49 protein-coding genes and 2 tRNA genes (2 of these 51 cut by a window edge) are annotated in these 57,671 nt (G+C 64.5%); 19 read left to right on the plus strand and 32 right to left on the minus strand.

Annotated elements, in window-relative coordinates:
- Together H7A12_14430 and H7A12_14435 are read left to right on the plus strand one after the other, a co-directional pair.
- Positions 1 to 1,140, plus strand: partial view of a peptidoglycan DD-metalloendopeptidase family protein gene (locus H7A12_14430; protein ID MCP5321996.1) — the 3' portion only. It extends 219 nt beyond the left edge of the window; only the last 1,140 of its 1,359 coding nucleotides appear in the window; its start codon lies beyond the left edge, outside the window; it ends in the stop codon at positions 1,138 to 1,140.
- An 11-nt stretch (positions 1,141 to 1,151) separates the two neighbouring features.
- A complete protein-coding gene (locus H7A12_14435) occupies positions 1,152 to 2,291 on the plus strand; it encodes an anhydro-N-acetylmuramic acid kinase (protein ID MCP5321997.1) in 1,140 nt (379 codons plus the stop codon).
- On the opposite strand, the gene erpA is transcribed toward H7A12_14435, so the two are convergent.
- Genes erpA through H7A12_14450 form a run of 3 tightly spaced genes read right to left on the minus strand, consistent with a single transcriptional unit; the run spans position 2,283 to position 4,214 of the window.
- Positions 2,283 to 2,651, minus strand: a complete 369-nt coding sequence (gene erpA / locus H7A12_14440) for an iron-sulfur cluster insertion protein ErpA (protein ID MCP5321998.1) — start codon at positions 2,649 to 2,651, stop codon at positions 2,283 to 2,285. The two genes, H7A12_14435 and erpA, sit on opposite strands and share 9 nt — an antisense overlap.
- A 36-nt stretch (positions 2,652 to 2,687) precedes the next feature.
- Positions 2,688 to 3,125 (minus strand): polymer-forming cytoskeletal protein, encoded by a 438-nt coding sequence (locus tag H7A12_14445; GenBank protein MCP5321999.1) that lies wholly within the window; start codon positions 3,123 to 3,125, stop codon positions 2,688 to 2,690.
- 60 nt (positions 3,126 to 3,185) lie between these two features.
- Positions 3,186 to 4,214 (minus strand): N-acetyl-gamma-glutamyl-phosphate reductase, encoded by a 1,029-nt coding sequence (locus H7A12_14450; GenBank protein ID MCP5322000.1) that lies wholly within the window; start codon positions 4,212 to 4,214, stop codon positions 3,186 to 3,188.
- Positions 4,215 to 4,359: 145 nt separating this feature from the next.
- Here H7A12_14450 and H7A12_14455 point away from each other — a divergent pair, with 145 nt between their 5' ends.
- Positions 4,360 to 4,800, plus strand: coding sequence for a CopD family protein (locus H7A12_14455; GenBank protein ID MCP5322001.1), 441 nt, complete (start codon positions 4,360 to 4,362; stop codon positions 4,798 to 4,800).
- A gap of 15 nt (positions 4,801 to 4,815) precedes the next feature.
- Positions 4,816 to 6,099, plus strand: coding sequence for a glutamate-1-semialdehyde 2,1-aminomutase (hemL, locus tag H7A12_14460; GenBank protein MCP5322002.1), 1,284 nt, complete (start codon positions 4,816 to 4,818; stop codon positions 6,097 to 6,099).
- 36 nt (positions 6,100 to 6,135) lie between these two features.
- Here hemL and mpl read toward each other — a convergent pair whose 3' ends face one another.
- On the minus strand, positions 6,136 to 7,530 hold the full coding sequence (mpl, locus tag H7A12_14465; GenBank protein MCP5322003.1) for a UDP-N-acetylmuramate:L-alanyl-gamma-D-glutamyl-meso-diaminopimelate ligase: 1,395 nt from the start codon (positions 7,528 to 7,530) through the stop codon (positions 6,136 to 6,138).
- Positions 7,531 to 7,667: 137 nt separating this feature from the next.
- Here mpl and H7A12_14470 point away from each other — a divergent pair, with 137 nt between their 5' ends.
- On the plus strand, positions 7,668 to 8,930 hold the full coding sequence (locus H7A12_14470) for a 6-phosphofructokinase (protein MCP5322004.1): 1,263 nt from the start codon (positions 7,668 to 7,670) through the stop codon (positions 8,928 to 8,930).
- A 20-nt stretch (positions 8,931 to 8,950) separates the two neighbouring features.
- Here H7A12_14470 and H7A12_14475 read toward each other — a convergent pair whose 3' ends face one another.
- Positions 8,951 to 9,208 carry a PilZ domain-containing protein gene (locus tag H7A12_14475; protein MCP5322005.1) on the minus strand — a complete coding sequence of 86 codons (258 nt, stop codon included), beginning with the start codon at positions 9,206 to 9,208 and terminating at the stop codon, positions 8,951 to 8,953.
- A gap of 240 nt (positions 9,209 to 9,448) precedes the next feature.
- Between H7A12_14475 and ppa the strand changes: the two genes are divergently transcribed.
- Positions 9,449 to 9,997, plus strand: coding sequence for an inorganic diphosphatase (gene ppa, locus H7A12_14480; GenBank protein MCP5322006.1), 549 nt, complete (start codon positions 9,449 to 9,451; stop codon positions 9,995 to 9,997).
- 11 nt (positions 9,998 to 10,008) lie between these two features.
- On the opposite strand, the gene cysE is transcribed toward ppa, so the two are convergent.
- Both cysE and H7A12_14490 read right to left on the minus strand, forming a co-directional pair.
- Positions 10,009 to 10,821 carry a serine O-acetyltransferase gene (gene cysE, locus H7A12_14485; protein MCP5322007.1) on the minus strand — a complete coding sequence of 271 codons (813 nt, stop codon included), beginning with the start codon at positions 10,819 to 10,821 and terminating at the stop codon, positions 10,009 to 10,011.
- Positions 10,818 to 11,645 carry a M15 family metallopeptidase gene (locus H7A12_14490; GenBank protein MCP5322008.1) on the minus strand — a complete coding sequence of 276 codons (828 nt, stop codon included), beginning with the start codon at positions 11,643 to 11,645 and terminating at the stop codon, positions 10,818 to 10,820. Before H7A12_14490 ends, cysE begins: the two co-directional genes overlap by 4 nt.
- A gap of 57 nt (positions 11,646 to 11,702) precedes the next feature.
- Here H7A12_14490 and H7A12_14495 point away from each other — a divergent pair, with 57 nt between their 5' ends.
- Positions 11,703 to 12,677, plus strand: coding sequence for a patatin-like phospholipase family protein (locus H7A12_14495; GenBank protein ID MCP5322009.1), 975 nt, complete (start codon positions 11,703 to 11,705; stop codon positions 12,675 to 12,677).
- A 14-nt stretch (positions 12,678 to 12,691) separates the two neighbouring features.
- Here the strand turns inward: H7A12_14495 and H7A12_14500 are convergent, their stop codons facing one another.
- Positions 12,692 to 13,717 (minus strand): hemerythrin domain-containing protein, encoded by a 1,026-nt coding sequence (locus H7A12_14500; protein ID MCP5322010.1) that lies wholly within the window; start codon positions 13,715 to 13,717, stop codon positions 12,692 to 12,694.
- Between the two features lie 263 nt (positions 13,718 to 13,980).
- Here H7A12_14500 and dksA point away from each other — a divergent pair, with 263 nt between their 5' ends.
- The 11 genes from dksA (at position 13,981) to acs (ending at position 26,452) form a co-directional block, all read left to right on the plus strand.
- A complete protein-coding gene (gene dksA / locus H7A12_14505) occupies positions 13,981 to 14,343 on the plus strand; it encodes an RNA polymerase-binding protein DksA (GenBank protein ID MCP5322011.1) in 363 nt (120 codons plus the stop codon).
- A gap of 55 nt (positions 14,344 to 14,398) precedes the next feature.
- Positions 14,399 to 15,280: a tRNA glutamyl-Q(34) synthetase GluQRS gene (gluQRS, locus tag H7A12_14510; protein MCP5322012.1), complete on the plus strand. Its 882-nt coding sequence runs from the start codon at positions 14,399 to 14,401 to the stop codon at positions 15,278 to 15,280.
- Between the two features lie 73 nt (positions 15,281 to 15,353).
- A complete protein-coding gene (locus H7A12_14515) occupies positions 15,354 to 15,530 on the plus strand; it encodes a hypothetical protein (GenBank protein ID MCP5322013.1) in 177 nt (58 codons plus the stop codon).
- Positions 15,520 to 18,480, plus strand: a complete 2,961-nt coding sequence (locus H7A12_14520) for a PAS domain-containing protein (protein MCP5322014.1) — start codon at positions 15,520 to 15,522, stop codon at positions 18,478 to 18,480. Before H7A12_14515 ends, H7A12_14520 begins: the two co-directional genes overlap by 11 nt.
- Positions 18,481 to 18,525: 45 nt before the next feature.
- A complete protein-coding gene (locus tag H7A12_14525) occupies positions 18,526 to 19,917 on the plus strand; it encodes a sigma-54-dependent Fis family transcriptional regulator (GenBank protein ID MCP5322015.1) in 1,392 nt (463 codons plus the stop codon).
- A 347-nt stretch (positions 19,918 to 20,264) separates the two neighbouring features.
- On the plus strand, positions 20,265 to 21,602 hold the full coding sequence (pcnB, locus tag H7A12_14530; protein MCP5322016.1) for a polynucleotide adenylyltransferase PcnB: 1,338 nt from the start codon (positions 20,265 to 20,267) through the stop codon (positions 21,600 to 21,602).
- Positions 21,592 to 22,104: a 2-amino-4-hydroxy-6-hydroxymethyldihydropteridine diphosphokinase gene (gene folK / locus H7A12_14535; protein MCP5322017.1), complete on the plus strand. Its 513-nt coding sequence runs from the start codon at positions 21,592 to 21,594 to the stop codon at positions 22,102 to 22,104. The genes pcnB and folK overlap by 11 nt, the downstream gene beginning before the upstream one ends.
- The gene (locus H7A12_14540; protein MCP5322018.1) at positions 22,097 to 22,768 is read left to right on the plus strand and encodes a deoxynucleoside kinase; all 672 of its coding nucleotides are present in this window, start codon (positions 22,097 to 22,099) and stop codon (positions 22,766 to 22,768) included. The genes folK and H7A12_14540 overlap by 8 nt, the downstream gene beginning before the upstream one ends.
- Before the next feature lie 14 nt (positions 22,769 to 22,782).
- Positions 22,783 to 23,574 (plus strand): 3-methyl-2-oxobutanoate hydroxymethyltransferase, encoded by a 792-nt coding sequence (panB, locus tag H7A12_14545; protein MCP5322019.1) that lies wholly within the window; start codon positions 22,783 to 22,785, stop codon positions 23,572 to 23,574.
- 27 nt (positions 23,575 to 23,601) lie between these two features.
- Positions 23,602 to 24,456 carry a pantoate--beta-alanine ligase gene (locus H7A12_14550; GenBank protein ID MCP5322020.1) on the plus strand — a complete coding sequence of 285 codons (855 nt, stop codon included), beginning with the start codon at positions 23,602 to 23,604 and terminating at the stop codon, positions 24,454 to 24,456.
- 58 nt (positions 24,457 to 24,514) lie between these two features.
- Positions 24,515 to 26,452, plus strand: coding sequence for an acetate--CoA ligase (gene acs / locus H7A12_14555; protein MCP5322021.1), 1,938 nt, complete (start codon positions 24,515 to 24,517; stop codon positions 26,450 to 26,452).
- Between the two features lie 103 nt (positions 26,453 to 26,555).
- Here the strand turns inward: acs and pnp are convergent, their stop codons facing one another.
- The 15 genes from pnp to rlmE form a co-directional block, all read right to left on the minus strand.
- The gene (gene pnp / locus H7A12_14560) at positions 26,556 to 28,661 is read right to left on the minus strand and encodes a polyribonucleotide nucleotidyltransferase (GenBank protein ID MCP5322022.1); all 2,106 of its coding nucleotides are present in this window, start codon (positions 28,659 to 28,661) and stop codon (positions 26,556 to 26,558) included.
- Between the two features lie 69 nt (positions 28,662 to 28,730).
- On the minus strand, positions 28,731 to 29,000 hold the full coding sequence (gene rpsO / locus H7A12_14565; protein MCP5322023.1) for a 30S ribosomal protein S15: 270 nt from the start codon (positions 28,998 to 29,000) through the stop codon (positions 28,731 to 28,733).
- 148 nt (positions 29,001 to 29,148) lie between these two features.
- A complete protein-coding gene (gene truB / locus H7A12_14570; GenBank protein ID MCP5322024.1) occupies positions 29,149 to 30,072 on the minus strand; it encodes a tRNA pseudouridine(55) synthase TruB in 924 nt (307 codons plus the stop codon).
- Positions 30,073 to 30,471: a 30S ribosome-binding factor RbfA gene (gene rbfA / locus H7A12_14575; GenBank protein MCP5322025.1), complete on the minus strand. Its 399-nt coding sequence runs from the start codon at positions 30,469 to 30,471 to the stop codon at positions 30,073 to 30,075.
- A gap of 21 nt (positions 30,472 to 30,492) precedes the next feature.
- Positions 30,493 to 33,327, minus strand: coding sequence for a translation initiation factor IF-2 (gene infB / locus H7A12_14580; GenBank protein ID MCP5322026.1), 2,835 nt, complete (start codon positions 33,325 to 33,327; stop codon positions 30,493 to 30,495).
- Positions 33,328 to 33,380: 53 nt separating this feature from the next.
- Positions 33,381 to 34,871: a transcription termination/antitermination protein NusA gene (nusA, locus tag H7A12_14585; protein MCP5322027.1), complete on the minus strand. Its 1,491-nt coding sequence runs from the start codon at positions 34,869 to 34,871 to the stop codon at positions 33,381 to 33,383.
- Between the two features lie 40 nt (positions 34,872 to 34,911).
- On the minus strand, positions 34,912 to 35,373 hold the full coding sequence (rimP, locus tag H7A12_14590; protein MCP5322028.1) for a ribosome maturation factor RimP: 462 nt from the start codon (positions 35,371 to 35,373) through the stop codon (positions 34,912 to 34,914).
- Between the two features lie 202 nt (positions 35,374 to 35,575).
- Positions 35,576 to 35,652: transfer RNA gene (locus H7A12_14595), tRNA-Met, on the minus strand.
- A gap of 127 nt (positions 35,653 to 35,779) precedes the next feature.
- Positions 35,780 to 35,864: transfer RNA gene (locus tag H7A12_14600), tRNA-Leu, on the minus strand.
- Positions 35,865 to 36,132: 268 nt separating this feature from the next.
- Complete coding sequence (gene secG, locus H7A12_14605; protein ID MCP5322029.1) at positions 36,133 to 36,582, minus strand: preprotein translocase subunit SecG; 450 nt, start codon at positions 36,580 to 36,582, stop codon at positions 36,133 to 36,135.
- Positions 36,582 to 37,334, minus strand: coding sequence for a triose-phosphate isomerase (locus tag H7A12_14610; protein ID MCP5322030.1), 753 nt, complete (start codon positions 37,332 to 37,334; stop codon positions 36,582 to 36,584). The genes secG and H7A12_14610 overlap by 1 nt, the downstream gene beginning before the upstream one ends.
- 90 nt (positions 37,335 to 37,424) lie before the next feature.
- Complete coding sequence (gene glmM / locus H7A12_14615) at positions 37,425 to 38,777, minus strand: phosphoglucosamine mutase (protein ID MCP5322031.1); 1,353 nt, start codon at positions 38,775 to 38,777, stop codon at positions 37,425 to 37,427.
- Positions 38,774 to 39,628 (minus strand): dihydropteroate synthase, encoded by an 855-nt coding sequence (gene folP, locus H7A12_14620; GenBank protein MCP5322032.1) that lies wholly within the window; start codon positions 39,626 to 39,628, stop codon positions 38,774 to 38,776. The genes glmM and folP overlap by 4 nt, the downstream gene beginning before the upstream one ends.
- 36 nt (positions 39,629 to 39,664) lie before the next feature.
- A complete protein-coding gene (locus tag H7A12_14625; protein ID MCP5322033.1) occupies positions 39,665 to 41,596 on the minus strand; it encodes an ATP-dependent metallopeptidase FtsH/Yme1/Tma family protein in 1,932 nt (643 codons plus the stop codon).
- A gap of 553 nt (positions 41,597 to 42,149) precedes the next feature.
- Complete coding sequence (gene rlmE, locus H7A12_14630; protein MCP5322034.1) at positions 42,150 to 42,782, minus strand: 23S rRNA (uridine(2552)-2'-O)-methyltransferase RlmE; 633 nt, start codon at positions 42,780 to 42,782, stop codon at positions 42,150 to 42,152.
- A gap of 190 nt (positions 42,783 to 42,972) precedes the next feature.
- On the opposite strand from rlmE, the gene H7A12_14635 reads away from it, so the two are divergent.
- Positions 42,973 to 43,281, plus strand: coding sequence for a YhbY family RNA-binding protein (locus H7A12_14635; protein ID MCP5322035.1), 309 nt, complete (start codon positions 42,973 to 42,975; stop codon positions 43,279 to 43,281).
- Between the two features lie 263 nt (positions 43,282 to 43,544).
- On the opposite strand, the gene greA is transcribed toward H7A12_14635, so the two are convergent.
- The 9 genes from greA to H7A12_14680 all read right to left on the minus strand — a co-directional run.
- Positions 43,545 to 44,024: a transcription elongation factor GreA gene (greA, locus tag H7A12_14640; protein ID MCP5322036.1), complete on the minus strand. Its 480-nt coding sequence runs from the start codon at positions 44,022 to 44,024 to the stop codon at positions 43,545 to 43,547.
- Positions 44,024 to 47,245, minus strand: a complete 3,222-nt coding sequence (carB, locus tag H7A12_14645) for a carbamoyl-phosphate synthase large subunit (GenBank protein MCP5322037.1) — start codon at positions 47,243 to 47,245, stop codon at positions 44,024 to 44,026. The genes greA and carB overlap by 1 nt, the downstream gene beginning before the upstream one ends.
- Positions 47,246 to 47,295: 50 nt before the next feature.
- Positions 47,296 to 48,438: a glutamine-hydrolyzing carbamoyl-phosphate synthase small subunit gene (carA, locus tag H7A12_14650; GenBank protein MCP5322038.1), complete on the minus strand. Its 1,143-nt coding sequence runs from the start codon at positions 48,436 to 48,438 to the stop codon at positions 47,296 to 47,298.
- Between the two features lie 264 nt (positions 48,439 to 48,702).
- A complete protein-coding gene (locus H7A12_14655) occupies positions 48,703 to 51,087 on the minus strand; it encodes a tetratricopeptide repeat protein (protein ID MCP5322039.1) in 2,385 nt (794 codons plus the stop codon).
- 184 nt (positions 51,088 to 51,271) lie between these two features.
- The gene (locus tag H7A12_14660) at positions 51,272 to 51,940 is read right to left on the minus strand and encodes a VPLPA-CTERM sorting domain-containing protein (protein MCP5322040.1); all 669 of its coding nucleotides are present in this window, start codon (positions 51,938 to 51,940) and stop codon (positions 51,272 to 51,274) included.
- Between the two features lie 109 nt (positions 51,941 to 52,049).
- Positions 52,050 to 53,663, minus strand: a complete 1,614-nt coding sequence (locus H7A12_14665) for an undecaprenyl/decaprenyl-phosphate alpha-N-acetylglucosaminyl 1-phosphate transferase (protein MCP5322041.1) — start codon at positions 53,661 to 53,663, stop codon at positions 52,050 to 52,052.
- Between the two features lie 7 nt (positions 53,664 to 53,670).
- The gene (gene xrtD / locus H7A12_14670; GenBank protein ID MCP5322042.1) at positions 53,671 to 55,221 is read right to left on the minus strand and encodes a VPLPA-CTERM-specific exosortase XrtD; all 1,551 of its coding nucleotides are present in this window, start codon (positions 55,219 to 55,221) and stop codon (positions 53,671 to 53,673) included.
- Entirely contained in the window at positions 55,218 to 56,441 is a 1,224-nt protein-coding gene (locus H7A12_14675; GenBank protein ID MCP5322043.1) for a glycosyltransferase family 4 protein, read from the minus strand. The genes xrtD and H7A12_14675 overlap by 4 nt, the downstream gene beginning before the upstream one ends.
- A 62-nt stretch (positions 56,442 to 56,503) precedes the next feature.
- Positions 56,504 to 57,671 carry the 3' portion of an alginate lyase family protein gene (locus H7A12_14680; protein MCP5322044.1) on the minus strand. 479 nt of this gene lie beyond the right edge of the window, so the window shows 1,168 of its 1,647 coding nt (coding positions 480-1,647); its start codon lies beyond the right edge, outside the window; its stop codon occupies positions 56,504 to 56,506.

The raw sequence follows: 57,671 nt of genomic DNA on the forward strand, positions 1-57,671 counted from the left end.
CAGCCGACCCCGACAGAACAAGAATTCGCGTCGTGGCGTGACGTCGCCGTACGCCGCGGTGACAATCTGTCGCTGATCTTCGGACGTACCCGACTCGACCGAGCGGACCTGCAGGCGATTCTCGACGCAGACACGAAGACAAGTTCGCTGCGGAGCCTGTTCCCAGGGCAGACACTTTCCATCCGGACTGACGCCCAAGGGCGATTGACCGGCCTGCGCTACACGAAATCACCGCTCGAAACGAGCGTATTCACCCGCAATGGTGATCGCTTCGAACGCTTGGATGAAATTCGTGCGCCCTCGGTTCATCGGGTTTTCCGGCACGCCACGCTGCGGAGTTCGTTGTTCGAGGCAGGCAAGGAAGCAGGGCTGTCGAACCGGATCGTGCTCGAGCTTGCGAACATCTTCAGCGGCGTGATTGATTTCGCACTGGATCCGCGCGTCGGCGACTCCTTCAGCGTGCTGTACGAAGAACAGCATCTGGATGGGGAAAAAATCGGTGAAGGCGCCATCATCGCAGCCGAATACATCAACAAAGGCGAGTCGTTCTCAGCGTTCCGCCACCAAAACGCCAACGGCGAAGTCGGATACTTCAGTGCAGACGGCGTAAGCATGCGCAAGGCGTTCATGCTCGCACCACTCGACTTCACGCGGGTCAGCTCGAACTTCAACATGCGCCGTCTGCATCCGGTCATGAAAGTGGTGCGTCCACACCGCGGCGTGGACTATGCCGCCTCCACCGGAACCCCTGTGTATGCTTCCGGAGATGGCAAGGTCACTGCCTCCGGCTACAGCCGATCGAACGGCAACTATATCTACGTCCAGCATGACAACCGGTTCCAGACGCGCTACCTGCACCTGCACAAGCGGACCGTACAGACCGGGCAACGAGTGAGTCAGGGCCAGACCATCGGCACGGTGGGAGCCACCGGTCTCGCGACTGGTCCGCACCTGCACTACGAGTTTCTGGTCGATGGTGTGCACAAGAATCCGAGCACGATCCTCAATTCGCTGCCGCGAGCCAGGCAGCTCCATGGCCGTGAACTCGCCGCGTTCCGCAAGTCCATTGCCGGTGCAGCCACGCAGCTCGCCACTTACACGAACGCGTGGGAGATGGCGGTGGTTTCTGCAGAAGAATGACGCAAGCCTGAATGGCGGGTATCGACGGTCTGTTCGTTGGCCTGCTGTCTGGCACCAGTGTGGATGCGATCGACGCTGCATTGCTGCGCATAGCGAGTGACGGTGCACAGCTGCTGGGCACGCTGGCAGCCCCCATACCCGCAGACATCAAGGCCGAGCTGCTGCATCTCAGCGAGTGCGATGCCGCACCGATCGATGGGATCGGCGTCCTCGACCGTCGTTTCGGTGCCTGCCTCGCGGAGGCAGTACAACAACTCCTCATGCACACGAAAACACCACCGCAGGCGGTACGTGCGATCGGCAGTCATGGCCAGACGATTCGTCACCGTCCACCGCGCACCGACGAACCCGGCTTCAGCTGGCAGATCGGTGATCCACATACCATCGCAGAAATGACCGGTATCTGTACGGTGGCCGACTTTCGCCGCCGCGACATTGCAGCGGGTGGCCAGGGAGCGCCGCTCGCACCGGCGTTCCATCAATGGGCGTTTTCCAGCACGGCCAGCGATCGGATCATCCTGAACATCGGCGGCATGGCGAACATCAGCGTGTTGCCTGCAAAATGTGGGGTCGTGCGTGGCTTCGATACGGGTCCAGGCAACGCCCTGCTGGATGCCTGGGTTCGGCGTCACCACGACGCTGAATACGATCACGACGGCGCATGGGCACGCGGCGGGCGCGTCGATCAGGTACTGCTCGCACGCCTGCGGGCGCATCCGTATTTCGCTGTGCCACCGCCAAAAAGCACCGGCCGCGAGGAGTTCAATCTGGCATGGATCGACTCACTGCGGGACGAAATGGACGTGCCCCCCCAGGACGTACAAGCGACGCTCGCCGCGCTGACGGTAACGACGATCTGCGATGCGATCGAGCGGGAAATCCCGAACACTGGCGAAGTCTTCGCATGCGGCGGAGGGGTACACAACAGCCTGTTGATGGAACGGCTCGCCGAACGCCTGCATCCACGCCCAGTGCGCAGCACGGCGAGCCTGGACATCGATCCCGACTGGGTCGAGGCTGCGCTATTTGCGTGGCTGGCGTGCCAAACGTTGAACTCCCTGCCCGGGAATCTTCCGATGGTCACCGGGGCGAGGCATGTCGTGACACTCGGAAGCATTCACCCCGGTGCATGCACGGCAGGATCAGACTGAAAAGGAAGATCCGCAACCGCAGGTAGCAGCAGCGTTGGGATTGCGTACCACGAATCGAGACCCTTCCACGCCTTCGCTGTAGTCGACCTCGGACCCGATCAGATACGGATAGCTCAACGCATCGACAACGACACTCTCCTGTTCGAGTATCGTGTCGTCATCGGCAATCGTCTCCTCGAAGCTGAACCCGTACTGGAACCCTGAACAGCCCCCCCCGGTCACGAATACGCGCAGCTTCAGAGCAGGGTTGTCCTCGTCCTCGATCAACTCGCGAATCTTCGCAGCAGCACGTTCCGTCACACGCAAAGGCGATGGCGAATACGCCTGGGCGGAACCGGTTTCAGATATCTGGTTGATCATGCGAGTGATTGTGATTTCCCCAAGGAAACAAGTCAACTATTCATAGTCCACAGGGTCCGCGCCTCGGTCTTCGAACGGCAACTCGTCACCCGCAGGCCGCATCGGCGTCGCGCCGTTGAACAGCAGGCGACCGTTGACCTGCGCACCACGCGACATCTCCAGCAGTTTGTAGCACACATCGCCATTGATCACTGCGTGCGGCGCCAGCTCCACATGATCAGTCGACTGCACATTGCCAGTCACGGTACCGTTGATCACCACGACCGGTGCGCTGACGTTGCCGTGTACCTGGCCCCCTCGAAGTATGCGCACCACGGCGTGCTCGTCACTGCGAGCACAGACGCTGCCGTCGACACTCCCCTCGATCTCCAGCACGCCGTCGAAGCGTATCGTGCCTTCGACGACCGCCCCCCCCGCAATCAGCGTGGTGTCCCCATGCCCCTTCACGGATGGAAATAGCCGCTTCCAGATCATCTCTCCTCCGCGCCAGCGTCTGGCCAAAAGCACGTTCGACACACGGGGCAACGCCTGCACTCACGGAAGCAGCGCCGGCGCATCGAGCCCGGTCTGCTCCGGCAAGCCGAACATGATGTTGAAGTTTTGCAGCGCCTGCCCTGCAGCGCCCTTGACCAGGTTGTCGATGACCGACAACACCACCACGACATCGCGGTCGAGCGGTCGGTGTACCGCAATCCGGCACAGATTGGTACCGCGCACCGAGCGCGTTTGCGGATGATCTCCTGCTGGCAACACATCCACCGCCGCATCGTCACGGTAGCGCCTCTCGAACAGCGCTTGCAGATCGACGGAACGGTCTTCCAGCGTCGCGAACAGCGTGGCATGGATACCGCGGATCATCGGTGCGAGATGCGGCACGAACGTCAGTCCGACCGGCGACGCACTCGCCCGCTGCAGCCCTTGTTCGATTTCGGGCAGATGGCGATGACCGCCGACACCGTAGGCCTTCAGACTATCGCTGACTTCGGTCAGCAGATTGTCGACCTTACCCTGGCGGCCAGCGCCGCTGACGCCGGAAGCAACGCTCGCGATCAGACGCGAGGAGTCGACCAGATTCGCCTCCAGCAACGGCAGGAAACCGAGTTGCACTGACGTCGGATAGCAGCCGGGCACGGCTATCAGGCGCGCCGAGGCAATCTCCGCACGGTTCACTTCCGGCAAGCCGTAAACGGCCTCCGCCACCAGCTCAGGCGCCGTATGGAGCTGCCCGTACCACTTCTCCCATGCGCTCACATCGCGGAGCCTGAAGTCCGCCGAGAGGTCGACCACGCGCACACCAGCCGCCAGCAAGCGTGCCGCGGACTCCAGCGCCACACCGTGTGGCGTCGCGAAAAACACCACTTCACAGTCTTCCAGCCCGGCATTCTCCGGAGCCTCGAACGCCAGATCGCAGTGCCCACGCAGGTTCGGAAACAGGCGATCGACGCGCAACCCCGCCTCTGCGCGCGACGTGATGCAGTGCAGCTCGAGATTAGGGTGCAACACGGCAAGACGCAGCAGCTCCACGCCTGTATAGCCGGTGCCGCCGACGATTCCCGCCCGAATCTTCCTGTTCACTACGACCTCCCCTGCCGTGCTGCACGAGAATTCTAAGCCGATTCACGAACGCCGTGTCGCCCGGATTCCACACGACGTCCACGGAACTGCGGCGCCCCGGTGATATCATCGTCGTTCCGCGTGGAGATTCCGCATGAGCACGGCGCTGTTCCCCTGGCTGAAGGCATTCCACATCATTTTCATGGTGTGCTGGTTCGCCGGGATCTTCTATCTGCCCCGGCTGTTCGTGAATCACGCCATGGATGCGAGCGCCGCAGTTCACGAGCGCCTGTGCATCATGGAACGCAAGCTCTACCGCTTCATCACGCCGCTGGCGTTCCTGTCCGTCATTTTCGGACTATGGCTGTTGTTCGCTTACAACGAAACCTACGGCTACCTGCGCAGCGGCTGGATGCATGCCAAGCTCGCACTGGTGACGCTGCTGGCAATCTATCATTGGATCTGCGGGCGTATCGTGCGTGATTTCGCCGCTGGCAGGAACGTCCGCAGCCACGTGTTCTATCGCTGGTTCAACGAACTGCCGGTGCTGATCCTGTTCGGCACCGTGATTCTCGTCGTCGTCAGGCCTTTCTGATCTGAGGAATTCCGCATGACTCGCTCCGCAACGCTGTTCGAAAGGGCCAGTCGGACCATCCCTGGCGGCGTGAATTCACCGGTGCGCGCATTTCGCGGTGTCGGTGGCACGCCGGTGTTCTTCGCACGCGGTGAAGGCCCGTACCTGTTCGATGCCGACGGTCGCCGCTACATCGACTACGTCTGCTCCTGGGGCCCGCTGATCCTCGGTCACGGCCACCCTGCGGTCCTTGGCGCGCTCGCACAGCAGATGCACGCAGGACTCAGCTACGGTGCGCCGACCGAACCCGAAGTGGAAATGGCGGAACTGATCTGCAGCCTGGTGCCGTCGATCGACATGGTTCGCATGGTGAACTCCGGCACCGAGGCGACGATGAGCGCAATCCGTCTTGCGCGCGCCCACACCGGTCGCGACCGGATCGTGAAATTCGAAGGCTGCTATCACGGACACGTCGACGCACTGCTCGTTAAGGCCGGGTCCGGAGCACTAACACTCGGGACCCCGACCTCTCCGGGCATTCCGCGCAATGTGACCGACGACACCATAGTGCTCGACTACAACGATGCTGCCGCCGTATGTGAACTGTTCGCTCGTCGTGGCGAAGAGATCGCTGCCGTGATCGTGGAGCCGGTTGCCGGCAACATGAACTGTATCCTGCCAGTGCCGGGATTCCTCGAAACACTGCGTGAACAATGCACTGCAGCCGGCGCAGTGCTGATCTTCGACGAAGTCATGACCGGCTTTCGTGTTGCACTCGGCGGCGCACAGGCGCATTTCGGCATCACTCCCGACCTGACGACGCTGGGGAAGGTGATCGGCGGAGGCATGCCGGTCGGCGCCTTCGGTGGCCGGCGCGAGATCATGGAAAAGGTTGCTCCGGCCGGTCCCGTCTACCAGGCGGGCACACTGTCGGGCAACCCGATGGCGATGGCTGCCGGGCTCGCCACACTGCGTGCGATCAGCGCGCCCGGCTTTTACGACTCACTGACGGCACGCACCGAGCGCCTGCTCGCTGGTCTGCGCGCGGAAGCGCACAGCGCAGGAATCGCGCTCACCACCGCGCAGGCCGGCACCATGTTCGGTTTGTTCTTCAGTCATGCAGCGCGCATAGACACCTACGCCCAGGCCACCGCATGCGATGCAGAACGATTCCGGCGCTTCTTCCATGCGATGCTCGACAACGGCGTCTACCTCGCACCATCGGCATTCGAGGCGGGGTTCATCTCGGCTGCGCACGATGCCGAGGTGATCGCGGATACGCTGCAGGCCGCACGCATGGCCTTGCGGGACTGCGGCTGAGCAGACACAACGACCACCCCACGGCTGCAATACGCATCAGCCGCTTGCGGACGGCGCCACTGCCTGCGCAAGCGCATCGACCAACCGGCGGTGAATTGTCTCGAAGCCGCCGTTGCTCATGATCACGACGCAGTCTCCGGCGCGCAGTTCGCTGACCAGCGTGACGATGATATCGGCGGTCGAACGGAACACACGCGCCGGCTTGCAGCTCTCGCGCGCGACGGCATCCAGGTCCCAATCGACACCGACAGGCTGATACCACAACACTTCGTCGGCAGCGTCGGTGCACGCAGCGAGACGCTCGCGGTGCACACCGAGGCGCATCGTGTTCGAGCGCGGTTCGATCACCGCCAGGATGCGCCCGCGCGGCGTGCCTGCACGCAGCCCGTGCAAGGTCACCTCGATTGCGGTTGGATGGTGCGCAAAGTCGTCGTAGACACGCACTCCACGGACCTCTGCGACCAGTTCCAGGCGTCGCTTCACACCCTTGAAGATGTGCAATGCAGCCGCGCTGCACGCCAGCGGCACCCCCACCGTATGCGCGAGAGCCGCCGCCGCAAGCGCATTGGCGACGTTATGGCGCCCGCTGTGATCCCATTCGACGACTGACTCCACCCCATCCGTCTCATGGTTCAGTACAAACGCCGAACCGTCGGCGGCCAGCAACCGGGCGTTCCACTCACAGCCGGGCCGTTCGAGCGCGAACGACTGCGTCCGCGACCATAGCCCCATCCCGAACACCTCGTCGACCGCCGCGTCAGCTACCGGATGGACGATGCTGCCCGATGATGGAACCGTACGCACCAGGTGATGGAACTGGCGCTGGATTGCCGCAAGGTCAGCGAAGATGTCGGCGTGGTCGAACTCGAGGTTGTTGATGATCAGGCCACGCGGACGGTAATGCAGGAATTTCGAACGCTTGTCGAAGAAAGCGGTGTCGTACTCATCGGCCTCGATCACGAAGTGCCGCCCCGTACCAAGTCGCGCCGAGCAGCCGAAATTTGCCGGGATGCCACCGATCAGGAAGCCTGGTGAACCTGGATCGGCGCACTCCAGAATCCATGCCAGCATGCTCGAGGTCGTCGTCTTGCCATGGGTTCCGGCGACGGCCAGTACATGCCGCCCGGCGAGCACGTGCTCACCGAGCCACTGGGGCCCCGACACATAGGGCAGCCCCGCGTCGAGCACATACTCGACCAGCGGATTCCCGCGCGAGAGTGCGTTGCCGATCACGACCATGGTCGGCCGGTCATGCAGCAGATGCGCGGGATCGTAACCCTGCAGTACCTCTATCCCCGCTTCGCGCAACTGATCGCTCATCGGTGGATAGACGTTGGCGTCACAGCCACTGACGCGAATGCCGCACTCGCGCGCCAGCAGCGCAACCCCTGCCATGAAAGTGCCACAGATGCCGGCGATGAAGATATGCATGCTTCGCGAAACGGTCCTGGAGGAAGTGCCGTGCACGGCATCGACACGCGCCGCTGCGAGGCATTCAGAGCAGCTTCGTCACAGCGCACACGGCGGTTTTGTCACATAATGCAGCGAGTTTAGCGAAAGGACCAGCAATGCCAGCAAAGAATGCGTTCTATGCCCAGTCCGGCGGCGTCACCGCCGTCATCAACGCGAGCGCCTGCGGGGTGATCGAAACCGCCCGTCGGCATCGCGACCGGATCGGCAAGGTTCTGGCCGGTCGCAACGGCATCATCGGAGCGCTGCAGGAGGACCTGATCGACACCAGCGCCGAAACTGCAGCGGCAATCGCTGCCCTGCGCCACACCCCATCGGGCGCGTTCGGCTCGTGCCGCTACAAGCTGAAGAGCCTGGAGCAGAACCGTGCCGAATACCTGCGCCTCATCGAGGTATTCCGCGCCCATGACATCGGCTACTTCTTCTACAACGGCGGTGGAGATTCCGCAGACACCTGCCTCAAGATCTCACAGCTCTCGGACAGTCTCGGATACCCGATCCAGGCAATCCACATCCCGAAGACGGTCGACAACGATCTGCCGTTCACCGACACCTGCCCGGGTTTCGGTTCGGTGGCGAAATACGTTGCCGTCTCGACCCTCGAGGCAGGTCTCGACGTTGCCTCGATGTGCTCGACATCGACCAAGGTATTCATCCTCGAAGTGATGGGTCGTCACGCCGGCTGGATCGCCGCGGCCGGCGGACTTGCTGCGCGCGAGGCCGGAGATCCGCCACATATCATTCTGTTTCCGGAAATCGCCTTCGATCGTGCGAAGTTCCTGTCCCGTGTTCGCCAGACCGTGAAGAAAAGGGGCTATTGCGTGATCGTCGCCTCCGAGGGCGTGCACTACAAGGATGGCACCTTCCTCGCGGATGCCGGTTCCACCGACGCCTTCGGCCACAAGCAGCTCGGCGGCGTGGCACCGACGCTGGCCGCGATGATCAAGGAAGAGCTCGGCTACAAGTACCACTGGGCGCTGGCTGATTACCTGCAGCGAGCAGCGCGCCATATCGCTTCGCGCACCGACGTCGAGCAGGCGTATGCCGTTGGTGCGGCAGCGGTGGAATACGCACTCGCCGGGCGCAACGCAATCATGGTCACGATCGAAAGAGGCAGCGGCAAGCGCTATCGCTGGAGCACCGGAGAGGCACCACTGGCGCAGGTCGCAAACGTCGAGCACAAGCTGCCACGCGATTTCATCACGCGCGACGGCTTCGGCATCACCGACAAGGCCCGTGCGCACCTGACGCCACTGATCGAGGGCGAAGACTATCCGGCCTACGATCGCGGCATCCCGGTCTACGCGCGGCTCAAACTGCAACCCGTCGAACGCAAGCTGAGACGCCGCTTCACGATCTGAACTCCGTGCCAAGCATGCAATCAGTCGGCAAACTGCAGCCCGCAGCCGCTGTCGTCATGGCGCACCACCCGCATGCGCACGAGTGGCGCGTCACCCGGTAAATCCTGGACTTGCAAGGTGACCAGATCGCCAACACGAAGTTCGAACGATCCGTTCTCGACGTAAACCCCCCCATCGGACATGTCGACCGTGGAGAAGATCGCCGCACCGTGTTCCGGATGTTCGATCCGGACACGCGACGCGAAGCGTGTGCGCGGGCAACTGCGCCTGTTTTCCATGGATGATGGCTCGCCAACGTCGTCACTGGGTATATAGCCGCCGTGCTCCCTCACGCCGGGCACATTTGTGCACTGACAGCGCCATGAAACGAAAATTGTGCAGTATTGCCACAATGCGGTAACCGTTTGCAGAAGTCGACCCACCAGCACTGCCAGACTGGCACGGTTTTCCTGTACGCTGGCAAGCGTCACCGGCATATCGGACCGGTGCCACACACCAACCATCCCGGAGACAGAGACATGGGCTTGAGAATGGTGCCTACCGGCAAGAATCCGCCGGACGACGTCAATGTGATCATCGAAATTCCGTCGCACAGCGACCCGGTCAAGTACGAGGTAGACAAGGACTGCAGCGCCGTCTTCGTCGACCGATTCATGTCGACCACGATGTTCTATCCATGCAACTACGGCTACATTCCGAACACGCTGTCCGAGGACGGCGACCCGGTCGATGTGCTCGTGCACACCCCCCATACCGTGATCAGCGGCACGGTAATCCGCTGCCGCCCGGTCGGCATCCTGAAAATGCACGATGAAGCGGGAGCCGATGCCAAGCTGGTTGCTGTGCCGGTCGGCAAACTGACGCCACTGTACGACGATGTGAGGGAAGCGACCGACCTGCCGTCGTTGCTGCTGCGCCAGATCAAGCACTTCTTCGAGCACTACAAGGATCTCGAGGAAGGCAAATGGGTACGCGTCGAAGGCTGGGGATCAGCCGATGACGCACGCGAGGAAATTCGCCAGTCGATCGCCCGCTTCAAGAAAAACCAGGAAGAAGGCGGCAGCTGAGCGTCTCCTGCTCAGCGCGCTGCTCCGTTGTTTTCAGGAGCGGCAAATCGCTGATCCATGTCCAACGCGGGGGCGCGGCGCAAGCGGCGCCCTACCGCTCTCGCCGGCACTCCGGCAACCGTTACATGCGGCGGCACATCGTCGAGCACGACGCTGCCGGCACCGATCCTGGCGCCGTCGCCGATGCGTACCGGGCCAAATACCCGCGCTCCGGCTGCAAGCAGCACGCCCGAACCCACTTTCGGGTGCCGATCGCCGCCTCCGCAACCCGACCCGCCGAGCGTGACTCCATGCAGTATGGAGACATTGTCACCGACCACGGTCGTCTCACCGATCACGATTCCGGTTCCATGATCGATCATGATGCCCTGCCCGAGCACGGCGGCAGGATGAATGTCGACGTCGAAGCGCGCGCACGCGCAACTGTGCAGCAGATGTGCCAGCCAGAAGCGCCCACGAGTCCACAGCCAGTGCGCTATACGCTGCGCCTGCAACGCATGGAATCCCTTGTAGTGAAGGAACGCCGTGACCAGCGAATCGCACGCCGGATCACGGGTACGGTGCGCGGTCAGGTCGGCACAGGTCGCTGCGGCGATACGCGGATCGCACGTCAGTGCTTCGCGGATCACATCGCGCAGAACGCCGGCCGGCAACGTGCCTGTATCGAGCTGCACCGCAAGCACTCCGGCGAGCGCAGCCTCCAGCGAAGCATGACGCAGCACATTCGCATGGTACAGGCTCGCCAGCACCGGCTCATCGCTGACACGCTCCTGCGCTTCGGCGCGCAGCACCGCCCACAAGCGTGCCGCATCGGCTTCCTTCATCCGGCGCCAACCTCCTGCTCCATCGCGACCGCGTAGTCGGCGAGCGCTCGCGCATACAGCGCTGCCGGCACGTCGAAGTAACCCTGCAGGATCTGTTCACGCGACGCCTCGATCACCGCACGCAGCGCAAGCCCGGCGCGTCGGTGAACAGTCGCCAGCGCCAGCGGATCGAAACTGCGCTGACACACCCACGCCAGCGGAGCGAAACTCAGGTGCCAGGGCTCAGGCGCCACCTTGCAGCCTGTCCCGGTATAGGGTCGGAAGAACCCGTGTGCCTGCCCGCTCGCGATCCGCTCGTCGAGCCATCGGTGCAGCGCTGCAAACATACCCTCGTCGCGCGTATCCGCGACCTTGAGGCTCACCGGCCGCTCTGGTTCGAGCAGCGTGGCGTCGACCACGTCCATATCCGTGCCCCAGTGATGGCGCGAAGCGCCCGGCAGTGCGCTCCAGCGCAGGATCGCAAACAGCAATGCCGCATCATCGAGCGTACTTGTGTCGATCGGCCGCTCCGCCGCATCGAGCACCGGACGCAGACCACTCGCCTTCGCATTCCAGATCGCAGCCTGGCGTTCGAAGCTGCGAAAGCCGCTGACCACGCGCAGGTCGAAGCCTGCTTCGCGCGCATCCGCACGCAGGCGCGCCAGTGCCTGCACGGTCAGCGGATGCAGCCGGCAATCGCCGAGACACCACGCAGCGTCGAGCGCCACGACATGCGTATCCTCGAGCCCCAACAGTTGCTCACACGAGAGAATGGCAATCACCTCACCGACGGCGTGGATGCGGAAGCAGCGAACCGTGTCAACGAAACGATCGACACCACGCACCCGAACTCCCGGGATGCAGGCTAGAATCGCTGCGCCTCGAGCCGGGAAGACTGCCGCATGAACGAAGCAGAATCAACTCGCCATCCGCGGATCGCGCTTGCGCTCGGCAGCGGCTCGGCACGCGGACTGGCACATATCGGCGTGATTCGCGAACTGCTGGCAAGCGGCATCACGCCGTCGATTGTCTGTGGCACCTCGATCGGGGCGCTGGTTGGCGGCGCACACGCATGCGGGCACATCGACGAGCTCGACGCGTGGTTCGGGCACCTCAGCACGGCCGATATATTCCGCTATCTCGATGTAACCCCGCTGTCGCGCGGCGGCGTCGGCCACGCGAGCCGCCTGATCGAGCAGTTGCGCGAGCGTTTCGGCAGCCCGCGGATCGAGGATCTGCCGCTGCGTTACACCGCCGTGGCAACCGAACTCAGCAGCGGTCGTGAACTGTGGGTCCAGCATGGAGACCTGTGGGAAGCCGTGCGCGGCTCGATCGCCATTCCCGGCCTGCTGTCACCGGCGCGTGTCGGCGATCGCTGGGTCGTCGATGGAGGACTCGTGAACCCGGTACCGGTTTCGGTATGCCGTGCGCTTGGCGCCGATCTGATCATCGCCGTGAACCTGAACAGCGATCTCGGCCAGCGTTCACGCTCGCGCGTGGCACAGAAAGGTCGCACCGACCGTGAAACACAGGACGGAACCGCACCCCGCCTGATGGAGCGGCTTGCAAATGGCCTGCGCGACAAGGCGCCGCCCCAGATCGTGCAATGGCTCGACTTCGACCCCGCACACGAAACCGAAGACGATACGCCGGGGATCTTCTCCGTGATCGCCAACTCGATCAACATCATGCAGGACCGGATCACACGCAGCCGCCTGTCCGGCGAACCTGCAGACATCCTGCTCAACCCCCGTCTGGCGCACATCGGGTTACTGGATTTCGATGCAGCAGTGGAGGCCATCGACGCGGGGCGCGCCGAGGTACGACGCTCACGCGGAGTAATTCTCGAGGCGATCGCTGCCTGCACACCAGCCTGAGTTGGCGGCGCGCCTCATTCGATATCGGCGCGCACGAGCCGCTTCAGTGCATGCATGCGCTCACTGATGGGGTCGACGGTCTCGGTGCGCAGACCTGCAATGACTTCGCTCAGCTCCTGCCGACCAGCCCTGATCTGCTTGCGCAGCGCGACGTGTACGGCACGCGAGGTCGCCAGCACCCCGGTACCATTGCGTACCGCCCGATTGACGTCGTGCAGTGCGGCGTTCGTGTGCTGGCGCACGATCGCGGAGCTGCGCAACATCGCACCTCCGACGGCAGCGACGATCTCGATGAGCGACTCGATGCCGAACCGCTGACCCACGGCAACGTCTTCGCCGACACGAGTGATCCGTTCGTCCAGGTAATTCGCAAGCCGGTCATATTCCCTGGCCAGGCGCGCCGGAAGATCCGGATCATCGACATGGCGGGCGTCAGCGTTGATCGCGCACCAGTCCTCCTGCCGCAGCTTCGCCGTCGCCCGGCGGAACACCTGGTGTTCCTCCGCGTGAAGATGGTCGCGAAAGGTGCTCGTATACTGGCCACAGAGATAAGCAATACGACGATCGTCCGGATCCCTGCCGCCACGCGTCACACGTTCAAGTTCCGCAACCAGCTCACGCCCACGTCGCGTCAACTCGCGATGTTCTTCCTGCACTTCCCGCATCAGTGGAGCCGAGTCCGGATCCCGTTCGGCAAGACGGTCATAAACCAGCTCTTCACGGGCGTGATGGTGTTCGTCGGGGTAGGCCACGAGGTAATGCGCCATTTCGTAAAGCAGTGCGTAATCGGGTATGCGGCCCGGGCGCAGTTTCTTCGCCTGTTCGTCGAGCGCATCGAGCAGCGAACGGATGTACTCATGTTCGCGACTCAATGCGAGCAGCGTTTCGGGAGCCCTGGCACGACGTGAAGCCGTCGGCGCCGGCAAGCGCTGCACACGCGAAACCCGGGTCACGCGCGGGGCACGCCGTGCACGAACCTTCGCTTCGACTCCCCCCTTTGCACGCCGTGTACGTGCAGTCGCGCTGCGCTCCGTCGCCACCGGCACTACCCTCCATCCGATCGAAGAAGTATAACGAGCGTTCTGATCATGCGGCAAATAGCGGCAAATCGAGCCTTGCGCCACCGGCAGAATCCGGTAGAATTCGGCGCCCCGCGCATGCCCCCCGGCAGTGCTGAAACTGCAACCCGGCGCTACGCGCCCGTACGCGACGACGAGGTCCCATCGTGAAGAAAGCTGCGAAGCAGACCACATCGGAATTCAAGAATTTCACGCCCTACAAACTGAAGAAGGGCGAGGAATACATGAACGAGAACCAGAAGGAGCATTTTCGCGGCATCCTGAAAAACTGGCGCTCCGAACTCATGGAAGAAGTGGACCGTACGGTCAGCCACATGAAGGACGAAGCCGCAAATTTCCCGGATCCGGCCGATCGTGCCACCCAGGAGGAGGAATTCAGCCTCGAACTGCGCACGCGCGATCGCGAACGGAAACTGATCAAGAAGATCGAGACCACGCTGGAGCGCATCGAGCAGGACGACTACGGCTACTGCGACGCCTGCGGGGTGGAAGTCGGCATCAAGCGCCTCGAGGCACGGCCGACCGCGACGCTGTGCATCGATTGCAAGACCCTCGAGGAAATCAAGGAGAAGCAGGAGCACGGCTGATCGCCCGCACCTGCCCGGCCTGCCCCAGCGTACGGACCACCACGGCCACCAGTCTGTGGCGCTCCCCGCCTACCGCGGACGCTTCGCTCCTTCGCCGAGCGGGCCGCTGCACCTCGGTTCGCTGAGCACGGCTCTTGCGAGCTTCCTCGACGCGCGCGCAGCACAGGGTTTGTGGCTGCTGCGCATCGAGGATATCGATCCTCCGCGCGAACAGCCGGGCGCCAGCGAACGCATCATTTCCAGCCTGCAGGCCCACTCGCTGCACTGGGATGGCAATGTCGTCTACCAGAGCCGGCGGCACGCTGCCTACGAGAACACCGTGGCGTGGCTGCTGGCCAACGGTCACGCGTTCTACTGCAGCTGCAGCCGCAAGGATCTGCATGAAGGCGACGGCCACCATGCGACCATCTGCCCGCGCTCCCGGCGGCCACCGCCCGATCCAGCCGCCATACGCCTGCGCGCCACGGGGACACGCTACCGCTTCGAGGACCGGATTCGCGGCAACATCACCCTGCCGGAACCGACGGGCGACGACGACTTCGTGATCAAGCGTCGTGACGGCCTGTATGCATACCAGTTGGCGGTAGTCGTGGACGATGCGTGGCAGGGAATCACGCATGTAATGCGCGGACGCGACCTGCTCGATTCGACCCCGCACCAGATCCTTCTGCACGAACTGCTTGGCGGGCCAGTGCCGCGTTTCGGGCACGCTCCGCTACTGCTGAATGCCGATGACGAAAAGCTGAGCAAGCAGAACCACGCACCGGCACTCGACGACACCCAGCCGACACGCAACCTGCTGCACTGCCTGCGCGCGCTCGGACAACCCGCGCCACCGGCGGACCTCGCGCACGACTGCGACGCCATCCTGCGCTGGGCCGTCACACGTTGGCACTGTGCCAGCGTGCCGGATACCGATTGGCGCACAACGGCCTGATGCTCCGGGGCGTGCGCTTGGCAAGCGCACGCACGCCTCTTTAAGATCACCCGACCCGATCCGGCGATCTTCCATGTATCTGAACAGGATCCTGCTGCTGGTTCTGGTGCTGCTGTATGTGTTCATGCCGACCATGACCGACTGGGTCGTGGCTGGCGGCACGCAGTGGTACCGGCCGCATATCATCTGGGCGATCGTGATCGCGATATCCGGCATCACGCTGTACCGGGGGCGAGGCGATGACGCTTGACTACGCCACCCTGACCCTCGTTGGCATCGGCTATCTATCGCTACTGTTCACGATCGCCTGGGCGACCGACCGCGGCCTGCTGCCCGAATCGATCGCCTCCCACCCGTTGGTCTATACGCTGTCCCTGGGCGTCGTCGCCGGCGCGTGGCCGCTCTTCGGCAGCATCAGCCTGGCAGCGCATTTCGGCTACGGCTACCTCGGCTATTTCGCCGGAACCGGCATGCTGTTCCTGTTTGCGCCGCTATTGCTGATGCCGCTGTGGCGGATCTGCCGGCGCTTCCAGCTCCCCTCCCTCGCCGATCTGCTCGCGTTTCGTTACCGCGGAGCGCACGTCGGCGCAATCGCAACGATCGGCCTGCTGGTCGCTGCCATGCCGCTGCTGATAGTACAGATCAAGCTCGTGTCCGGACTCGTTGCGCGAATGTTCGGCACAAGCATCACGGGAGCACCGTCTGCACGGCTCGGGATGGCTGTCGCCGGAGCAATCGCCGTCTTCGCCATACTCTTCGGTGCTCGCCCGATTTCGGAGAAGGAGCGCCACAACGGGCTCGTGGTCGCCATGGCGTTCGAGTCGCTGGTGAAACTCGGCTGCTTCCTCGCACTCGGCCTCTTCGCGCTGATGCAGGTGCACGGTGGCGGCGCAGGCCTGTCCGCGTGGCTGCAGGCACACCCGGAACTCGTCGATTCGTTGCACGCCAGCATGCGTTCGACCTCATCGCACATGATGACGCTCACGTTTTTCGCTGCGATCGTTGGCCTGCCGGAGTTGTTTCATCTGGCACTGTACGAAAACCCCAGCCCACGCGCGGTGGCACGCGCGAGCTGGGGCTTCCCGGTGTATCTGTTGCTGCTGTCACTGCCGGTGCTGCCGCTGCTGTGGGCGGAGATGCGCCTCGGCCGTGTCGGCTCCTTCGAATTCATCGCAATCGGAGCCCAGACCGACAATGCGGCCGTTGACTTGCTGACATTCATCGCGTGCATCTCCGCCGCAACCTCGATGATCGTGGTCAGCACACTGGCACTCGCCTCTGCGACACTGAACAACCTCGTCCTTCCCTTTTATCGTCCAGGCAAGCGCATCGACCCGTACCGCCGACTGACGCGAGCACGCTCGGTGCTGATCGCCGTGCTGATTTTCGCGGCCTACCTGATCTCTGCACGCCTGCCCGACGAAGGCATCGTCGAGACGCTCGGCTTCAGTGCCTTCGTCGCTGCGTGCCAGTTCTTCCCCGGCCTGCTGGCGCTGCTGTACTGGCCGCGCGCGAATCGCATCGGACTGCTCGGCGGGCTGGCTGCTGGCTACGCGGTCTGGCTGCTGACACTGCTCGATCCGGCACCCGACTCGACCCTCGGGGCTATCCACGCGCTGCTGCCGTTTGCAATCGACGGCAACCCGTGGGCAGCCGCAACGGTAAACAGCGTGGCGATCAATGCAGCGCTGCTGTTCGTGCTGTCGCGGGTCAGCACGCAAAGCAGAGAAGAGCACGAGGCTGCCGTGAGTTGCAGCCTGGACAACCTGAGCAGTGCGGCACGCCACCGACTGCTGGCACGCTCACCCGCGGACTTCATCGCCGGACTGGGTCCTGCACTGGGCGCCGAGCGTGCCCGGCGTGAAGTCGAGCGCGCACTGCGTGATCTCGGTTACGCCACCGACGAGGCGCGGCCTTACGCGATGCGACGCCTGCGTGAGCGGATCGAGGCCAACCTCTCGCGACTGCTGGGCGTCGAAGTGGCGATGGAGCTGATCAACCGTGGGGCTCCTTACGCGCAGGAAGACAGCGATTCGACGGGAGACCTGGCCCTGGTCGAGTCGCGTCTCGAGGGATACCAGCGTCACCTCACCGGCTTCACCGCCGACCTCGACGCACTGCGCCGCTTCTACCGCGACACACTCTACGAACTGCCGATCGGCGTCTGCGGAACCAACACACGTGGCGAGATCGTGATGTGGAACGCGGCACTGCAGCGAATCACGGGGATCGACGCTCGCGCGGTGCTCGGCTCGACGCTCGAGGGCCTGCCTGACCCCTGGGGCGCGCTGCTGGCCGGCTTTCTCGAATCGGGGGAACCGCACCTCCACCAGCACCGCGTGACCACGCGCAACAACCGGCTCTGCCTGTCGTTGCACAAGACTGCAGCCACGGCACCCGGCGGAGGGCACGCCGGGGACGCACGCTTCATCCTGCTCGAAGACGCTACCGAAACGCAGCGCCTGCAGGATGAACTGCTGCATACCGAGCGCCTGGCCTCGATCGGGCGCCTCGCGGCCGGCGTCGCACACGAGATCGGCAATCCCGTCACCGGTATCGATTTTCTCGCGCAGAACCTGTTGGCAGAGAGCTCGATCGAAGGTGAACGCGAATCGGCGCGCATGATCCTCGAGCAGACCCAGCGCATCAGCAATATCGTCCACGCGCTGGTAGGCTTTGCCCATACGGGCGCCAATCGCGCACCCGAACCGGTAGCGGTGGCAGTAGCGCAGTGCGTGGATGAGGCCATTTACCTGCTCGGACTCGACCACAGCGCTCGCCAGGTACGCTTTCTGAACCTGTGTCCGCCTGCGAATTGCGTACGCGGCGACGGTCAGCGTCTGCTGCAGGTTTTCATCAACCTGCTGAGCAATGCACGTGCGGCCAGCGCGATCGACGGAGAGATCCGCGTGAACGCGCTGCACCAGGGCGAGACCATGCTCATCACGGTGACCGACGACGGCTGCGGAATTCCGCCCGCACAGCTTGCGCAGGTCTTCGAACCTTTCTACACCACCAAATCACCGGGCGAGGGAACCGGGCTCGGGTTGTCGCTGGTGTATTCGATTGTGCGCGACATGGGCGGCACGGTGGCGTTGCAGAGTCCTGTCGATGCGACAACGCAACGCGGGACACGCGCCGAGATTCGCCTCCCGAGTGCGACCGTATCGCGGCCGGGACTGGAAATCCCTGCACGTTGACGCTATGTTCTCGCTCCAGATGTCGCGATCCACGAGGCAGTAGCAGTGGCTGACATACTCGTCGTCGAAGACGAAACGGTGATCCGTACGGCGCTCAGACGGTTGCTGGAACGCAACCGATACCAGGTTTTCGAGGCGGGCTCGGTCAAGGAGGCCGAAGAGGGCTTTAGCCTCGACCGTTTCAGCCTGATCATCAGCGACCTGCGCCTTCCTGGTGCTCCGGGCACGGAACTGATCCGTCGCGCGGGCGATGTTCCGGTGTTGATCATGACCAGTTATGCCAGCCTGCGCTCGGCGGTCGATGCGATGCGCCAGGGCGCCGTCGACTACATTGCCAAGCCCTTCGATCACAACGATCTGATCGCGACCATCAAGCGCATCCTGCGCGAACGCGCCAGCGCGCAGCAAGCACCGCAACGCGACGCCGTGTCAGCCACCACCATGCCAGCGCTCACCGAATCCATGATCGGTTCGTGCCCGGCGATGTGCGCGGTGCTCGAACGGATTCGCCGGGTTGCGCCGACCTCGACGCCGGTGCTGATCCAGGGCGAAACCGGCACCGGCAAGGAACTCGTCGCGCGTGCGATCCATCGTGCGAGCAAGCGCGCTGCGCAACCGCTGATCACGGTGAACTGCGCAGCAATCCCGGAAGCATTGATCGAGTCCGAACTGTTCGGCAGCGATCGCACATCGTGTGGTGTGATCGAAGCAGCCAATGGCGGCACGCTGTATCTGGATGAGATCGGCGAACTGCGGGTCGCTGCGCAGGCACGCCTGTTGCGCTTCATCCAGAGCGGAGAGATCCATGGCGGCGGGCTGCCGGGAACGCGCGTCGTCGATGTGCGCATCCTGTGCTCGACGCAGCGCAACCTGCGCGAACTGTGCGCAGAAGGGTGTTTCCGTGACGACCTGTATTACCGCATCAACGTCGTCGAGCTGACGCTGCCACCGCTGCGCGAACGGGGCGACGACGTGATCGCGATCGCCAACTATCTGCTGGAGGACGCCTGCCGGCGCCACGAGCGCACCACGATGCGCTTCACGTGCGACGCACTGCGGGCAATTGCCGCATACGACTGGCCAGGCAATGTACGTGAGCTGGAGAACGCCATCGAGCGCGCCGTGATTCTCGGCGACGATGATGAAATAGGCGAAGTCGCACTGGCACTCGAAGCGTCGCGCAGAGCACCGGCCACGAACGCAGACATCACCATCGCCGCCCCGGCTGCCCGCACGGATGATCCGCAGGAAGGCCTGTCGCTGGAAGAGTATTTCCAGCGTTTCGTGCTGCAACACCAGAATCACATGAGCGAGACCGAACTCGCCCGCAAACTCGGCGTCAGCCGCAAGTGCCTGTGGGAGCGACGCCAGCGTTTCGGCATCCGGCGACGCAAGGGCAGCAGCGACGAAGAGGAGACGGCACAACATTCGGGCTGAGCATGGAGCGCTGCCCCGGACGTTCGCACCTGAAATCACATGGCGTGATCGGCACAACGGTAACGCGCCTGCAGGCTTCGCCGACACCGGCTGTTACCATTGTTCTCAACCCAACAGGGGGTTGAAAAAACTTCTTGTCGTACCCACGAGTCGATGATTAACTGGAGCCATAACAACAACGATACAAAATAATACTAATCGGGTTGAGACCTGTGCGGGGAAGGCAACTTCCCCGTTGCTGTTTTTGGGATCCGGCAAGATTCCCGCTTCATGCTCTCGCCCAAGCCCCGGCACACCCCTGTGCTACACTCGCGCCCCGCTTCGTTTCGCCAGGAAAGAACACGCCGTTGAATCAGGCCCCAGACGAGTCTCTGCGGACGATCGCCGCATCGCGCTGTCGCCGCTATGGCTCCGGTGAACACCGCATCCCGCCGCAGTCGATCCCTGCGCAGGCACTGTGGGTGTATCGTGAACTGCGCGATGCCGGGTACGAGGCTTATCTCGTCGGCGGCTGCGTGCGTGACCTGCTGCTCGGATACGAGCCGAAGGACTTCGACGTTTCCACCAGCGCACACCCGGACGAGATCCGCAGCGTATTCCGCCGCTCGCGTATCGTCGGGCGACGTTTCCAGATCGTGCACGTGCGCTCCGGCCGCGATGTCATCGAGGTGTCGACCTTCCGCGGTCACCACGGCGCCGACTTCGATGCCGATGATGAAGAAGAGCTGCCGGAGAACGCCGCCGCTTACGCCGAATCGGGAATGTTGCTGCGCGACAACGTGTTCGGCACGGTCGAGGAAGACGCATTACGACGCGATTTCACGGTCAATGGTCTCTACTACGATCCTGACAGCGACACCGTGCTCGACTTCAGCAGCGGCGTAGCCGACCTCGAAGCCCGCGTGCTGCGCGTCATCGGCGATCCGGTGACGCGCTTCCAGGAAGACCCGGTACGGATGCTTCGCGCAGCGCGTTTTGCAGCAAAGCTCGGCTTCACTATCGACACCGGCGCACTGGCAGCGATTGGACGCTGCCGTGATCTGCTCGACCAGATACCAGCGGCACGCCTGTTCGACGAAGTGCTCAAGCTGCTGCTCACCGGACGCGGCGAGGACACATTCACCGTACTCGACGAACTCGGGCTGTTCGCACCCATATTTCCGGAAACGGCGCGTGCGCTGGCGGCAGTGCCCGAGTGGCGCTCGTTGATCCTGCACGCGCTGCGCAACAGTGACGAGCGGATCGCGCTGGGCAAGCCGGTGACGCCCGCGTTCCTTTACGCGGCAATGCTGTGGCCTGCGCTCGCCAGGCGCGTGGAATCACTCATGAAGCGCGCGCAGTTGCCCGCGCTGGCCGCGATCGGAGAAGCAGCGCCCGAGGTGATCGTCACGCAATGCCGTCGCACGGTGATTCCGCGCCGATTCTCGACGCCGATGCGCGAGATCTGGGAGCTGCAGCAGCGCCTGCTCGCGCGCCGTTCGCCGCAGAAACTCGCCGTGCATCCACGCTTCCGTGCCGCCTATGACTTCGTGCTGCTGCGCGAGCAGGCCGGCGAACAGCTCGACGGCGCCGGCGACTGGTGGACCCGGTTCCAGAATGGCGAAAGCGTCAGCACCACGCCCACGAGCCAACGACGGCGCCGGCGGCGGCGCCCCCCTGGACGCAACCGTGCGGATGGTGACTGAACATCGCGCATGGATCGCACTGGGGGCAAACCTCGGTGACATCCGATCGAATCTGCGTGCCGCACTCGCCGCACTCACCGCTCTTCCCGGCAGTCGCCTCGTCGCGGTGAGTCCCTGGTACCGCAGCAGGGCAGTAGGCCCTGGCGATCAGCCCAGTTACATCAACGGCGTGGTCGAACTGCACACCGCACTTGCGCCGCACCCGTTACTGGCCGAGTTGCAGCGCGTCGAGCGTGCAGCGGGTCGCGTACGTGATCAACGCTGGGGGCCGCGTACACTCGACCTCGATCTGCTGCTGTTCGACTCGCTGGTGCTAGCCGACAGCGAACTCGTGCTGCCTCACGCTCGGCTCACCGAGCGCAACTTCGTGGTATTCCCCCTGTTCGACATAGCGCCCGGATTGCGCCTGCCGGACGGTACGGCCGTCGCCACACTGCGCGAGCGACTCGATGATGCAGGCCTGCTTGCGGTGTTCGCCAACCTGGAACAACTCGATGACTAACCGCACCAGTGCATCTCTCGCACGCCCCGTGGCGCCTCGATTCATCGCAGTCGAAGGTCCAATCGGTGCCGGCAAGACCACGCTTGCGCGCCGGCTGGCCGAGAGCTTCGGGCACGCAGCGATGCTCGAACAGGCGCAGGAGAATCCCTTCCTGGAGAGCTTCTATCGCGACCGCGCTCGCAACGCACTCGCAACGCAGCTCCATTTCCTGATCCAGCGTGCACGCCAGCTCGACACGATACGCCAGTCGGACCTGTTCCAGAACGCACGGGTGAGCGACTACCTGATCGAAAAGGATCGCATGTTCGCGCGCGTGAACCTCGGTGCCGACGAATACGCACTCTACGAGACCGTGTTCGAGCGCCTGGTGCCGAGCATCCCGCGACCTGACCTGGTGATTTACCTGCAGGCACCCACCGACGTGCTCGTCGAACGCATCCAGCGTCGCGGCGTTCCGAGCGAGCAACTGATCGAACGCCGCTACCTCGAACAGTTGAATGAAGCGTACAGCCAGTTCTTTCATTACTACGACGAAGCACCGCTGCTTATCGTCAACGCGGCAACTATTGACTTCGCAAATGACGAAAACCACTATACCGAGCTCGTCGATTACCTGTTGAATGTCCGCGCCGGCAGACAGTATTTCAATCCCACCTTCTTCTGAGCGGGACGCAGGAAATGAAGGGAGTCACGATCCGGACATTGCAGGCTATGAAGCGTGATGGCCAGCGCTTCTGCTGTGTCACCGCCTACGACGCAAGCTTCGCGCGCACGGCTGCCCAGGCCGGCATCGAGACCATCCTGGTCGGCGATTCGCTCGGCATGGTGTTGCAGGGACACTCCAGCACGATCCCTGTCACCATCGAGGATATGGCCTATCACACCCGCTGTGTTGCACGCGGCGCAGCGCCTGCGCTGGTGATCGGAGACATGCCGTTCATGAGCTATGCAACGCCGGAGCAGGCAATGCACAGCGCGACTGCGCTGATGCAGGCCGGCGCACAGGTGGTCAAGCTCGAGGGTGGCGCGTGGCTCGCTGCAACCGTGAACCTGCTTGCAGAGCGTGGCGTGCCGGTGTGCGCGCACCTGGGGCTGACGCCGCAATCGGTGAACAGTTTCGGCGGCTTCGTGGTGCAGGGTCGCGATCCGGCTGCGGCGCAGCGTATCGCCGACGACGCACGCACGCTGGCGGACGCTGGCGCAGCACTGCTGGTGCTCGAATGCGTGCCACGCGCACTGGCCGTGGAAATCACCCGTACGGTGAGCATCCCGGTGATCGGAATCGGCGCCGGTGCCGCCACCGATGCGCAGGTGCTGGTCATGCACGACATGCTCGGCATGAACCCTCGTGCGCCACGCTTCGTGCAGAACTTCATGACCGACGGCCGTGACATCGCCGGCGCGTTCGCCGCCTACGCTGCCGCAGTCCGTGACGGCAGTTTTCCGCGCCCGGAACATGGATTCGACTGAAGGGCGCCACGGCACGGAGACATCACCATGCTGATTTGCAGGACTTTTGCCGAGATCCGCGGCGCGGTCGGCGAGTGGCGCCGCTCGGGCGAAATCGTCGTGTTCGTGCCCACGCTCGGCAACCTCCACGACGGCCACCTGCAGCTGGTCGAACTCGGTGCAAGACACGGCAAGCGGGTCGTCGTCAGCATCTTCGTGAACCAGCTGCAGTTCGGCAGGAACGAAGATTACGCGCTCTATCCGCGCACGCTCGACGCCGACGTCGAAAAGCTGCGCAGCGTTGGCGCCGACGCGCTGTTCTGCCCGAGCGATGCCGAGGTATACCCGAACGGCATCGAGCAGCAGACGACGGTCACGGTCCCGACGATGACGGACATCCTCTGTGGCGCGACGCGGCCAGGACACTTCACCGGTGTCACGACGATCGTGACCAAGCTGTTCAATATCGTGCAGCCCGACAAGGCCGTGTTCGGCATCAAGGATTTCCAGCAGCTCGCTGTCGTCAGGCGCATGGTGCAGGACCTCTGCCTCCCGATCGAAATCATCGAGGCTCCGGTGGCACGCGCCGACGACGGGCTCGCGCTCAGCTCGCGCAACGGCTACCTGAATGCGCGCGAACGCGCTATCGCACCGGCGCTGTATCGCAGACTGCTCACCGTGCGCGAGGCGATCGCCGCCGGCGAGCGCGATTACGCATTGCTCGAGGCACGCGCGCATCTCGGGCTGCTGGAGGCTGGCATGCGTCCGGACTATTTCTCGGTGCGCGCCGCGAAGACGCTGGAACCCGCCGGTCCCGAGGATCGCGATCTCGCGATCCTCGCTGCAGCCTGGCTGGGCCGCACCCGGCTGATCGACAACGTGACCATCCGCATCGCGAGCTGAGCGGGGCCTGCCAGTACCCGGCGGTCGTGCGGTGCGCAATATCGATAACGGAGTACGCATGACAACCGACAAGATCTACCCCGTCCTGCCCGCCGCACGGGACCGTACCTTCATCGATGAAGCCGCGTACCGGCGCCTCTACGAAGAATCGCTGCGTGACCCCGACACATTCTGGGCACGCCATGCCGAGGAGTTCCTGAGCTGGGAACGACGCTGGGATCATGTGTATCGCGGCGACCTGGCGCGCGGCGAAACATCCTGGTTCGAGGGAGCGCGGCTCAACGTCGCCTATAACTGCATCGATCGTCATCTCGCCACACACGGCGAGCGTACCGCGATCCTGTGGGAAGGCGACTCGCCGGGACGCGATGCACGCATCACGTACCGTGAACTGCACGAGCGCGTGTGCCGGCTCGCGAATGCGCTGAAGGCGCGCGGCGTGCGCCGGGGTGACCGCGTCTGCATCTACCTGCCGATGATTCCGGAAGCCGCCTACGCGATGCTCGCCTGCGCACGCATCGGCGCCGTGCATTCGGTGGTCTTCGGCGGATTTTCGCCCGGGTCACTGCGGGATCGCATCCTCGACACCGACTGCCATGTGCTGATCACTGCCGACGAGGGCCTGCGTGGCGGCAAGCGTATCCCGTTGAAGGCCAACGCCGACACCGCACTCGCCGACTGCCCCGGCGTGCACACCTGCCTCGTCGTGCGGCACACGGGCGGCGAGATCGCGTGGCAGGCACCACGCGATGTGTGGTATCTGGATCTGGTCGAAGCGGCCTCGCCGCAGTGCCCTCCCGAGTGGATGGACGCCGAGGATCCGCTGTTCATCCTGTATACATCGGGATCGACCGGCAAGCCGAAAGGGGTGTTGCACACCACGGCGGGCTACCTGCTGCAAACCGCGATGACGCATCGCTACGTCTTCGATTACCGCGACGGCGACATCTACTGGTGCACGGCCGACGTCGGCTGGGTCACCGGACACTCGTATATCGTCTACGGCCCACTCACGAACGCAGCCACCACGCTGATGTTCGAGGGAGTGCCCACCTGGCCGACGCCGGCGCGCTGCTGGGAAATCATCGACAAATACCAGGTCGACATCTTCTACACGGCGCCGACCGCCATCCGCGCGCTGATGGGCCTTGGCGACGACCACGTACGCAAGACCTCACGTGCCAGCCTGCGGCTGCTGGGTTCGGTGGGTGAACCAATCAACCCCGAGGCGTGGGAGTGGTATCACCGCGTCGTCGGTGATGGTCGCTGTCCGGTGATCGACACCTGGTGGCAGACGGAAACCGGCGCGATCATGATCTCGCCACTGCCAGGTGCCACCGCGCTCAAGCCGGGCTCGGCGACGCTGCCGTTCTTCGGCGTGGTACCGGCGCTGATCGACGCCGAGGGCCACGTCATCGAGGGCGAAGGCAGCGGCAACCTGGTGATCGGGCGTTCGTGGCCAGCACAGATCCGTACGGTGTACGGTGACCATGAGCGCATGCTGACGACCTATCTGCGCACCTATCCCGGCTACTACTTCAGCGGCGACGGCGCGCGTCGCGATGCCGATGGCTACTACTGGATCACCGGGCGTGTCGATGACGTGATCAACGTTTCGGGACACCGGCTCGGCACGGCAGAAATCGAAAGCGCGCTGGTGCTGCACCCGGCGGTGGCCGAGGCTGCAGTCGTCGGTTTCCCGCACGACATCAAGGGACAGGGAATCTACGCCTACGTCACGCCGATGCACGACGTGGAGCCGGACGATGCGCTGCGACGCGAACTGCTCGAACTGGTCAGTCAGCAGATCGGCGCCATCGCACGCCCCGACGTGATCCAGTGGGCACCCGGTCTGCCGAAGACGCGCTCGGGCAAGATCATGCGTCGCATCCTGCGCAAGGTGGCAGCCAACGAGCTCGATTCGCTCGGTGACACCACCACTCTGACCGACCCGACGGTGGTACAGGAACTGATAGCGCATCGCCACCAGCCGTAGGGCGCGGCACTGCCCCGACCGTATCGGGCTGGAACGACGGCACCCCTGCGGCGTACGCCGCCTGATATGAAGGCGTCGCCGCGCGGGGTGCAGCCTGCGGAGATCAGTCGACGGAACCGGCCTCGTCGCCGTTGTCGTCGACTTCCTTCATGCTCAGCTTGATGCGACCGCGCGGGTCCACGTCCAGCACCTTGACGCGCACCTCCTGGCCTTCCTGCAGCACATCGCTCACGTTCTCGATGCGGCGATTGGCGATCTGCGAAATGTGCACCAGACCATCCTTGCCGGGCAGAATCGTGACGAACGCGCCAAAATCGACGATGCGCGCCACGGTTCCGGTGTACACCTCGCCGATCTTCGCTTCGGCCGTGATCGTCTGCACGCGCTCGAGTGCGGCGTCACGCGAAGCGGCGTTCTCGCCGTAGATGCGCACCGTTCCGTCGTCGGAGATGTCGATCGAGGCGCCGGTCTCGTCCGTGATGCCGCGGATCGTCGCGCCACCCTTGCCGATCACGTCGCGGATCTTGTCGGTATCGATGCGGATCATGACCATCTGCGGTGCGTTGTCCGAAACGCTGTCGCGCGACTTCGAGATGGCACGGCTCATTTCGCCAAGGATGTGCAGGCGTGCGTGGCGCGCCTGCTCCAGCGCGGCCTCCATGATCTCTTCCGTGATGCCCTGGATCTTGATGTCCATCTGCAGCGCGGTCACGCCCTCGGCGGAACCGGCCACCTTGAAGTCCATGTCGCCGAGATGGTCCTCGTCACCGAGGATATCGGTGATCACCGCGAACTTGTTGCCTTCCTTGACCAGACCCATCGCGATACCGGCCACCGGCGCCTTCAACGGAATGCCGGCGTCCATCATCGCCAGGCTGGCGCCACAGACGGTCGCCATCGAGCTCGAGCCGTTCGACTCCGTGATCTCGGAGACCACGCGGATGCTGTACGGAAAATCATCGACCGACGGCAGCATCGCCGCCACACCACGACGCGCGAGGCGTCCGTGACCGATCTCGCGTCGGCCCGGTGCGCCGATACGCCCGCACTCGCCCACCGAGTACGGCGGGAAGTTGTAGTGCAGCATGAACGCGTCCTTGTACTCACCGTGCAGCGCATCGATGATCTGCGCATCACGCTGGGTACCGAGCGTGGCAACCACGATCGCCTGTGTCTCGCCGCGGGTGAACAACGCCGAGCCATGCACGCGCGGCAGGAAACCAACCTCGGACACGATCGGACGCACCGTCTTCAGGTCACGGCCGTCGATGCGTGGCTTGCCGTTCACGATGCGCTCGCGAACGATCTTCTTCTCCAGCTTGCCGAACGCAGCAGCGACCGTCTCTGCCGGGATGCTCTCGCTCGCCAGCGCTGCAACGGCAGCATCGCGCAGCTCGCCAACACGAGCGTAGCGCGTCTGCTTCTCGATGATCCGGTAGGCCTCGCCGATGTCGTGTGCGAAACGTTCGCGCAACAGCTCGGCCAGTTCACCGTTCTCCACTGCGGGCGTCCACTCCCAGCGTGGCTTGCCCGCCTCGGCAGCCAGTTCCTGGATCGCCTTGATCACGACCTGCATTTCCTGGTGAGCGAACAACACCGCACCCAGCATCTGGTCCTCGGTCAGCTCCTGCGCCTCGGACTCGACCATCAGCACCGCTTCCGCCGTGCCCGCGACAACCATGTCGAGTGCGGATTCACGCATCGCTGCGTAGTTCGGGTTCAGCAGGTAGCCTTTCTCCGTCGTGAAGCCGACGCGTGCGGCACCGATCGGTCCGTCGAACGGAATTCCTGAAACGGCCAGCGCAGCCGAGGTTCCGATCATCGCAGCGATATCGGGGTCCGTGGTCCGGCAGGTCGAAAGCACGGTGCACAGCACCTGCACCTCGTTGCGGAAGCCGGCCGGGAACAGCGGGCGAATCGGACGATCGATCAGCCGTGAGGTCAGCGTTTCCTTCTCCGACAGACGTCCTTCACGCTTGAAGAACCCGCCCGGGATCTTGCCGGCTGCAAAGGTCTTCTCGACGTAGTGCACCGACAGCGGGAAGAATCCCTGGTCGGCCCTGGGGTTCCTGTCACCGACCACGGTGGCCAGCACCGTGACCTGGTCCATGGTGACGAGCACCGCGCCGGTGGCCTGGCGCGCAATGCGGCCAGTCTCCAGCGTGACGGTGTGCTCACCGTACTTGAATGTTTTTCTTACAGGTTTCACAAAAAAATCCTCCACAGTCGACCGGCATCCGCCGGCCGTTGAATGTTCATGCGATGTCGCGACGATCGATCAGCGGCGCAGGCCGAGCCGACCGATCAGTGCAGCGTAGCGCTGCGGGTCCTTGCGCTTCAGGTAGTCGAGCAGGTTGCGTCGCTGGTTGACCATGCGGATCAAGCCACGGCGCGAGTGATGGTCCTTCTTGTGCTCGCCGAAATGCCCCTGGAGCTTGTCGATGTTCGCGCTCAGCAGCGCAACCTGTACCTCCGGCGAACCCGTATCGCCCTCCTTGAGCTGATGGTCCTTGACGATAGTCGCCTTCTCTTCTGCAGACAGTGCCATTTTCCGGTCCTCTTGATGATCAATATGCCATGGCGGCAACGTGCCGCCGCAAACGGAATCCGGGCCGCGCATATTTGCAGCCGGATCGCCCACCACCGCCGTCCTCCGCAGGCCTTGCGGCGACAGCCATTCCCGTACGCCACGCGTATTACGTGGCGCCCATCCTGCGCGGAGCGATGCAGCGGTCGTCGCGCACCTCGCCCACGCCCCTGAACTTCCCGTCCTCGCTCGCGATACGCACCAGTCCTGGCGCCGGCAACCGTGACGCCATCACGGACTGGCCCTGCGCAAGATAGAAGCAGCTCGCTTCCGCGAGCCGCACCTCGGGCAGGTGTGCCAACGCACGCTCTGCAGGCAGCAGCAGGCGGTCGAGCTCCTCGAATGCACGTTCGGCGCGCAACGCCTCCAGGCACTCCAGCGTGATTGCATCCGCGTCCCGGAACGGCCCGGCCTGACTGCGGCGCAACATCGCCACGTGCGCGCCGCAGCCGAGCGCAACACCGATGTCCTCCGCAAGCACGCGCACGTAGGTGCCCTTGCTTGCCAGCACGCGCAGGCGCAGCTCAGCACGCTCACCCGCACGAAATTCCAGGCGCTCCAGCGCATGGATCGTGATACGTCGCGCTTCACGCTCCACGGTCTCGCCCTTGCGCGCGAGCTCGTACAGCGGCACACCACCACGTTTCAGCGCAGAGTACATCGGCGGCACCTGCTCGATGTCGCCGCGAAAGCGCGCGAGCACCGCATCGAGTGCGGCCTCATCCACCACCGCAGCGCTGCGCTCGGCGAGCACTGCCCCGTCGGCGTCACCGGTATCGGTGGTGACTCCCAGGCACAGTGTCGCCACGTATTCCTTGTCCGAATCGAGCAGGAACTGCGACCACTTCGTCGCTTCACCGAAGCACAGCGGCAACACGCCGGTCGCCAGCGGATCGAGGCTGCCCGTATGCCCCGCCTTGCGGGCGAAGTAGATTCCCTTCACACGCTGCAGCGCTGCGTTCGAAGTCATTCCCGCCGGCTTGTCGAGCACCAGAATGCCGTCGACCCGCCGCGCGTTGCTGCGCTTTTTCAATCAGTGGCCCTCATCGCCATCATCGTGCGCGTGGCGCTCGCGATCGTCCGCCACCGCACGCTCGATCAGGTCCGACATCAGCCTCCCGCGCACGACACCGGAGTCGTAGACGAAGCGGAGCCGCGGCACCGTGCGCATGCGTGCATCGTGCGCGATCTGGCTGCGCAGGAAGCCCGCCGCGCGATTCAGCACCTCCAGTGATTCGAGCGCCTCCTGGGCCGAATCCAGCCCCATGAAGGTGACGAACACCGTCGCATGCGCGAGGTCGCGACTCACCTCGACCTCGTTCACGCTGGCCATGCCGATGCGTGGATCGCGGATCTCACGCTGCAGCAGGCGCGCCAGTTCCTGGCGCAGATAGTCGGCAACCCGCTGCGTACGACCGAATTCGCGCGCCATCGACACCCCCTCCCGCCGCCGTCACAGCGTGCGGGCAATCTCGCGCACGCTGTAGACCTCGATCTTGTCGCCTACGCGCACGTCGTTGTAGTTGCGCACGCCGATACCGCACTCGAACCCGTGGCGCACGTCTGCGACGTCTTCCTTGAAGCGACGCAACGACTCCAGCTCGCCCTCGTAGATCACTATGTTGTCGCGCAGCACACGGATCGGCTTGTGGCGGTACACCGTTCCCTCGACGACCATGCAGCCGGCAACCGTACCGAATTTCGGCGAACGGAACGTATCGCGCACCTCCGCGATGCCGAGGATTTCCTCGCGCATCTCGGGGCTGAGCATGCCCCCAAGCGCCTTTTTCACGTCGTCGATCAGGTCGTAGATCACACCGTAGTAGCGCAGATCCACACCTTCGCGCTCGGCCAGACGGCGCGCTGCAACGTCTGCCCGCACGTTGAAGCCGAAGAGCACTGCGCTGGTCGTGATCGCGAGATTCACGTCCGTCTCGGTGATTCCTCCCACCGCACCGGCCACCACGTTCACCCGCACTTCCTCGTTGCCGAGCTCTGCCAACGAGGACTGGATCGCCTCGAGCGAACCCCGCACGTCGGCCTTGACCATGACGTTGAGCGTCTTCGCTTCCTTTGCCATGTCGGCAAACATCGTGTCGAGCCGCGGCGCCTGGCGATGGGCCAGCTTGGACTGGCGACGCTTCATCTCGCGTTGCTGTGCGATCTCGCGCGCCTGCCGTTCACTCTCGAGCACGATGAACGAATCGCCGGCATCCGGCGTGCCGTCCAGCCCGAGGATCTCCACCGGAATCGATGGTCCCGCGTGTTCGATCGTGTGACCGGTTTCGTCGAGCATCGCACGCACACGACCAAACTGCGTACCGGCGAGCACGATCTGGCCCGACTTCAGCACACCGCGCTGCACCAGCAGCGAGGCCACCGAACCGCGTCCCTTGTCCAGGCGCGATTCGATCACCAGACCCTGCGCGGGAACGTCACGCGGCGCCGTCAGCTCGAGCACCTCGGCCTGCAACAGGATCGCATCGAGCAGCTCGTCGATGCCCTGGCCGGTGTGCGCCGAGACTTCCGCAAACTGCGTATCGCCGCCCCATTTTTCGGAGATCACGCCGTGCTGCGACAGTTCGCTGCGCACACGCTCGGGATCAGCCGACGACTTGTCCATCTTGTTGATCGCAACCACCAGCGGCACGTTCGCTGCACGCGCATGCTGGATCGCTTCCTCGGTCTGCGGCATCACCCCGTCATCGGCCGCAACCACCAGCACCACGATATCGGTGCTCTGCGCGCCGCGCGCCCGCATCGCGGTAAATGCCGCGTGACCGGGCGTGTCGAGGAACGTGACCATGCCGTGGGCGGTTTCGACGTGGTATGCACCGATATGCTGCGTGATGCCGCCGGCTTCGCCGTGTGCGACGCGCGTCTCGCGGATGTAGTCCAGCAGCGAGGTCTTGCCGTGGTCGACGTGACCCATCACGGTCACCACCGGTGCGCGCGGCTCCGGCGTTCCTTCGACACCGGTCGCCTTCTCCAGGTCTTCCTCGAAAGCGTCCTCGCGCAACAGACGTACCGTATGGCCCATTTCCTCCACTACCAGCGTCGCCGTCTCCTGGTCGAGCGCCTGGTTGATCGTCGCCATCACACCGAGCTTCATCAGCTCCTTGATGACGGCGGTGGATTTCACCGACATCTTCTGTGCCAGTTCGCCGACCGTGATGGATTCCGGCAATGCAACTTCGTACACCATCTTGTCCGTGGGCAGCTCGAAGCCGTGTTTCAGGTGCTCCGCGTGCGCGGGCTTCAGCTCCCGGCTCTTGCGCTCGCGACGCAGTGCAGCCGCCTCGGCTGCCTCGTATTCGGACTCCGACATCGGAATGGCCGTCGGGCGCAGCAGCGCTTCGCGCTCCCATGAGTTGCCGCGCGCATTCTTCTTCCGTGGCTTCTCGGCCTCACCACTGTCGTCACGCCGGCGCGCACCACGTGCCGGAGGCTTTGCAGCTGCCGCACCAGCACCGCCACCACCGCCACCAGGACGCGGAGCACGTGGCGTCGCCGGCGCCGCAGGGCGCGCAGCGGCGCCTTCCGGCCGCGCCGTCGGCTGCGGCTCGGCACGCTTGCGTGCTTCTTCCTCTTCCTTCTGCTTGCGCGCAAGCGCCAGTGCTTCCTTGCGGGCTCGCTCCTCGGCTTCCTTTTCCTTGCGTCGCGCCGCTGCCGCCTGACGCAGCAGCTCGGGATCGATCATCCGCTTGTCTTCGCGACGCGGGGCTTCCGCGACGGCTACCGCAGGTGTCTCGGCCAGCGGCGCCTCTGCCGGCTCGCCACTGGTGGCGAGTGGCAGCTCTTCGACGACCACGGCTTCGACCGCCTCGACCACTTCCACTGCGTCGACAGGTTCCGGCTCCACCACTTCCGGCAGCATGTCCGGTTCAGGCGCGACCGCTTCCTCGACGAGCACCGCGTCTGCCTGCAGAAGCTCGTCCGCGAAGGTCTCGTCCTCTTCCGCGACGACCGGCTCGACACCCTCGTCGGCATCGCGCTTGATGTAGGTGCGCTTCTTGCGAATCTCGACGTTGACCGTGCGCCGGCCGCCGGTGCCCGCCGAAGTCTTCAGCTTGGTGATCGTGCGACGCTTCAGCGTGATGCGCTTCGACGTTTCGTTGTCTTCGCCGTGCGCGATGCGCAGATGCGACAACAGCGTGTGCTTGTCCTCGTCCGAAACCACCTGCTCGGCATTGCTGTGCACGAGCCCAGCTTCCTTCATTTGCTGCAGCAGGTGCTCCACAGTGACGTTCACCGACTTCGCGAGCTCCGCAACGGTTACTTCAGCCATCAAACTACTCTCCTGCTACGACCCGGTACCGGACCTGGCCAAAGGTCGCCCGCTCATTCCATCGATTCGAACCACGGTGCGCGTGCGGTCATGATCAGCCTTGCCGCACGCTCGGCATCCATTCCTTCGATCTCGAGCAGATCGTCGACGCCCTGCTCGGCGAGATCTTCCATCGTGACGATGCCGTGGCTGGCAAGCTGGAACGCGGTGTGCCGGTCCATGCCTTCCATTTCCAGCAGATCTTCGGCAGGCTCTGCCGCATCGAGACGCTCCTCGGAGGCGATCGCCTGCGTGAGCAGGGCATCCTTGGCCCGGGCACGCAATTCCTCGGCGGTATCCCTGTCGAAACCCTCGATCGCCATCATCTCCTCGAGCGGAACGTAGGCGATTTCCTCGAGCGACGTGAATCCCTCCTCCACCAGCACGAAGGCCACGTCTTCGTCGACGTCCAGCGCCTTCTTGAAGCGCTCGATCGTCGCGCCGGCCTCCTGCTCCTGCTTGACCTGCGCGTCCTCGAGGCTCATCACATTGATGTTCCAGCCGGTGAGCTGGCTGGCGAGACGCACATTCTGCCCGCCACGGCCGATCGCCTGCGCGAGGTTGTCCTCGGCAACCGCCACATCCATGGTGGTGGTGTCCTCGTCGACGACGATCGACTCGACCTCGGCCGGCGCCATCGCGTTGATCACGAGCTGCGCCGGGTTGTCGTCCCACAGCACGATGTCAACACGTTCGCCGTCGAGCTCGTTCGACACCGCCTGTACGCGCGAACCGCGGATACCCACGCAGGCACCGATCGGGTCGATGCGCCCGTCGTTGGTCTTCACGGCGATCTTCGCGCGGGCACCGGGGTCGCGTGCGGCAGCGCGGATCTCGATCACCTGTTCGCTGATCTCGGGCACCTCGATACGAAACAGCTCGATCAGCATCTCGGGGCAGGTACGGCTCATCACGAGCTGCGGACCACGCAACTCCGGGTTGATGGCACTCAGCACCGCACGAATCCGGTCGCCGACACGAAATGTTTCACGTCCGACCAGATGATCGCGTGACAGCAAGCCCTCGGCGCTGCTGCCGAGATCGATGATCACCGCATCGCGCGTCACCTTCTTCACGCTGCCCGCAATCAGTTCACCGACACGATCACGATACTGGTCGACGATCTGTGCACGCTCGGCCTCGCGCACCTTCTGCACGATCACCTGCTTGGCGGTCTGCGCGGCGATACGGCCGAACTCGACATTCTCGACCTGCTCTTCCCAGACATCACCGGCCTGCAGCGCAGGATCCTTTTCGTGTGCCTCCTCCAGCGTGAATTCGGTGCCCAGCGCAGCGAGCACCTCGTCACCGACGACCTTCCAGCTGCGCCAGGTCTGGTAGTCGCCGGTATGCCGGTCGATCACGACACGAATATCCGATTCCTCGTCGTAGCGCTTCTTGGTAGCCGTCGCGAGCGCGAGTTCGATCGCCTCGAAGATGATCCCGGGCGAAACTCCCTTCTCGTTGGAGACCGCTTCGGCTACCTGCAGGATTTCCTTGCTCATCCGTCTCTCCCGATACACACCCGAGCGAGCACGCGTCGTCTCACTCGCCGTCGACCACCAGGTGCGCCTTGCGGATCGCCGCATACGGCACCGCCAGACGCACCTCTTCCGAAACTCCGACTTCCACCTTCTCGTCGTCGGCCGCCAGCAGGGTCCCGGTACAGTTGCGCTGCCCTTGCACCGTGTGCGCCAGACGCAGTTTCACCCGCTCGCCGACATAAGCCCGATACTGCGCAGGCGTGAACAGCGGTCGGTCCCAACCCGGTGACGACACCTCGAGCGTGTAGGCACCAGGAATCGGATCCGCGACATCGAGCGCTCCGCTCGCGTGCTGGCTGACCAGGGCGCAATCATCGACCGTGATGCCGTTTTCGCTGTCGATATAGATACGCAGCAGCGAGTGGCGACCACGCGCAACCAGCTCCACGCCCCACAGCTCGTAGCCGAGTGCCTCGATCACCGGTGCCAGCAACTCGTGCAATTCCTCGACCTGTGTCGACACGAATTTTTCCTGCTCCAGAAACAGAAAATGGGCACACGGCCCACTTCCCTGATACCGACTGCCCGTCCCGGCTCTACGGTTTCATCGCCGCAGGGACCGCCTCATGGCATCGGCAAATCACCTAACAAAAAGCCCCACAAGGGGGCTTTTCCGAAACCCGCCGCCGCAACGGACGAACCGTCACGACACCAGGACTCTGATTTGGTAGCGGGGGCCGGATTTGAACCAACGACCTTCGGGTTATGAGCCCGACGAGCTACCAGACTGCTCCACCCCGCATCTACAAACCGGACTTGCCGGCTCCCTCAAAAGGAGCGCAAGTATATTGAAGCCGTCGTTCCGGGGTCAAGCCCGGAAATTCCGGCAATCCACACATTTCCGCATCACTGCTGCACGAACGTCAGGATGGTGCCCAAGGCCGGACTTGAACCGGCACGGCTTACGCCACTACCCCCTCAAGATAGCGTGTCTACCAATTCCACCACTTGGGCGTGAATCCTGTCGCTCCCCGTTCGCGTGATCTGTCGGGTTGAAACCCGACCTACAACACCTGTCGGGTTGAAACCCGACCTGCAACACCTGTCGGGCTGAAGCCCGACCTACGTCATCTGTCGGGCTGAAGCCCGACCTACACCACCCGTAGGTCGGCATTCATGCCGACGAATTCGCGTAGGTCGGCATTCATGCCGACAGGGCTATGCGGCATTCGTCGGATTGAAATCCGACCCACATGTCGGGTTGCAACCCGACCGCACGGCGTCACGGCGCGGGTGCGGACGGTACATCCTGCGGCGCCGGATTACCAGCCCCCTGGGCGGGAATCTCCGGCTGCGCTGGCGCCGGCGCGGCAGGAACCTCGCTGCCAGCGGACGGAACCTCGTTCGTCGCCTGCTGCGGCAAGTCGCCTGGCAATTCCTGCACCTGGCGCGATTCGGTCACCACCGGAACCGGGATCTGCGCATCGCGTGCTGCTTCTGCCTTGTGCTTTGCCATCACTGCCAGCCCCACGCTGGCGACGAAGAACAGCGTCGCGAGAATCGCCGTCGCACGCGTCAGCACGTTGCCACTGCCCGCCGAACCGAACACCGTCTGGGAGGCACCACTGCCAAACGATGCGCCTGCATCGGCACCCCGCCCCTGTTGCAGCAGGATCAGGCCGGTCATCGCGACCGCCAGCAGCAGATAAACGACCAATATCAACTGTTCCATCACGTTCCTTCCGCGACCATGCAGATCGCCACGAATTCATCGACCGACAGCGACGCACCACCGATCAGTGCGCCGTCGATGTCGGGCTGCGCAAACAACTCGCGCGCATTCCCCGCCCTCACACTGCCGCCGTAGAGAATGCGCACCTCGTCGGCGATCGTTGCGTCCAGTGCACGCAATTGCGTGCGCAGGAACGCATGAACCTCCTGGGCCTGCCCGGGCGTCGCCGTGACCCCGGTTCCGATCGCCCACACCGGCTCGTATGCCAGCACACACTGCTTCAGACCAGCTGCACCGAGCACCGCGCCGATCACCGCGAGCTGCCGCTCGACCACCGCGAACTGCTGCCCGCGTGCCCGTTCTCCGGCATCCTCACCGACACACACGATCGGACACAGCCCTTCGCGCAGCGCGGCGGCAGCCTTCTCAGCAACGTCGGCATCGGTCTCGCGATAATCGCGACGCCGCTCGGAATGCCCCACGATCACGTAGCGGCATCCCGCCTCGTGCAGCATCGCACCCGATACTTCGCCGGTATACGCACCTTCCACACCCGGATGCAGGTTCTGGCCGCCGAGACCTATCGCAGCATCCGCGATCATGTCCGCAGCAGGCGCCAGCATCGGGAACGGTGGACACAGTACCACTTCGACCGTTGCCGGACCCTTGGCGCGTAACTCCATGATCACTTCGCGCAGCACGGCGCGAGTCCCACACATCTTCCAGTTGCCGGCTACCAGCGTCCGTCGCACGGCGTCCCCCTGCAAAAGCGGGCGCAGATGGTAACTACATCCCCTTCGGGACACAAGAAACCCGCCCGGATGACGATCAGGGCGCCCGGCTCAGGACGCAACTGCACGCACCACATCGGCCAGCGCCTGCGCATGACGCTCGACTTCAACGGCGTCGCTACCCTCGACCATCACGCGAATCACCGGCTCGGTACCCGAGGCACGCAGCAGCACGCGACCACGCTCGCCGAGCTGATTTTCCACCACGCGCACGGCGTCGCCGATTGCACCGTTGCCCGCCAGTTCGGCCTGGCGCCCCACGCGCACATTGATCATCGTCTGCGGGAACTTGCTCACCCGGCTGCGCAGCGCCTGCAGGCTCTCGCCCCGCGCGCTCATCGCAGCCAGCACACGCAGCGCCGACACGATGCCGTCACCGGTGGTCGTGACGTCGCGGCAGATGATATGGCCCGACGATTCACCGCCGAGACGCCAGCCCCTCTGCTCCATCATTTCCAGCACGTAGCGGTCACCGACCTTGGCACGCGCAAACGGAATGCCCAGCTCGCGCAGCGCCACCTCCATGCCGAGGTTGCTCATCAGCGTTCCCACCACGCCGGCACACTGGCCACTCGCGCGCTGCTGTTCGGCGGCGATGATGTACAGCAACTCGTCACCGTCGACGATGACTCCGGCATGGTCGACGCAGATCAGCCGATCACCGTCGCCATCGAGCGCGATACCCATGTCCGCACGGTGCTCGAGCACCGCATCCACCAGCGCCTGCGGCGACGTGGAGCCGGCATCGCGATTGATGTTGAACCCGTCGGGCTCCACGCCGAGCGCCACCACGTCGGCGCCGAGTTCCTCGAAAACCGCCGGCGCCACGTGGTAGGTCGCACCGTGGGCACAGTCGATCACGATCTTCAGACCATCGAGCGTTGCCTCGGCCGGGAACGTGCCCTTGCAGTACTCGATGTAGCGCCCCGCAGCGTCGCTGAGACGCGTCACCTTGCCAAGCCCGCTCGAGTCGCGCGTCTGCATCGGCCGGTCGATCTCGTCCTCGATCTCTTGCTCGATCGCATCGGGCAGTTTGGTGCCCTGCGACGAGAAGAACTTGATGCCGTTGTCGTCGAACGGGTTGTGCGAGGCGCTGATCACGATGCCGGCCGCCGCGCGGAAGGTGCGCGTCAGGTACGCAACCGCCGGAGTCGGCATCGGGCCGAGCAGCGAGACGTCGAGCCCGGCCGCAACCAGCCCCGCCTCGAGCGCCGACTCGAACATGTAGCCCGAGATGCGGGTGTCCTTGCCGATCAGCACCAGGTTACTGGTACGCGACCCCGACCCATGGCGCGCCAGTACACGCCCCGCGGCCCAGCCGAGCTTGAGAATGAAGTCCGGAGTGATCGGCTCGACGCCGACCTTGCCGCGAATACCATCCGTTCCGAAGAATTTCCTGCTCATCCCGATACCGCTCCCTGATCGACTGCCGCGACGACCTTCAGTGCATCACACGTGGCGGCCACGTCGTGGCTGCGCACGATCCGTGCACCCGCATGCGCGGCAAGTGTAGCCAACGCAAGCCCTCCCGGCAGGCGTCCACGCACCGTACGTGCGGTAATTCGGCCGATCATCGACTTGCGCGACATGCCGACAAGCAGTGGGTAGCCGCAGTGCGCCAGCACCGGCAGATAGCGCACCAGCGCCAGATTGTGCGCAAGGGTCTTGCCGAAGCCGAAGCCCGGGTCGATCACGATGTGCTCGCGCCCGATGCCCAGGTCTTCGCACGCTGCTGCACGCGCGAGCAGGAAGGCGCGCACCTCGGCGCAGACATCGTCGTAGCGGGGCTCGTCCTGCATCGTCCCGGGGTCGCCACGCATGTGCATCAGGCACACTGCCATGCCGGCATCACGCACTGCCGCCATCGCACCTTCACGGCCCAGCGCGCGCACGTCGTTGACCATGCCGGCGCCGAGCACCGCTGCCTCGCGTATCAGGCGCGGGCTGCTGGTATCGACCGAGACCACGGTATCGAAGCGTGCCAGCAGCGCGTCGACCACTGGCAGGACGCGATCGATCTCCTCCTGCTCGCCAACCCGTGCCGCACCCGGGCGGGTCGATTCGCCGCCGACGTCGATGATCGCCGCGCCACCGGCAACCATCCTCGCGGCACGGCGCAGCACGCGATCGATATGCGGGCGTGCATCGAGCAGCAACTCTCCGCCGTCGGAAAACGAATCGGGGGTGATGTTGAGGACACCCATCACGCGCGGGTACGACAGATCGAGCACGCGGCCCGCGCAGTGCAGCAGCATGTCAGGCAGTCTGTGCGGCAGCGCCCGCAACCGGCACTAGTGCTCCCCGGCCGGCCCGCCGATCGGACCACCCGCCGGCTTGTCGTCAGCGCGCGGCACGTCTCCGCTTGTGGGCGGTGCGGCCGGGCGGCCACCACCGCGGTCACTCCAGTGCACCGGGGGCTGCGCGTTGCGGCCAGCCATGATCGCGTCGATCTGCTCGGTGTCCAGCGTTTCGTACTGCACCAGCGCCTCGGCCATCGCGTGCAGCTTGTCGATGTTGTCGACCAGGAGCTTGCGCGCCGTCGCATAGGCTTCGTCGACGATCCGCCGTACCTCCTCGTCGATTTTCTTCGCGGTGTCGTCGGAAGTGTGCTTGGACCCCATCGCGGCAGCACGCCCGAGGAACACCTCCTCCTGCGATTCGTCGTACAGCAACGGCCCCATGCGCTCCGACAGACCCCACTTGGTCACCATGTTGCGGGCGATCTCGGTGGCACGCTGGATGTCGTTGCTCGCGCCGGTGGTGATTCCGTCGGCGCCCAGGATCAGCTCCTCGGCGATACGGCCACCGAACAGGCTGCAGATCATGCTGGTCAGCGCCCGTCGGCTGTGCGAGTACCTGTCCTCCTCCGGCAGGAACATCGTCACGCCCAGCGCGCGCCCGCGCGGGATGATGCTGACCTTGTAGACCGGATCGTGCTCGGGAACCAGGCGCCCGACGATCGTATGCCCGGCTTCGTGGTAGGCCGTATTGCGCCGCTCCTTCTCGGACATGACCATCGACTTGCGCTCGGCGCCCATCATGATCTTGTCCTTGGCGAGGTCGAACTCGTGCATCGAGACCATGCGGTGGTCGGCACGTGCGGCGAACAGCGCGGCCTCGTTGACCAGGTTCGCCAGGTCCGCGCCGGAAAAACCGGGCGTACCACGCGCGATGATCGCCGGATCCACATCGTCGCCCAGCGGCACGCGGCGCATGTGCACCTTCAGGATCTGCTCCCGGCCACGAATGTCCGGCAGCCCCACCACCACCTGGCGGTCGAAGCGACCCGGGCGCAGCAGCGCCGGGTCGAGTACGTCGGGCCGGTTCGTGGCGGCGATCACGATGATGCCGTCGTTCGGCTCGAAGCCGTCCATTTCGACCAGCAACTGGTTCAGCGTCTGCTCGCGTTCGTCGTGACCACCGCCCAGGCCGGCACCACGGTGACGGCCCACGGCGTCGATCTCGTCGATGAAAATGATACACGGCGACTGCTTTTTCGCCTGGTCGAACATGTCGCGCACGCGCGAGGCGCCCACACCGACGAACATCTCGACGAAGTCCGAACCCGAAATCGAGAAGAACGGCACCTTGGCCTCGCCGGCGATCGCCTTCGCGAGCAGCGTCTTGCCGGTGCCGGGCGGTCCGACCAGCAACACACCACGCGGGATGCGCCCGCCGAGCTTCTGGAACTTGCTCGGCTCGCGCAGAAACTCGACCAGCTCCTGCACGTCTTCCTTCGCTTCCTCCACGCCCGCCACGTCGGCAAACGTGGTCTTGATCTGGTCTTCGGACAGCAACCTCGCCTTGCTCTTGCCGAAGCTCATCGGGCCGCCGCGCCCGCCCGCACCGCCCTGCATCTGGCGCATGAACAGCATGAACACCGCGATGATGATCAGGATCGGGAACGAGGCGACCAGCAACTGCGACCACAGGCTCTGCTGCTCGGGCTTGCGACCTTCGATGGCGACACGGTGATCGAGCAGGTCGCCCATCAGACCGCTGTCCGTGACCTGCGGCCGCACGACTTCGAACCGGCTGCCGTCCTCGCGCTCGCCGACGATCAGCAGGCCGTCGATCACGACCTTGCGAACGCGATCGCCCTGCACCTGCTCGAGGAAATCGCTGTAACTCACCTGCTCGCGCTGCGGCTGCATGTTGAAGTTCTGGAACACCGTCAGCAGCACCGCTGCGATGACCACCCACAACAGCAGATTTTTCAGCATATCGTTCAACGTCCTGCCCTCAACGGGTCGCGCACCCGCGCGCGTAAAACCGTAAAACCTGGTGCCACTTTACACCATCGCCGTTCGCACACCGCACACCCCCGTCGGCATGAATGCCGACCTACGTCGATGCGCCGTCCGGACAGCCCCGTCGGCATGAATGCCGACCTGCGCCGATGCGGCGTCCGCACATCCCTGTCGGCATGAATGCCGACCTGCGCCGATGCGCCGTCCGCACATCCCTGTCGGCATGAATGCCGACCTGCGTCGATGCGGCGTCCAGACATCCCCGTCGGCATGAATGCCGACCTACGCCGATGCGGCGTCCGCACATCCCCGTCGGCATGAATGCCGACCTGCGCCGATGCGGCGTCCGCACATCCCTGTCGGCATGAATGCCGACCTGCGCCGATGCGGCGTTCGGACATCCCCTGTCGGCATGAATGCCGACCTACGTCGATGCGGCGTCCGGACAGCCCTGTCGGCATGAATGCCGACCTACGTCGATCCGCGATCCGTAGGTCGGGTTTCAACCCGACACGTGGGTCGGATTTCAATCCGACGGGCTGCCACGGAACCCGCGGGCCACCACATACACCTCGCGCGAGCGGTCACGTGAGGCATCGGGCTTGCGCGTCAGCACGTGCGTGAAGGCAGCGCGCAAGACCTTCACGTACGCATCGAAGCCCTCTCCGTGAAATATCTTGCAGACGAACACCCCTCCCGGCTTCAGCACCCTCGTTGCCAGATCGAGCGCGAGCTCCGCCAGCAGCATCGAGCGCGGCTGGTCGACATCGCGGATACCACTCATATTGGGGGCCATGTCCGACATTACAAGGTCGACGCGTCGCTCGCCGAGCACACCCAGCACCTGCTCGAACACCGCGTCTTCGGTGAAGTCGCCCTGCACGAAGCTCACGCCTGCGATCGGGTCCATCGGCAGTATGTCCGACGCCACCACCAGCCCACGGTCGCCGACCAGATCCGCTGCCACCTGGCTCCAGCCACCGGGTGCCGCGCCCAGGTCGACGACCACGTCGCCCGCACGCAGCAGACGGTCGCCTTGCTGCAGCTCGAGCAATTTGTAACTGGCCCGCGAACGGTAGCCCTCGGCACGCGAACGCTGCACGTAGCGATCGGCATGATGCTCGCGCAACCATCGGCCGCTGCTCTTCGACCTCGCCACTGCTGCCCCCCCGCACCGGTGCCGCTGTCGGCAACCAGCGGTCTTGAAATCGACGTTCGAACGCATATTGCAGCATCTGATCGCACGAACAGCTCAGGATCAGCACAAATTACGCCAAAAGCCTGGCAGTGGATCTGCCCATGCGCAGGCTACAATGCCGCCCCAGCCAAGCCGACCGGAACCTGCCCGTATGCCCATCGACCCGGAATTCAGGAAAAAGCTGCGCGGTCTCGGCCACGCACTGCACCCGGTGGTGACGGTGGCAGGCAATGGCCTCAGCGAGACCGTCCGGGCCGAAATCGAACGTGCGCTGCACGATCACGAGCTGATCAAGGTCAAGCTGGTCATTGCCGAGCGCGATCTGCGTCACCAGCTCGTGCGGCAGATCGCCACCGATTTCCGCGCCGAGGTGGTGCAGGAAATCGGCAAGGTGGTGCTGGTCTACCGCCGCAATCCCGAACCCAATCCGCGTTTGACGAAGGTGCCCCGGTCGATGTAGGGCGGGATTTATTCCGACGAACGACGCATAACGCTGTCGGCATGAATGCCGACCCACGAACACCCTGTCGGCATGAATGCCGACCCACGAACACGCTGTCGGCATGAATGCCGACCTACGAACATTCTGTCGGCATGAATGCCGACCCACGAACATTCTGTCGGCATGAATGCCGACCTACGGACATTCTGTCGGCATGAATGCCGACCTACGCCAATTGAATGCCGACCTACGTGGGTCGGATTTCAATCCGACATGCGGGGTCAGATGTGCTGCGTGGCGACGATCTCGTACTCGGTGTCGCCGCCCGGGGTGCGTACCATGACGACGTCGCCGATTTCCTTGCCGATCAGCGAGCGGGCGAGCGGCGAGGTCACCGAAATCTTGTTGTCGCGCACCGACGCTTCATCCTCGCCGACGATGCGATAGCGCAGCGTGTCGTTGGTCTCGAGGTTCAGGATCGCGACCGTCGCGCCGAAGATCACGCGGCCGGTCTCGGGAATCTTCGTGACATCGATGATCTGCGCGCCCGCGAGCTTCGACTCGATGTCGTTGATGCGCGCCTCGACGAAGCCCTGCTGCTCGCGCGCGGCGTGATACTCCGCGTTCTCCTTCAGGTCGCCGTGCTCGCGCGCCTCGGCGATCGCCTTCGAGATGCGCGGCCGCTCGACGCGCTTCAACTGATCGAGCTCCTCGCGCAGGCGCTCGGAACCCTCCACCGTCATCGGAACCCGTGCGGCCATCAGCCCGTCCTCCCGCCGTGAATCTCCTGCAGACAGCGCACGCTGGTGTCCGGACCGTGGCGCAGCGCCATGCACACCGCCTCACCGCCGGCCAGCGTGGTCGTGTAGTACACGTCGTAGGCCTGCGCGCTCGAGCGGATCGTCGAGGAATCGGCGATCGCCTGCCGCCCCTCGGTGGTGTTGATGATCAACTGGATGCGTTCGTTCTTGATCATGTCGACGATGTGCGGGCGACCTTCGCGCACCTTGTTCACCACCTCGACCGCAATCCCGGCCTCCGCAATGCCGGCCGCGGTACCGCGCGTGGCGACCAGGCTGAAACCCATGTCGACCAGATCACGCGCCACGCCGATCACGCCCGGCTTGTCGGCGTCACGCACGCTGATGAAGACCACGCCGCTGCGCGGCAGCTCCTCGCCGGCGGCGACCTGCGCCTTCAGGAAGGCCTCGGCAAACGTCGCTCCCACGCCCATCACCTCGCCGGTGGATTTCATCTCCGGCCCCAGGATCGGGTCGATGCCGGGGAACTTGTTGAACGGAAACACCGATTCCTTGACGTTGAAGAGCTGCGGAATCGCCTCTTCGGTGAAGCCCTGCGCCGCGAGCGACACGCCCGCCTGGCAACGCGCGGCGATCTTCGCCAGCGAGCGCCCGATGCACTTCGAGACGAACGGCACCGTGCGCGAAGCACGCGGGTTCACCTCGATCACGTACACCTTGCCTTCCTGCCACGCGAGCTGCACGTTCATCAGCCCCACCACGCCCAGCTCACGCGCCATGCGGATCACGATCTCGCGCATCTCGGCCTGCACGGAGGCCGGCAGGCTGTACGGCGGCAACGAGCACGCCGAGTCTCCCGAGTGGATTCCTGCCTGCTCGATGTGCTGCATGATCGCACCGATCACCACCCGCTCGCCGTCGGATACCGCGTCGATGTCGACCTCGATCGCCGAGCGCAGGAACAGGTCGAGCAGGATCGGTGCATCCTCCGAAACCCGCACCGCCTCGCGCATGTAGGTACGCAGTTCCTCGGGCCGATACACGATCTCCATCGCGCGCCCGCCGAGCACGTACGACGGCCGTACCACCAGCGGATAACCGATGCGCTCGGCCGCCACTTCGGCCTCCTCTTCCGAGCGCACGATCGCGTTCGCCGGCTGCAACAGCCCGAGCTTGTCGATCATCTGCTGGAAGCGCTCGCGGTCCTCGGCGCGATCGATCGCATCCGGCGTGGTGCCGATGATCGGCACGCCGGCAGCGTACAGCGCACGCGCAAGCTTCAGCGGCGTCTGACCGCCGAACTGCACGATCACGCCCTCCGGACGCTCGACGTGCACGATCTCGAGCACGTCCTCGAGCGTCACCGGCTCGAAGTACAGACGATCCGACGTGTCGTAGTCGGTGGAGACGGTCTCCGGGTTGCAGTTGACCATGATGGTCTCGTAGCCGTCCTCGCGCATCGCGAGTGCCGCATGCACGCAGCAGTAGTCGAACTCGATGCCCTGCCCGATGCGGTTCGGCCCGCCGCCGAGCACCATGATCTTGCGCCGCGCGCTCGGCGCCGCCTCGCACTCCTCCTCGTAGGCGGAGTACATGTAGGCGGTCGCCGACGCGAATTCGCCGGCGCAGGTATCGACGCGCTTGTACACCGGGCGGATGCCGAACGCATGCCGGCACTCGCGTACCGCACGCTCGCTCGCGCCGAGCAGGTCCGCGAGCCGGCGGTCGGAGAAACCCTTGCGCTTCAGGCGCCGCAGTTCCGCCGCCTCCAGGCTCGCCAGCGCCCGGTGGGCAAGCGCAGTTTCCTCGCGCACGATGTCCTCGATCTGCACCAGGAACCACGGGTCGACCGCCGACAGTTCGTATAGCTCGGCGAGCGAGAAACCGGCGCGAAAACCGTCGGCCAGGTACCACAGCCGCGCAGCGCCGGGATTGCGGATATCACCGCGCAGGCGCTCGAGCGTGGCCTCGTCGTGCGAGTGCACGTGCGGTTCGAAGCCCGCCGAACCCACTTCAAGGCCGCGCATCGCCTTCTGCAGCGACTCCTGAAACGTGCGCCCGATCGCCATCACCTCGCCGACCGACTTCATCTGCGTCGTCAGGCGCGTATCGGCAGTGGCGAACTTCTCGAACGTGAACCGCGGCACCTTGGTCACCACGTAGTCGATCGACGGCTCGAACGACGCCGGCGTGGCACCACCGGTGATCTCGTTGCGCAGCTCGTCGAGCGTGTAGCCCACGGCGAGCTTCGCCGCAACCTTCGCGATCGGGAAGCCGGTGGCCTTGGACGCAAGCGCCGAGGAACGCGACACGCGCGGGTTCATCTCGATCACGACCAGACGGCCGCTGCTTGGATCGACCGCGAACTGCACGTTCGAGCCGCCGGTTTCCACCCCGATCTCGCGCAGGATCGCGATCGAGGCGTTGCGCATGAGCTGGTATTCCTTGTCGGTCAGCGTCTGCGCCGGCGCCACGGTGATCGAGTCGCCGGTATGCACGCCCATCGCGTCGAAGTTCTCGATCGAGCAGATGATGATGCAGTTGTCGGCGCGATCGCGCACGACCTCCATCTCGAACTCCTTCCAGCCGATCAGCGACTCGTCGATCAGCAGTTCGTGCGTCGGCGACAGCGCCAGGCCACGCTCGCAGATCTCCTCGAATTCCTCGCGGTTGTACGCGATGCCGCCACCCGAGCCGCCCATCGTGAACGAGGGACGGATGATGCACGGGAAGCCGACGCTGTCGACCACCTGCAGCGCCTCTTCCATGCTGTGCACGAGGGCGTTGCGCGGTGTTTCGAGCCCGATCGCCTTCATCGCACGGTCGAACTTCTGCCGGTCCTCGGCCTTGTCGATCGCCTCGCGCGTGGCGCCGATCAGCGTCACACCGAACTTCTCGAGGATGCCCTCGCGCGCCAGGTCGAGCGCGCAGTTGAGTGCGGTCTGCCCGCCCATGGTCGGCAGCAGTGCATCGGGGCGCTCGCGCTCGATGATGCTCGCCACCGTGCGCCAGTTGACCGGCTCGATGTAGGTGGCGTCGGCCATCGCCGGGTCGGTCATGATCGTCGCCGGGTTCGAGTTCACCAGCACGACGCGATAGCCTTCCTCGCGCAGCGCCTTGCAGGCCTGCGCCCCGGAGTAGTCGAACTCGCAGGCCTGCCCGATCACGATGGGACCGGCGCCGATGATCAGGATCGAATGGATGTCGGTGCGTTTTGGCATGCTCGGTACCCGATCGGATTCAACACAGGACGCCTCGCGGCGTCACGGACTCACGCGCCACGGCGCGCCAGCATCAACTCCACGAAATGCGCGAACAGCCCGCTCGCATCGTGCGGTCCGGGCTTGGCTTCCGGATGCCCCTGGAAACTGAACGCGGGACAGTCGTTACGCGCGATGCCCTGCAGCGAGCCGTCGAACAGCGAACGGTGCGTGGCGTGCAGCGTGGGCGGCAGCGTGGCCTCGTCGGCGGCAAAGCCGTGATTCTGGCTGGTGATCATCACCGTGCCACGCGCCGTATCCAGCACCGGATGGTTCGCGCCGTGGTGGCCGAACTTCATCTTCACGGTGCGTGCACCGCTCGCGAGCGCCAGCAACTGGTGCCCCAGGCAGATGCCGAACACCGGAATGCCGGCATCGAGGATCGCGCGGATCGCGCGGATCGCGTAATCACAAGGCTCCGGGTCGCCAGGGCCGTTCGAGAGAAACACCCCGTCGGGGTGCATCGCCAGCACCTCGGCGGCGGGAGTTTCGGCAGGCACCACCGTCAGCGCACAACCATGGTCCACCAGCGTGCGCAGGATGTTGCGCTTCACGCCGTAGTCGTAGGCCACCACCTTGAAGCGTGCCGGCGGCGCGGCCTGGTGGCCGTGCCCCAGCTCCCACGACCCCTCGCTCCACACGTAGGGCTTGTCAGTGCTCACTACCTTGGCGAGATCCATGCCCTGCAGGCCCGGAAACGCACGCGCGGTGGCCAAGGCCTGCGCCTCGTCGACGTCGCCCGCCATGATGCAGCCGCTCTGTGCACCGGTCTCGCGCAGGATGCGTGTGAGCCGGCGCGTGTCGATGTCGGCAATGCCGACCACACCGCGCTCGGTCAGATAGTCGGAAAGCGTCTGTTCGCTGCGGAAGTTGCTGGCGAGCAGCGGCAGGTCGCGGATGACCAGACCTGCCGCCCACACCCGAGCAGACTCCTCGTCCTCGCGGTTGACGCCGGTGTTGCCGATGTGCGGATAGGTCAGCGTGATGATCTGCCGCGCGTAGGAAGGGTCGGTCAGGATCTCCTGATAACCCGTCATCGCCGTGTTGAACACCACTTCACCGCTGCTGATGCCTGCTGCACCGATCGAGACACCACGGAACAGACTGCCGTCTGCGAGCGCGAGAACGGCCGGCCGATGGAGCTCGGTAGTCAATGGTTTCTCCTCGTGTGGTCGCGGCGGCAGAGCCACCCGGAAAGGTTTTCCGGCAGCCCGGGGAAGCGCAGCGCAGGCATCGAGACAACGGATCCCTGACCTGAAAGGGTGAGGCCAACCGACGGGAGCCCCGTACCGGAATCCGATTCAGACGCCGTCTCGCTTGCGGTTGCCCGACTCAAGCCAGCGAAAATCTGAGCGGGCATTCTATGGGAATGCCGCCCTCAAAAAAAGCGCGGCAAATGGCGGCAGATGGCGGAACAATCACAACGAATCCAGCGTGGCCCGGGCTTCGTCGCGGCCGGGGTAGGTGGCGGCAGGGTCGGCCAGCGCCAGTTCGAGCTGCTCGCGGGCGCGATCGTTCTGGTTCTGGCGGTGGTACGCCATGCCGAGGTGGTAGTGGAACACCGGCGCCTTGGCGCCCAGCTGGATCGCGGCCGTGGACAGTCTCACCGCACGTGCGTAGTTGCCGAGGCGGTAATTCACCCACGCCAGCGTGTCGAGGAACGCAGGCTGCTGCGTGGACTCGAGCGGCTCCACCAGCGCCAGCGCGCGGCGCAAGTCCTTCTCGTCGCTGCGGTAATCGACAAGCAGCGCCGCCAGGTTGTTCGCCGCGATCGCCATCTTCGGATGACGCTTCAGCACGGCCTCGAAGGCCGCCATCGCAGGTTCCACCTGCCCGCGTTCGACCAGCAAGCCGGCAAGTGCCATCTGCAGCTCGACGCTCTCCGGTGCCTGCTCGAGCCCGCGGCGCAGCACCGCCTCGGCGCCGTCGAAATCCCCTGCAGCCGAATCCAGCCCGGCAAGGCGCAGATACGGCCCCGCTGCCTTGGGCACTGCGGTCGAGGCGCGTGTCCACGCCTCGCGGGCGGCGGCGGTGCTGCCGCGCGCCTGCTGCATCTCGCCCAGCAGGTCGAGTGCGTGCGCATGGTCCGGGTGCGCGGCCACGTGCGCCTGCACGTAGGCGAGCGCCTGCTCGCGCTGACCCAGGCGCTCGCGCGCCATCGCAGCGAAGCCCAGCGGCTCGATCAGCGCGGGCTCGGCGGCAAGTGCCTCTTCCATCGAGCTCGCGGCAGTCGCGAAGTCTCCGCGATCGAAGGCGATGCGCCCGCGCAGATACAACCCCAGCACGTGCGTGCGCGGCTCGTCGACCAGCTTCTGCACCCGCCCGAGCGCCACGTCCCACTTGCCGCTCTTGCCCAGCGTAGCCACCAGCAGCCGTTGCGCGTCGAGGTTCTGCGGGTCCTGCTCGGCCAGCGCGAGCAGCGCACGCTCGGCGTTCTCGCTCTCGCCCTGTGCCAGCATGAGCCGCGCGGCGTTGTAGGCCGCGTCGCGGTCGGCCGGTGCCACCCCGAGGATCTGGCGGTAGTTGTCGAGTGCCAGGTTCAGCGCGCCGTCAGTCTCGTGCGCGCCGGCCAGCAGCCGCAGCGCGACCACGTTGTCGGGGGCGTTGCGCAGCACCGAGCGCAGATCCGCGATGGCGGTCTTGGTATCGCCGTCCTGCAGTGCAATGCGTGCGCGCGTGATCAGGGCCTCGCTGTTCTCGGACTCGATCGCAAGAATCTCGTCGAGCAGCCGCTCTGCACCCGCGCGGTCATTGCGTGCCAGTACGATCTCGGCCATGCGGTTGCGCGCGAGCAGCGCATCGGCACCCTTGCCGTCGAGCCTGACCACCTCGCCATAAACCGCGAGTGCCGGCTCGAACTGCTGCCGCGCCGCGTACAGCGTGCCGAGCGCGAAGCGCAGCTCGTAGAGTTTCGGCTGCTTCTCGATGAAGCCCTTCAGCGTGGTCTCGGCGAGATCCGGATCGCGGTTGCTCGCGAGGAACTGCGCCAGCCAGAGCTTCAGGTCGACGTTGTCGGGCGTGGTGTTCACGATCTCGCGCAGCGCCGCCTCGGCCTCGTCGGTGCGCCCGTGCTGCTCCAGGTAGCGCACCATGCGGTAGCGGAAGAACAGGTTGTCGGGGTATTCGTCGACGAGCTCACGATAGACCGCGAGCGCCTCGTCGGTGCGCTGGTTCTGCTCCAGCACCTCGATCTTCAGCAGCTTCAGCGTGGCGTTCTTCGTCTGCCGCGCGATGCCGTCACCGATCACCGCCAGCGCGCGCTCCGGATCCTTTTCACCGTAGACCGCGCTGAATACCGAGATGGCGCCCACGTTGTCCGGGTCCTGCTGCAACGCGAGCGAGGCCTCCTGGATCGCCTCGGCAGGCTTGCCCTCGCGGAAGAACACGCTGCCGCGCAGCGTGTGTGCATCGGCATTCGTGGCATCGAGCGCGAGCACCGCATCCGCCTGCGCGAGCGCCTCGGGGTACATCGCGTTCGCGTAGTACGTCTGCCCGAGCCGGATGCGCGCCGGAATGTGCTTGCCGTCCAGGTCCACCACCAGCCGCAGGTTCGCGAACATCTGCTGCCAGTTCTGCTCGCGCTCGTAGAGTTGCGCCAGCAGATAGCGCCCCTCGACGTTGTTCGAGTTGATCTGCAGTACGTTCTTCGTCTCGACCATCGCCTTCTCGAAGTTGCCGGCCGCGAACAGCCCGCGGGCGCGCTCGAGGTACTGCGCCTGGCGATGCTCGCCGCTGCTGCACGCAACGAGCAGCGCCACGCAAGCGACCAGCAGGAGACGGCGAGCAGGGACGATGAACGGCATGAGTCACCCGGGAGAAAGCGTTTCAGGACATGCGAAAACGTCGGGGCTATATACGACAAATGCCTGGATGAAGCCAAACCCACTTCCGTGTGGGTAAGGCCACAACCAGGCACTTGCGGTCACGATAAACGGGCTTGGTATGTCCCGTCATGACCCATATGAATCACAAACCGCAGATATTGCCTCAGGCTGCGACCACGCCGCCGACGGCTCGCCGACGCACCAGGCCCAGCCCGAACAGCGCGGAACCGAACAGCCATGCAGCCGCCGGCAGCGGTACTGCGGTGACCGAAACGGCGTCGTAATTGGTTTGCACGCCCTGCTTCAGCCCCTCCAGCCTGATTTGCAGGGTCTTTCCTGCATCGCCTGCAGTTGCCGTGAAGCTGGTCGTGAGTTGAGCCCATTTGCCCACCGCAAGGGTCGTGAGCGTGGCCGAATCGAGCGTATTGCCATCACCCAGCAAGCTGATTCTGGCGCCATCGAAAGTCACGGCGGAAGTCTGGTTCGTCTCGCGTGTACCCACCATCACGCTCAGCGTATAGGTGTAGCCGGCCTGGATGAGCTCTCCCGTGCTCTGCCAGATCGACCCACCTCCATTCATGTATGCGACCTGCGCCCCGTCGGGGATGGGATCGGTGAACACCGATGCGTACGGAATCCACGTGCCCGTCGATCCGCTCCCCGTCCAGCCGGGGTGAAACCCGCTCCACCACTTCCCATCGACGTCGCTGCTGAGCGCCGCATTCGATGTGGTCTCGAACGACGCATTCGTCACCGGCACCACATAGGCCTGCGATGCCACCGACACCAGCATCGCGCCCGCCAACAACACACCCCTGATTGCGCAACGCATGGCACAGACTCCACTGGAAACAACGATTCGAGGGCACGCTACAACGGCATGCGCGGCAGCGTCATGATCCATATGGGCTACGCGCGGCAGATATTTCCGCAGAACCGCCTCACACTCCCAGCACCAGCAAGGCGGCGATCGCTGCGGTGTTCAGGGTGAAATGCCGGGCACCGGGGGAGCGGCTGAGGACGAATTCGCAGCAGTAGAGCAGCGCAGCCGAGCGCAGCGCGATGCGCTGCAGTTCGATCTCGGCCATCGGGCCGAACGGCAGCAGCGGGATGATCAGAATCATCAGCACCACCAGCGCATCCTGGGTGTCGGGGCGGAACACTTCACGGCGTGTCATGCGGATGGCCAGGAACAGGAACGCCACCATCAGCACCAGCACGACGTCGAAACCGAGCGTGAACACGGGCCTCGCCGCGCTCTCCGATATGGCGTAGACCACGAAGGCGCACGCCATGTACACCAGCAGCCGGACCACGAACTCGCGCCGTTCACGAAATATCGCCCAGACCATGGCGCCGGTGAACGCGGCCAGCAGCGGGGTGTGACCGAGGCCCTCAACCGGCCGTCTGACCAGAAACGCCGCCACCACCAGCAGCAGGCCAAGGCCGGAGGCGATGATCCTGCTGGAGTGCAAATACACCCAGCCGAGCCGGCGCAGCAACTGGTTGCGGCGCTCCACCGTCCCTTCCTGCCGGTGCACGAGCGCGGTGCTGGTGAGGCGCAGTACCGCGACCGGGCCAAGCACGATCAGCGTGAACGCGCCGTAGACGAGCACCACCTTCCATTCCATCGCGAAACGGTACCCCCACGCCAAAGCGAGCAGCAGGAACTGCAGCGCGTAGAGCATGGCCACCGCCTGGTGATGGCTGAGTCCGACGTCGATCAACTGATGATGCAGGTGGCTCGAGTCGGGAAGAAACGGCGACCTGCCCTTCAGGATGCGCAGCATCATGACTGCGGCCGTGTCCAGCACCGGCATGCCGACGATCAGCAACGGCAGCATCGGACTCACGGGCAGGCCCGGTTCCTGCACGAGGAGAATGGCCAGCGCGGCAATCACGTAGCCGAGGAACTGGCTGCCGGTATCGCCCATGAACATCTGCGAAGGGTGCGTGTTGTAGCGCAGGAAGCCCATCAGGCCACCGCCCACCGCCGTCGCGATCACGGGGGCCAGGTACTGTCCGCCCGAAAGCCCCAGCGCCGCGATCAGGCACAGGCTCATCAGCGCCATGCCGCCGGCCAGCCCGTCCAGCCCGTCGGAAAGGTTCACTGCGTTGATCGCGCCCAGCACGAACACAAAGGTGAGCGGCCACGTGAGCCACGGCAGTGCCACGTCGAGCGGCAGGAACGGCACGTGCGGAATCACGGTACCGCCCATCAGCAACGCCAGCGCCGCGAGGATCTGGCCGAATAATTTCCAGCGCACGCGCAGGTTGTGGCGGTCATCCAGGTAACCGAACACCACGATCGTGACTGCACCCACCACCAGCCCGGGCGGCACTTCGTGCCCGACCAGCCAGTACGTCGCACTCAGGAACGCGGCCGCCACGATGCCGAGGCCACCCACGCGCGGCTTCGAGACCTTGTGGATCTTGCGCTTCTCGTTGGGCACGTCGACCAGGTGCCAGCGTTCGGCGTTTTGCATCAGCACCGGCAGCAGCGTCACGCTGATGAACAGTGCGCCGACGAATACCAGAGCAAGCAATACGAGCATCGCCGCCTCAGTCCGGAACGTAACGTTGCAGCAAGGGATACACCTCGTCGACGAAGCGCTCGAGCCGCTGGTCAGCCCCGGCAATATCGCCACCATCAGGCACCGGCGTGGTCACGCGCACGAGCGCCCCGTCGGTGCGGTTCATGAACAGCGCATCGGTGAAGATGTACCACTTCACGAGGTACTCGTTCGTGAGCGAGCGCCCGCGCTGCTGGAACCAGTAATAGACCAGTTGGCGCTGCTCACCCATCTGGATCAGCACGCGGTTCACGCGCAGTGGCCCGCCCGCGAGCGCAACACCAGGCAGCGACACCTGACCGAAGGCCTGAATCTCCCAGCCGCCGCCCGGGATGCAGGACTTCGGCGAATGCACCGACGCCCCCTTGCGCTGCGAGCCGTAGAACGCCACGTAGAAGTTCACCGGTTCGGCCACGCCGGGCGCACGGTAATCCGCGATGAAATGGTCCGTGAGGCGCAGTGACGCCAGCACCTCGGGGTCGATGCTCACCTCACGCCCCACCCAATCACCCTGGATCAGCGGGAAATGCACGAAACCCTCGCGCGCGAGCGGCTGCTCGTCGCGCGCACCGAGGCCCCACGACAGCGGAAGAAACAGGGTCACCAGAACCAGGCAAGCCCACACGGGCCCGGCCTGCGGGCGCATGCGGGCCCCGTCGGCAAGTGCCGCGCGCACCGTGCTCCACGCCGGAAAATCCAGATCCAGCGACGCGAACACCCCCGGGCGCTCCGGGTGAAAGCGGTTGAAGCACCAGATCTCCAGCAACAGCACCGCCACACAGGCCATGAAGATGACCCAGCCCTCGAAGTAATGCAGGAAACCCTCGGCCTGCGCGATGCCGTAACGGTCCACGAGCACGCCGATCACCCCGATGCGAAAACTGTTCATCAATATGGTGATGGGCGCCGTACTCAGGAACAGCACGGCACGCTGCCAGAACGGCGCCCGGTACAGGCAGGCGAGCAGGAAACCGAAACTCATCAGCGGGAACAGGTAATTCAGCCCGCTGCAGGCCTCCACCACCTGCAGCTTGTAGACGCCGAGGTCGATCACGTTGCCCTCGAGGTGGACGCTCACGTCGAAGGCACGCACCACGGCCACACCAATCTGCGAACTCAGCAACTGGAGCTGCTGCGACAGATTGAACAGCAGGAAGTTGGGCAGAGGCACCATGAACAGCAGGTACGCAAGCGGCGCCATCATCAGCCGCGTACCGTGCAGCCCGAGCAACGCAAGCACCAGGCCGTACAGGCCGAGCAGGAAACCGTACTGCAGGATCGTGTACAGACTGCTCAGCTCGCCAAGCACCCAGGTGCACAGGGACAGGAGCAGCAGCACCACACCCAACCAGTGGCCCGCCGATGGCACGGCAGCCAAACGCGGCATGCGCTGCCATGCCAGCAGCAGCGCAACCAGCGGAATCATGTAGCCGTGGCTGTATTCCTCGCGGGACCAGTTCGCGACCATGTAGGAGAGGCCATCCGCGAAGCCCCAGGCCAGCAGCCCGGCCGACAAAAGCCAGAGAACCACGCGAATCATCGGTTCACCGTGCGCTGCAGCAGATCCAGATAACGCCGCGCGGAAACCGTACGGTCGAACTGCTCGCGCACATAACGATAGCCGTCTTCCTGCATGCGCCGGTACATGGACTGGTCGGCGGCCAGTGCCTGCACCGCTCGGGCAAGCTCCGCCGCGTTCTCGGGTTCGATGCACAGCCCCGCACCGCCTTGCTCGATGATTTCCTTCACCTCGCCTTCCACGCCCAGCACGATCGGCCGCTGCATGGCCATGCTCTCGAAGATCTTCGACGGGATCACCGTCTTGAACAGATCGAGCCTGCGCAGCAGTACCAGGCTCACGTCGCTCACGGACCAGATGGCGGGCATCCGGTCCTTCGGCTGCTGACCCAGCATCACGAGGTTCGGCAGGTTCATCGCGCGCGCCCTTTCCTCCAGACGCGCACGCTCCGCGCCGTCGCCCACCAGCAGGAACACGATGCGCTGGTCATCCCGCAACAGCGCGGCCGCGTCAAGCACCGTATCCAGCCCATGTGCCATGCCGTGCGTGCCCACGTAGGCGGCCACAAAGCGCTCGTGCACGCCGATCTGGCGGGCAAAGTCTTCATCGCGCGGCCTGGGCGTGAACAGCGACAGATCAACCCCGTTGCGGATCACCGTGATGCGGTCTTCAGCACCGCCGCGCGCGAGGATGTGCGAACGAAACGCGTTGGTGACCGGCACGATATGGTCCGCCTTGCGGTAGACGAAGCGCTCGATCCACTCCAGCGCCGCGATCACGCGCCGGTTGCGAATGGCGCCCACTGCAAGGATCGACTCCGGCCACAGATCACGGATCTCCAGCACCCAGGGGCAGCGTTTCAGCCGGCTCACGAAATAGCCCGCCAGTCCGTTGAAGAACTGCGGACTCGTTGAAACCACCATATCGGCCTTCGGCAGGAAGGGCGCGACGACGATCGCCATCACCATATAAAAGACGTAATTGAACGTGCGCTTCAGGAAACCCTCGTTCGCGGTGATGTAGGTGAGAACCTTCACGGCCCGGATGCCGTCCTTGTCTTCCACCTGGTAAAGCCGGTTGCGATAGCCGGGGTACGCCTTGCCCATAGGATGGTGTGGCACGCAACTCACCACAGTGACACGATGCCCCGCCTTGACCCATTCCCGGCAATGCTCGTAGGTGCGGTTGGCGGGCGCGTTCACCTCGGGCGGGAAGTAGTGCGACAGGAAAAGGATGTGCATCTCGCCGTGCCGTCCGTTGGTTGTGTGCATCATTCCCTGAAACAGCTTCGGCTTCATGATCCCTATGGATCATGAAGCGGTCCAACACTCTCGAACACGAAGCCCATTCTTGCCGGCAACGCCCCCTCGGTGCGCACCAGCAGTTGTGGCGCATCCCGTCGCACACCGAACCCGGGGCAGTATGGCGCGGTGCACCATTGCATCACACCACCGTGCAGGCTGCTCAGGCGCACCACGCCGCCGTGCGGCAATCGCAACAGGCAGGCCTGGTCGGATTCGGGAATGATCTCGATATCCGGGTGAAACAATAGCCTACTGCCGAGCGCAGCGTGACCCTTCCCGCGCAACTCGTCCTCGATACGCACGTTCCAGGCAGCGCCAGAGCGCAAAAGCTCGACGACACGCCGATGACGAATACCCCCGCCCAGCGCGGGGAACGCGAGAATCTCACCCGAAAACCGCAAGCCACCAGACACCGCTTCGATGCCTGCACGAAGCACCCGGGCCCGGCGCGCCACCCGGAACTCACCCCAGATCTCGGACTGCTCGGCCCCTTCCACGGCCACCGTGTTGTGAGCCGCAGTGGAGCGCACGTAATGACGCATCGGCCCCGGTTCGTATTCGTACACCCCGGTATCGACCACGAAGGGCAGGCCACCCAGATACCACTCGAACGACAACATATCGCAGTGGGTGTGGCCCGGCTGGTACGCCGGCCCCACGTCACCACACTTCAGCAACAGCTCGCCGGCGTTCGCATCACGCCAGCCGAATACACCGAAGCACGGCAGTTCGACGCGATCTGCGGCAAGCCCGGTCCACCGCAACCGCAGCGCCTGCGCACGCGAGTACAGCACGGAGGGGCGCGGCGCGCTGTTGAATGCCGAGTCGTTGAACAAGGGGTAACAGTCACCCGGAAACTCGATGCCTGCGAGCAGAGCCATGGCTCGAATCGCCGCTTGCTCCACCGCCTCACGCAAGGGCGCCCCCAGCGCACCTTCTACCGCACGATCCAGCTCGAGCAGATCGAGCAGCCCGCCGAGCAGCACACAGTGGTACGAAGGACTGCGCTCGTAGTGCCCGCCATCCGGCAGGAACTGTTCGTGCACCTGCGCGAACAACCCCGCCCGCCCCATGCGCAACCAACGCGACGCATCCGGGGCCGGCAGCACCGCACCGGCGAACACCAGCGCCTTGAGGTTCTCGAAATAGTGGTTGGCGAGGATGTGT

The organism is Pseudomonadales bacterium, from assembly GCA_024234165.1.
In the GTDB taxonomy this organism is placed as follows: Bacteria; Pseudomonadota; Gammaproteobacteria; order Pseudomonadales; family UBA5518; genus UBA5518.

Bases quoted from the DNA above. Each gene is read 5' to 3' on its own strand.
- H7A12_14435 (MCP5321997.1), top strand. From the start codon at position 1,152: ATGGCGGGTATCGACGGTCTGTTCGTTGGCCTGCTGTCTGGCACCAGT.
- erpA (MCP5321998.1), bottom strand. From the start codon at position 2,651: ATGATCAACCAGATATCTGAAACCGGTTCCGCCCAGGCGTATTCGCCA.
- H7A12_14445 (MCP5321999.1), bottom strand. From the start codon at position 3,125: ATGATCTGGAAGCGGCTATTTCCATCCGTGAAGGGGCATGGGGACACC.
- H7A12_14455 (MCP5322001.1), top strand. From the start codon at position 4,360: ATGAGCACGGCGCTGTTCCCCTGGCTGAAGGCATTCCACATCATTTTC.
- hemL (MCP5322002.1), top strand. From the start codon at position 4,816: ATGACTCGCTCCGCAACGCTGTTCGAAAGGGCCAGTCGGACCATCCCT.
- mpl (MCP5322003.1), bottom strand. From the start codon at position 7,530: ATGCATATCTTCATCGCCGGCATCTGTGGCACTTTCATGGCAGGGGTT.
- H7A12_14470 (MCP5322004.1), top strand. From the start codon at position 7,668: ATGCCAGCAAAGAATGCGTTCTATGCCCAGTCCGGCGGCGTCACCGCC.
- H7A12_14475 (MCP5322005.1), bottom strand. From the start codon at position 9,208: ATGGAAAACAGGCGCAGTTGCCCGCGCACACGCTTCGCGTCGCGTGTC.
- ppa (MCP5322006.1), top strand. From the start codon at position 9,449: ATGGGCTTGAGAATGGTGCCTACCGGCAAGAATCCGCCGGACGACGTC.
- cysE (MCP5322007.1), bottom strand. From the start codon at position 10,821: ATGAAGGAAGCCGATGCGGCACGCTTGTGGGCGGTGCTGCGCGCCGAA.
- H7A12_14495 (MCP5322009.1), top strand. From the start codon at position 11,703: ATGAACGAAGCAGAATCAACTCGCCATCCGCGGATCGCGCTTGCGCTC.
- dksA (MCP5322011.1), top strand. From the start codon at position 13,981: ATGAACGAGAACCAGAAGGAGCATTTTCGCGGCATCCTGAAAAACTGG.
- H7A12_14515 (MCP5322013.1), top strand. From the start codon at position 15,354: ATGTATCTGAACAGGATCCTGCTGCTGGTTCTGGTGCTGCTGTATGTG.
- H7A12_14520 (MCP5322014.1), top strand. From the start codon at position 15,520: ATGACGCTTGACTACGCCACCCTGACCCTCGTTGGCATCGGCTATCTA.
- folK (MCP5322017.1), top strand. From the start codon at position 21,592: ATGGTGACTGAACATCGCGCATGGATCGCACTGGGGGCAAACCTCGGT.
- H7A12_14540 (MCP5322018.1), top strand. From the start codon at position 22,097: ATGACTAACCGCACCAGTGCATCTCTCGCACGCCCCGTGGCGCCTCGA.
- panB (MCP5322019.1), top strand. From the start codon at position 22,783: ATGAAGGGAGTCACGATCCGGACATTGCAGGCTATGAAGCGTGATGGC.
- H7A12_14550 (MCP5322020.1), top strand. From the start codon at position 23,602: ATGCTGATTTGCAGGACTTTTGCCGAGATCCGCGGCGCGGTCGGCGAG.
- acs (MCP5322021.1), top strand. From the start codon at position 24,515: ATGACAACCGACAAGATCTACCCCGTCCTGCCCGCCGCACGGGACCGT.
- rpsO (MCP5322023.1), bottom strand. From the start codon at position 29,000: ATGGCACTGTCTGCAGAAGAGAAGGCGACTATCGTCAAGGACCATCAG.
- rbfA (MCP5322025.1), bottom strand. From the start codon at position 30,471: ATGGCGCGCGAATTCGGTCGTACGCAGCGGGTTGCCGACTATCTGCGC.
- infB (MCP5322026.1), bottom strand. From the start codon at position 33,327: ATGGCTGAAGTAACCGTTGCGGAGCTCGCGAAGTCGGTGAACGTCACT.
- nusA (MCP5322027.1), bottom strand. From the start codon at position 34,871: ATGAGCAAGGAAATCCTGCAGGTAGCCGAAGCGGTCTCCAACGAGAAG.
- secG (MCP5322029.1), bottom strand. From the start codon at position 36,582: ATGGAACAGTTGATATTGGTCGTTTATCTGCTGCTGGCGGTCGCGATG.
- glmM (MCP5322031.1), bottom strand. From the start codon at position 38,777: ATGAGCAGGAAATTCTTCGGAACGGATGGTATTCGCGGCAAGGTCGGC.
- folP (MCP5322032.1), bottom strand. From the start codon at position 39,628: ATGCTGCTGCACTGCGCGGGCCGCGTGCTCGATCTGTCGTACCCGCGC.
- H7A12_14625 (MCP5322033.1), bottom strand. From the start codon at position 41,596: ATGCTGAAAAATCTGCTGTTGTGGGTGGTCATCGCAGCGGTGCTGCTG.
- H7A12_14635 (MCP5322035.1), top strand. From the start codon at position 42,973: ATGCCCATCGACCCGGAATTCAGGAAAAAGCTGCGCGGTCTCGGCCAC.
- greA (MCP5322036.1), bottom strand. From the start codon at position 44,024: ATGGCCGCACGGGTTCCGATGACGGTGGAGGGTTCCGAGCGCCTGCGC.
- carB (MCP5322037.1), bottom strand. From the start codon at position 47,245: ATGCCAAAACGCACCGACATCCATTCGATCCTGATCATCGGCGCCGGT.
- H7A12_14655 (MCP5322039.1), bottom strand. From the start codon at position 51,087: ATGCCGTTCATCGTCCCTGCTCGCCGTCTCCTGCTGGTCGCTTGCGTG.
- H7A12_14660 (MCP5322040.1), bottom strand. From the start codon at position 51,940: ATGCGTTGCGCAATCAGGGGTGTGTTGTTGGCGGGCGCGATGCTGGTG.
- H7A12_14665 (MCP5322041.1), bottom strand. From the start codon at position 53,663: ATGCTCGTATTGCTTGCTCTGGTATTCGTCGGCGCACTGTTCATCAGC.
- xrtD (MCP5322042.1), bottom strand. From the start codon at position 55,221: ATGATTCGCGTGGTTCTCTGGCTTTTGTCGGCCGGGCTGCTGGCCTGG.
- H7A12_14675 (MCP5322043.1), bottom strand. From the start codon at position 56,441: ATGCACATCCTTTTCCTGTCGCACTACTTCCCGCCCGAGGTGAACGCG.